This is a genomic window from Kitasatospora sp. NPDC001261 (genome assembly GCF_042896795.1).
Lineage (GTDB): Bacteria > Actinomycetota > Actinomycetes > Streptomycetales > Streptomycetaceae > Kitasatospora.
The window spans coordinates 1-55,184 of sequence record NZ_JBIAXP010000047.1; the positions used below are offsets into that span (position 1 = coordinate 1).

General features: G+C 74.3%; 55 protein-coding genes and 3 pseudogenes (1 of these 58 running past the window's edge). 21 read left to right on the forward strand and 37 right to left on the reverse strand.

Annotated features, from left to right (window positions below):
- Positions 1-81 precede the first annotated feature (81 nt).
- The 4 genes from ACFY4B_RS40575 to ACFY4B_RS40590 all read left to right on the forward strand — a co-directional run bounded on the left by ACFY4B_RS40575 (position 82) and on the right by ACFY4B_RS40590 (position 4,594).
- The gene (locus ACFY4B_RS40575) at positions 82-855 is read left to right on the forward strand and encodes a BTAD domain-containing putative transcriptional regulator (protein ID WP_387976591.1); all 774 of its coding nucleotides are present in this window, start codon (positions 82-84) and stop codon (positions 853-855) included.
- 66 nt (positions 856-921) lie between these two features.
- Entirely contained in the window at positions 922-1,710 is a 789-nt protein-coding gene (locus ACFY4B_RS40580; protein WP_074002979.1) for an SDR family NAD(P)-dependent oxidoreductase, read from the forward strand.
- A gap of 61 nt (positions 1,711-1,771) precedes the next feature.
- Positions 1,772-4,108, forward strand: coding sequence for a condensation domain-containing protein (locus ACFY4B_RS40585; protein ID WP_387976504.1), 2,337 nt, complete (start codon positions 1,772-1,774; stop codon positions 4,106-4,108).
- 39 nt (positions 4,109-4,147) lie between these two features.
- Positions 4,148-4,594: an SRPBCC family protein gene (locus ACFY4B_RS40590; protein WP_387976507.1), complete on the forward strand. Its 447-nt coding sequence runs from the start codon at positions 4,148-4,150 to the stop codon at positions 4,592-4,594.
- Between the two features lie 12 nt (positions 4,595-4,606).
- Here ACFY4B_RS40590 and ACFY4B_RS40595 read toward each other — a convergent pair whose 3' ends face one another.
- Entirely contained in the window at positions 4,607-5,098 is a 492-nt protein-coding gene (locus ACFY4B_RS40595; RefSeq protein ID WP_387976510.1) for a winged helix-turn-helix transcriptional regulator, read from the reverse strand.
- A gap of 107 nt (positions 5,099-5,205) precedes the next feature.
- Between ACFY4B_RS40595 and ACFY4B_RS40600 the strand changes: the two genes are divergently transcribed.
- Positions 5,206-5,703, forward strand: a complete 498-nt coding sequence (locus ACFY4B_RS40600) for a hypothetical protein (RefSeq protein ID WP_387976513.1) — start codon at positions 5,206-5,208, stop codon at positions 5,701-5,703.
- Positions 5,704-5,754: 51 nt separating this feature from the next.
- On the opposite strand, the gene ACFY4B_RS40605 is transcribed toward ACFY4B_RS40600, so the two are convergent.
- Both ACFY4B_RS40605 and ACFY4B_RS40610 read right to left on the reverse strand, forming a co-directional pair.
- Positions 5,755-6,642, reverse strand: a complete 888-nt coding sequence (locus ACFY4B_RS40605) for a hypothetical protein (RefSeq protein WP_387976515.1) — start codon at positions 6,640-6,642, stop codon at positions 5,755-5,757.
- A gap of 124 nt (positions 6,643-6,766) precedes the next feature.
- On the reverse strand, positions 6,767-7,708 hold the full coding sequence (locus ACFY4B_RS40610) for a TIGR01777 family oxidoreductase (protein WP_387976518.1): 942 nt from the start codon (positions 7,706-7,708) through the stop codon (positions 6,767-6,769).
- A gap of 187 nt (positions 7,709-7,895) precedes the next feature.
- Here ACFY4B_RS40610 and ACFY4B_RS40615 point away from each other — a divergent pair, with 187 nt between their 5' ends.
- Complete coding sequence (locus tag ACFY4B_RS40615; protein ID WP_387976521.1) at positions 7,896-9,146, forward strand: cytochrome P450; 1,251 nt, start codon at positions 7,896-7,898, stop codon at positions 9,144-9,146.
- A gap of 40 nt (positions 9,147-9,186) precedes the next feature.
- On the opposite strand, the gene ACFY4B_RS40620 is transcribed toward ACFY4B_RS40615, so the two are convergent.
- A complete protein-coding gene (locus ACFY4B_RS40620) occupies positions 9,187-12,324 on the reverse strand; it encodes an ATP-binding protein (RefSeq protein ID WP_387976523.1) in 3,138 nt (1,045 codons plus the stop codon).
- 224 nt (positions 12,325-12,548) lie between these two features.
- Between ACFY4B_RS40620 and ACFY4B_RS40625 the strand changes: the two genes are divergently transcribed.
- Positions 12,549-13,403 carry a class I SAM-dependent methyltransferase gene (locus ACFY4B_RS40625; protein WP_387976526.1) on the forward strand — a complete coding sequence of 285 codons (855 nt, stop codon included), beginning with the start codon at positions 12,549-12,551 and terminating at the stop codon, positions 13,401-13,403.
- A 97-nt stretch (positions 13,404-13,500) separates the two neighbouring features.
- On the opposite strand, the gene ACFY4B_RS40630 is transcribed toward ACFY4B_RS40625, so the two are convergent.
- From ACFY4B_RS40630 to ACFY4B_RS40645, 4 genes and pseudogenes are all read right to left on the reverse strand, one after another.
- Positions 13,501-14,994, reverse strand: a complete 1,494-nt coding sequence (locus ACFY4B_RS40630) for an SDR family oxidoreductase (RefSeq protein ID WP_387976529.1) — start codon at positions 14,992-14,994, stop codon at positions 13,501-13,503.
- A 149-nt stretch (positions 14,995-15,143) separates the two neighbouring features.
- Positions 15,144-16,452: pseudogene (locus ACFY4B_RS40635) on the reverse strand (cryptochrome/photolyase family protein); the annotation flags it as partial.
- A 159-nt stretch (positions 16,453-16,611) separates the two neighbouring features.
- Positions 16,612-17,247, reverse strand: a complete 636-nt coding sequence (locus tag ACFY4B_RS40640) for a B12-binding domain-containing protein (protein WP_387976593.1) — start codon at positions 17,245-17,247, stop codon at positions 16,612-16,614.
- 195 nt (positions 17,248-17,442) lie between these two features.
- Positions 17,443-17,817: pseudogene (locus ACFY4B_RS40645) on the reverse strand (MerR family transcriptional regulator); the annotation flags it as partial.
- A 620-nt stretch (positions 17,818-18,437) separates the two neighbouring features.
- On the opposite strand from ACFY4B_RS40645, the gene ACFY4B_RS40650 reads away from it, so the two are divergent.
- Positions 18,438-20,735, forward strand: a complete 2,298-nt coding sequence (locus tag ACFY4B_RS40650; RefSeq protein ID WP_387976532.1) for a LuxR C-terminal-related transcriptional regulator — start codon at positions 18,438-18,440, stop codon at positions 20,733-20,735.
- Between the two features lie 101 nt (positions 20,736-20,836).
- Here ACFY4B_RS40650 and ACFY4B_RS40655 read toward each other — a convergent pair whose 3' ends face one another.
- From ACFY4B_RS40655 to ACFY4B_RS40670, 4 genes are all read right to left on the reverse strand, one after another.
- Positions 20,837-22,351, reverse strand: a complete 1,515-nt coding sequence (locus tag ACFY4B_RS40655; RefSeq protein ID WP_387976535.1) for an ATP-binding cassette domain-containing protein — start codon at positions 22,349-22,351, stop codon at positions 20,837-20,839.
- Positions 22,348-25,062, reverse strand: coding sequence for a class III lanthionine synthetase LanKC (lanKC, locus tag ACFY4B_RS40660; protein WP_387976538.1), 2,715 nt, complete (start codon positions 25,060-25,062; stop codon positions 22,348-22,350). Before lanKC ends, ACFY4B_RS40655 begins: the two co-directional genes overlap by 4 nt.
- 89 nt (positions 25,063-25,151) lie before the next feature.
- Positions 25,152-25,271, reverse strand: a complete 120-nt coding sequence (locus ACFY4B_RS40665) for a class III lanthipeptide (RefSeq protein WP_387976541.1) — start codon at positions 25,269-25,271, stop codon at positions 25,152-25,154.
- Positions 25,272-25,621: 350 nt separating this feature from the next.
- Positions 25,622-26,824, reverse strand: a complete 1,203-nt coding sequence (locus ACFY4B_RS40670) for an Ig-like domain repeat protein (RefSeq protein ID WP_387976544.1) — start codon at positions 26,822-26,824, stop codon at positions 25,622-25,624.
- Positions 26,825-27,527: 703 nt separating this feature from the next.
- Here ACFY4B_RS40670 and ACFY4B_RS40675 point away from each other — a divergent pair.
- Entirely contained in the window at positions 27,528-27,863 is a 336-nt protein-coding gene (locus tag ACFY4B_RS40675) for a Rieske (2Fe-2S) protein (protein ID WP_375877421.1), read from the forward strand.
- A 45-nt stretch (positions 27,864-27,908) separates the two neighbouring features.
- Here the strand turns inward: ACFY4B_RS40675 and ACFY4B_RS40680 are convergent, their stop codons facing one another.
- From ACFY4B_RS40680 to ACFY4B_RS40710, 7 genes are all read right to left on the reverse strand, one after another.
- On the reverse strand, positions 27,909-28,904 hold the full coding sequence (locus ACFY4B_RS40680; protein WP_387976547.1) for an iron-containing redox enzyme family protein: 996 nt from the start codon (positions 28,902-28,904) through the stop codon (positions 27,909-27,911).
- Positions 28,901-29,206 carry a hypothetical protein gene (locus tag ACFY4B_RS40685; protein ID WP_049649670.1) on the reverse strand — a complete coding sequence of 102 codons (306 nt, stop codon included), beginning with the start codon at positions 29,204-29,206 and terminating at the stop codon, positions 28,901-28,903. The genes ACFY4B_RS40680 and ACFY4B_RS40685 overlap by 4 nt, the downstream gene beginning before the upstream one ends.
- A gap of 201 nt (positions 29,207-29,407) precedes the next feature.
- Positions 29,408-30,223: a SigB/SigF/SigG family RNA polymerase sigma factor gene (locus ACFY4B_RS40690; RefSeq protein WP_387976550.1), complete on the reverse strand. Its 816-nt coding sequence runs from the start codon at positions 30,221-30,223 to the stop codon at positions 29,408-29,410.
- A 355-nt stretch (positions 30,224-30,578) separates the two neighbouring features.
- Positions 30,579-30,938: an ATP-binding protein gene (locus ACFY4B_RS40695; RefSeq protein WP_234348214.1), complete on the reverse strand. Its 360-nt coding sequence runs from the start codon at positions 30,936-30,938 to the stop codon at positions 30,579-30,581.
- A gap of 428 nt (positions 30,939-31,366) precedes the next feature.
- Positions 31,367-31,585: a hypothetical protein gene (locus tag ACFY4B_RS40700; RefSeq protein ID WP_049649667.1), complete on the reverse strand. Its 219-nt coding sequence runs from the start codon at positions 31,583-31,585 to the stop codon at positions 31,367-31,369.
- Between the two features lie 353 nt (positions 31,586-31,938).
- The gene (locus tag ACFY4B_RS40705; protein ID WP_049649659.1) at positions 31,939-32,397 is read right to left on the reverse strand and encodes an SRPBCC family protein; all 459 of its coding nucleotides are present in this window, start codon (positions 32,395-32,397) and stop codon (positions 31,939-31,941) included.
- Between the two features lie 90 nt (positions 32,398-32,487).
- On the reverse strand, positions 32,488-33,174 hold the full coding sequence (locus tag ACFY4B_RS40710) for an STAS domain-containing protein (protein ID WP_387976554.1): 687 nt from the start codon (positions 33,172-33,174) through the stop codon (positions 32,488-32,490).
- A 167-nt stretch (positions 33,175-33,341) separates the two neighbouring features.
- Between ACFY4B_RS40710 and ACFY4B_RS40715 the strand changes: the two genes are divergently transcribed.
- Positions 33,342-33,635 carry a helix-turn-helix domain-containing protein gene (locus ACFY4B_RS40715; RefSeq protein ID WP_049649658.1) on the forward strand — a complete coding sequence of 98 codons (294 nt, stop codon included), beginning with the start codon at positions 33,342-33,344 and terminating at the stop codon, positions 33,633-33,635.
- Positions 33,636-33,791: 156 nt separating this feature from the next.
- On the opposite strand, the gene ACFY4B_RS40720 is transcribed toward ACFY4B_RS40715, so the two are convergent.
- Together ACFY4B_RS40720 and ACFY4B_RS40725 are read right to left on the reverse strand one after the other, a co-directional pair.
- On the reverse strand, positions 33,792-34,040 hold the full coding sequence (locus ACFY4B_RS40720) for a hypothetical protein (RefSeq protein ID WP_159028340.1): 249 nt from the start codon (positions 34,038-34,040) through the stop codon (positions 33,792-33,794).
- On the reverse strand, positions 34,015-34,704 hold the full coding sequence (locus ACFY4B_RS40725; RefSeq protein WP_049649657.1) for a hypothetical protein: 690 nt from the start codon (positions 34,702-34,704) through the stop codon (positions 34,015-34,017). Before ACFY4B_RS40725 ends, ACFY4B_RS40720 begins: the two co-directional genes overlap by 26 nt.
- Before the next feature lie 109 nt (positions 34,705-34,813).
- On the opposite strand from ACFY4B_RS40725, the gene ACFY4B_RS40730 reads away from it, so the two are divergent.
- The 5 genes from ACFY4B_RS40730 to ACFY4B_RS40750 all read left to right on the forward strand — a co-directional run bounded on the left by ACFY4B_RS40730 (position 34,814) and on the right by ACFY4B_RS40750 (position 37,132).
- The gene (locus tag ACFY4B_RS40730) at positions 34,814-35,248 is read left to right on the forward strand and encodes an Hsp20/alpha crystallin family protein (protein WP_049649656.1); all 435 of its coding nucleotides are present in this window, start codon (positions 34,814-34,816) and stop codon (positions 35,246-35,248) included.
- Between the two features lie 127 nt (positions 35,249-35,375).
- A complete protein-coding gene (locus tag ACFY4B_RS40735) occupies positions 35,376-35,669 on the forward strand; it encodes an STAS domain-containing protein (protein ID WP_049649655.1) in 294 nt (97 codons plus the stop codon).
- A 44-nt stretch (positions 35,670-35,713) separates the two neighbouring features.
- A complete protein-coding gene (locus ACFY4B_RS40740) occupies positions 35,714-36,118 on the forward strand; it encodes a DUF2267 domain-containing protein (RefSeq protein WP_387976558.1) in 405 nt (134 codons plus the stop codon).
- 64 nt (positions 36,119-36,182) lie between these two features.
- A complete protein-coding gene (locus ACFY4B_RS40745) occupies positions 36,183-36,581 on the forward strand; it encodes a DUF2267 domain-containing protein (protein ID WP_117485501.1) in 399 nt (132 codons plus the stop codon).
- 302 nt (positions 36,582-36,883) lie between these two features.
- Positions 36,884-37,132, forward strand: coding sequence for a hypothetical protein (locus ACFY4B_RS40750; RefSeq protein ID WP_049649652.1), 249 nt, complete (start codon positions 36,884-36,886; stop codon positions 37,130-37,132).
- A 248-nt stretch (positions 37,133-37,380) separates the two neighbouring features.
- Here ACFY4B_RS40750 and ACFY4B_RS40755 read toward each other — a convergent pair whose 3' ends face one another.
- Positions 37,381-37,638, reverse strand: coding sequence for a CDGSH iron-sulfur domain-containing protein (locus ACFY4B_RS40755; protein WP_117485505.1), 258 nt, complete (start codon positions 37,636-37,638; stop codon positions 37,381-37,383).
- A complete protein-coding gene (locus ACFY4B_RS40760; protein ID WP_049649650.1) occupies positions 37,622-38,278 on the reverse strand; it encodes a HemK2/MTQ2 family protein methyltransferase in 657 nt (218 codons plus the stop codon). Before ACFY4B_RS40760 ends, ACFY4B_RS40755 begins: the two co-directional genes overlap by 17 nt.
- 206 nt (positions 38,279-38,484) lie before the next feature.
- Here ACFY4B_RS40760 and ACFY4B_RS40765 point away from each other — a divergent pair, with 206 nt between their 5' ends.
- Positions 38,485-40,551 carry a YbdK family carboxylate-amine ligase gene (locus tag ACFY4B_RS40765; RefSeq protein ID WP_082345199.1) on the forward strand — a complete coding sequence of 689 codons (2,067 nt, stop codon included), beginning with the start codon at positions 38,485-38,487 and terminating at the stop codon, positions 40,549-40,551.
- A gap of 122 nt (positions 40,552-40,673) precedes the next feature.
- Here ACFY4B_RS40765 and ACFY4B_RS40770 read toward each other — a convergent pair whose 3' ends face one another.
- Positions 40,674-40,907 carry a DUF6296 family protein gene (locus ACFY4B_RS40770; RefSeq protein WP_053111950.1) on the reverse strand — a complete coding sequence of 78 codons (234 nt, stop codon included), beginning with the start codon at positions 40,905-40,907 and terminating at the stop codon, positions 40,674-40,676.
- A 605-nt stretch (positions 40,908-41,512) separates the two neighbouring features.
- Between ACFY4B_RS40770 and ACFY4B_RS40775 the strand changes: the two genes are divergently transcribed.
- Positions 41,513-41,719 (forward strand): hypothetical protein, encoded by a 207-nt coding sequence (locus tag ACFY4B_RS40775; RefSeq protein ID WP_117485509.1) that lies wholly within the window; start codon positions 41,513-41,515, stop codon positions 41,717-41,719.
- Between the two features lie 14 nt (positions 41,720-41,733).
- On the opposite strand, the gene ACFY4B_RS40780 is transcribed toward ACFY4B_RS40775, so the two are convergent.
- The 9 genes from ACFY4B_RS40780 to ACFY4B_RS40820 all read right to left on the reverse strand — a co-directional run bounded on the left by ACFY4B_RS40780 (position 41,734) and on the right by ACFY4B_RS40820 (position 47,767).
- Positions 41,734-43,542 (reverse strand): complex I subunit 5 family protein, encoded by a 1,809-nt coding sequence (locus ACFY4B_RS40780; protein ID WP_049649647.1) that lies wholly within the window; start codon positions 43,540-43,542, stop codon positions 41,734-41,736.
- 2 nt (positions 43,543-43,544) lie between these two features.
- On the reverse strand, positions 43,545-43,892 hold the full coding sequence (locus ACFY4B_RS40785) for a sodium:proton antiporter (RefSeq protein ID WP_049649646.1): 348 nt from the start codon (positions 43,890-43,892) through the stop codon (positions 43,545-43,547).
- Positions 43,892-44,644, reverse strand: coding sequence for an MnhB domain-containing protein (locus ACFY4B_RS40790; protein ID WP_049649645.1), 753 nt, complete (start codon positions 44,642-44,644; stop codon positions 43,892-43,894). Before ACFY4B_RS40790 ends, ACFY4B_RS40785 begins: the two co-directional genes overlap by 1 nt.
- On the reverse strand, positions 44,641-44,931 hold the full coding sequence (locus ACFY4B_RS40795; protein ID WP_117485511.1) for a DUF4040 domain-containing protein: 291 nt from the start codon (positions 44,929-44,931) through the stop codon (positions 44,641-44,643). The genes ACFY4B_RS40790 and ACFY4B_RS40795 overlap by 4 nt, the downstream gene beginning before the upstream one ends.
- Positions 44,928-45,230: a monovalent cation/H(+) antiporter subunit G gene (locus tag ACFY4B_RS40800; RefSeq protein ID WP_159028339.1), complete on the reverse strand. Its 303-nt coding sequence runs from the start codon at positions 45,228-45,230 to the stop codon at positions 44,928-44,930. Before ACFY4B_RS40800 ends, ACFY4B_RS40795 begins: the two co-directional genes overlap by 4 nt.
- Before the next feature lie 49 nt (positions 45,231-45,279).
- Positions 45,280-45,570: a monovalent cation/H+ antiporter complex subunit F gene (locus ACFY4B_RS40805; RefSeq protein WP_053111949.1), complete on the reverse strand. Its 291-nt coding sequence runs from the start codon at positions 45,568-45,570 to the stop codon at positions 45,280-45,282.
- Positions 45,567-46,022 carry a hypothetical protein gene (locus tag ACFY4B_RS40810; RefSeq protein ID WP_117485513.1) on the reverse strand — a complete coding sequence of 152 codons (456 nt, stop codon included), beginning with the start codon at positions 46,020-46,022 and terminating at the stop codon, positions 45,567-45,569. The genes ACFY4B_RS40805 and ACFY4B_RS40810 overlap by 4 nt, the downstream gene beginning before the upstream one ends.
- Before the next feature lie 351 nt (positions 46,023-46,373).
- Complete coding sequence (locus ACFY4B_RS40815) at positions 46,374-46,697, reverse strand: hypothetical protein (RefSeq protein WP_049649641.1); 324 nt, start codon at positions 46,695-46,697, stop codon at positions 46,374-46,376.
- A 2-nt stretch (positions 46,698-46,699) separates the two neighbouring features.
- On the reverse strand, positions 46,700-47,767 hold the full coding sequence (locus ACFY4B_RS40820; RefSeq protein WP_387976565.1) for an SDR family oxidoreductase: 1,068 nt from the start codon (positions 47,765-47,767) through the stop codon (positions 46,700-46,702).
- A 125-nt stretch (positions 47,768-47,892) separates the two neighbouring features.
- Between ACFY4B_RS40820 and ACFY4B_RS40825 the strand changes: the two genes are divergently transcribed.
- A complete protein-coding gene (locus ACFY4B_RS40825; RefSeq protein ID WP_387976568.1) occupies positions 47,893-48,114 on the forward strand; it encodes an HAD family hydrolase in 222 nt (73 codons plus the stop codon).
- Positions 48,115-48,443: 329 nt separating this feature from the next.
- Complete coding sequence (locus ACFY4B_RS40830; protein ID WP_387976571.1) at positions 48,444-48,857, forward strand: hypothetical protein; 414 nt, start codon at positions 48,444-48,446, stop codon at positions 48,855-48,857.
- Between the two features lie 46 nt (positions 48,858-48,903).
- Here ACFY4B_RS40830 and ACFY4B_RS40835 read toward each other — a convergent pair whose 3' ends face one another.
- The 4 genes and pseudogenes from ACFY4B_RS40835 to ACFY4B_RS40850 form a co-directional block, all read right to left on the reverse strand.
- Positions 48,904-49,719, reverse strand: coding sequence for a ribonuclease BN (locus ACFY4B_RS40835; RefSeq protein ID WP_387976574.1), 816 nt, complete (start codon positions 49,717-49,719; stop codon positions 48,904-48,906).
- Positions 49,720-50,011: 292 nt separating this feature from the next.
- On the reverse strand, positions 50,012-50,968 hold the full coding sequence (locus ACFY4B_RS40840; RefSeq protein ID WP_117485517.1) for a TIGR03557 family F420-dependent LLM class oxidoreductase: 957 nt from the start codon (positions 50,966-50,968) through the stop codon (positions 50,012-50,014).
- Between the two features lie 217 nt (positions 50,969-51,185).
- Positions 51,186-53,357: a catalase gene (locus ACFY4B_RS40845; RefSeq protein WP_387976577.1), complete on the reverse strand. Its 2,172-nt coding sequence runs from the start codon at positions 53,355-53,357 to the stop codon at positions 51,186-51,188.
- Between the two features lie 285 nt (positions 53,358-53,642).
- Positions 53,643-54,119, reverse strand: a pseudogene (locus ACFY4B_RS40850) (glycoside hydrolase family 15 protein); the annotation flags it as partial.
- Between the two features lie 375 nt (positions 54,120-54,494).
- On the opposite strand from ACFY4B_RS40850, the gene ACFY4B_RS40855 reads away from it, so the two are divergent.
- Complete coding sequence (locus tag ACFY4B_RS40855; protein ID WP_387976580.1) at positions 54,495-54,989, forward strand: SRPBCC family protein; 495 nt, start codon at positions 54,495-54,497, stop codon at positions 54,987-54,989.
- A protein-coding gene (locus ACFY4B_RS40860; protein ID WP_387976583.1) for a phytoene desaturase family protein crosses the window boundary here: on the forward strand, positions 54,971-55,184 show its beginning. Its footprint extends 1,427 nt past the window's final position; only the first 214 of its 1,641 coding nucleotides appear in the window; the start codon lies at positions 54,971-54,973; the stop codon falls past the right edge of the window. The genes ACFY4B_RS40855 and ACFY4B_RS40860 overlap by 19 nt, the downstream gene beginning before the upstream one ends.

Genomic DNA, 55,184 nt, shown 5'->3' on the forward strand with positions numbered 1-55,184 from the left:
CGGCGGAGGCCCCCGGCACCGCCCCCAGCGGAGCCGCCCGGAGCTGAGCCGGCCCCGGCCACCCGCCGCCCCTCTCCGCCCATCTCCGTCGTCCCCACCGCCGCCAAGCAGCGCCAGATCCTCGCCCTCCTCGCGCTCTACCCGAACCGGATCCTGCCCACGGCCACCCTGATCGAGGAGATCTGGGGCGACGACCCGCCAAGACAGGCGCTCACCACGATGCAGACGTACATCCTGCAGCTGCGCCGCCGGATCACCCAGGCCCTCGGGCCGACCCCGCACGCCACCGCCAAGGACATCCTCACCACCCGGCACGGCGGCTACCAGCTCACCACCCACCCGGACAACCTGGACGTCCACACCTACAACCTGCTGACCACCCAGGGCCAGCACGCCTTCAACCACGGCCAGGACCACCAGGCCGCCACCCAGTTCCGCCAGGCCCTCGCGCTCTGGCACGGCCCCGCCCTGGTCGACGTCCGGCCCGGGCCGATCCTCACCATCGAGATCATGCGCCTGGAGGAGAGCCGGCTGATCACCCTGGAACGCCGCATCGACACCGACCTGCGGCTCGGCCGGCACAACGAGCTGATCCCCGAGCTCACCCACCTGACCCACCAGCACCCGCACCACGAGGGCCTGCACGCCCAGGCCATGGTCGCGCTCTACCGGGCCGGCCGGCAGACCAGCGCCCTGACCACCTACCACCACCTGCGGCACCGGCTGACCACCGAGCTCGGCATCCAGCCCTCGCCGCACCTCCAGCACCTCCAGCACGCGATCCTCACCCTGGACCCCACCCTCAACACGCCCACCACGGCCCACCCGACCACCTACAACCTGTACTCGGCCTGAGCCCCGTCCGGACGGCCGTCCCCGCCGACCTCTCCCAGCTCCCAGCCCTCACCCACAGGACGCGTCATGACCACCGCACCCGAGAAACCCCTCGCCCTGATCACCGGCGGTACCCGCGGCATCGGCCTCGCCATCGCCCGCGAACTCGGCAGCCGCGGCCACCGTGTCTTCATCTGCGCCCGCACCGCCCGGGACATCGACCAGGCCCTCGCCACCCTGCGCGACGAGGGCCACCAGGCCGACGGCCTCACCTGCGACGTCCGCGACCCCGTCCAGGTCGGCGAACTGATCCGGCACGCGGTGGCCGAGTACGGCCCGATCACCGTCCTGGTCAACAACGCCGGACGCACCGGCGGCGGGCCGACCGCGACCACCACAGACGACCTCTGGTACGACGTCATCGACACCAATCTGAACGCGGTCTTCCTGGTCACCCGGGAGACCCTCCGGCACGGCCACATCACCAGCACCGCCCACCCGCGGATCATCAACATCGCGTCCACCGCCGGGAAGCAGGCCGTCACCCTGGGCGCCCCGTACACCGCGAGCAAGCACGCCGTGATCGGCTTCACCCGGGCGCTGGCCAAGGAGCTGGCGCCGACCGGCACCACCGTCAACGCCATCTGCCCGGGGTACGTCCAGACCCCGCACACCACCAGGATCCACCACGAGTACGCGACCGCCTACAACACCACCCCCGAGACCATCCACCAGCACTTCCAGCAGCACATCCCGCTCGGCCGCTACACCACGCCCGAGGAGGTCGCCTCGCTGGCCGGCTACCTCACCAGCCCCACCGCGGCCAGCATCACCGCCCAGGCACTGAACGTCTGCGGCGGGCTCGCCACCCAGTAACCCCGGCGCGATCCCGGCCGGCCACGGGAAGGATGAGGGCTCCGGTGCCCGCTGATCAGCCATGACGAACCGTCAGTTCTCCAGCGCACCCGTCACCTTGCTGGTGGCCGGCGCTCCCGCGCCCGAGCCCTGCCTGCCCGCCGGCCGTCCGCCCGGGCCGCTGGACGCCGGGGCGGTGCGCGCCGCGCTGGCCGGCGCCGCCCCCCGGCCCCGGCGGGCCCCCGAACGGCCCGTCCGGGCACCGGAGTTCGTCCTGGTCGAGCTGCACCGGCGATACCCGCCGGAGGCGCTGCGCGCCGCGCTGCGCAGCGTCCTCGCCGACGACCCCGCCGGGCCCGCGGCAGACCTGCTCTGGCAGCGGACGGTGGACGGCCCGGACGGGCTCGACCGGGTGCTGGTGGAGCTGGGGCGCAGCCTGGCCGGCGGCCCCCGGCTGCGGGCCGTCCTGGTCGAGGAGGCGCGCGACGCCACCGGGGACGGCGGGCGCCACACCACCGGGGACGGTGCGCCGGACGGCGGGCGGCGACTGTTCGTCGGCGTCGCCCAGGGCCCGCTCGCCCGCGCCGCCGGGGTGCTGGAGGAGCTGCGCGAGGCCCTGGCGCACCCGCCCGAGCCGGTCACCGTACCGACCAGCGCCCTCCAGCGGGAGCTGCTGCGCCAGGTGATCGGGGAGTCCGAGCCCGGCGGACGGCACGTCGAGCAGCTGTCCTGGAACTGGCACGGGCCGCTGGACACCGAACGCTTCACCGCGGCCTGGCAGTCCGTCTTCGACCACGAGACGGTGCTGCGCGCGGCCTTCGACTGGGACGAGCACGGCCCCGACGACCCCTGGATGGTGCTGCACGAGCACGCCGTCCCCGAGGTGACCCGGCACCGCCACGGCGCCGCCGACTGGGAGGACCTGCTCGCCGCCGACCGCCGGCGCGGCTTCGACCTGCGCCGCCCCGCCCTGCTGCGCGCCACCCTCGTCGACGCCCCACCGGACACCGGGGAGGGGCCCGCCACCCGGGTCCTGCTCACCTACCACCACGCGATGCTGGACGGCTGGAGCGTACGGCTGCTGCTCCAGTCCTTCTACCGCGCCTACCTGACCGGCGGCGTGCTGGCCGGCGGCCAGCGCCGCCCCGACCTGCGCGACCACGCCCGCTGGCTGTCCGGCCAGAGCACCGACGCGGCACGGCAGTTCTGGTCCACCCGGCCCCCCGCCACCGCCGTCCTGCCGCTCGCCCCGGACCCGCGCCGGCGCGGCAGCGGCCGGGCCCGGCGCCGGCTCACCCCGTACGAGGCGGTCCGGCTGCGCGGCTGGGCGGCCGCCTGGGGCGCGGGCGAGAGCAGCGCCCTCCAGGCGGCCTGGGCGCTGCTGCTGTACCGCGCCGAGCAGACGGACCGGCCCCGCCGCCCGGCCCGCGCGGTGCGGGTCGGCTTCGCGGTGACCGTCTCCGGCCGGGGCATCCCGCTGGACGGCGTCGAGCGGCTGCCCGGCGCCCTGCGCAACCCGCTGCCGATCTCCGTCCGGGTGCAGCCGGGCACCACCGTGCCGCAGCTGCTCGCGGCGCTGCGCGACGGGGTGCTCGACCTCGCCGCGTACGAGTGGGTCTCCCCCGGCCAGGCCCACCGCTGGACGCCCGGCGCGCGCGGGCAGCGGCCGAACAGCCTGGTCGTCCTGGAGTACCAGCCCGCCGCGGCGCACCACCTGCGGCTGGAGACCGACCTGGCCGCGCACGGCATCCACGTGGAGAGCCCGGCCCCGGCCGGCACCCTCACCTCGTACCCGATCACGCTCGCCGCCCACTACGACGCCACCGGCGGGCTGGTCCTCACCACCACCCACGACCGTGCCCTGCTCGCCGACCGGGACGCCGCCGAACTCCTCGACCAGAGCGCCCACCTGCTGCGCAGCTTCCCCGACCTGCCGAGCGGGCTGGGCACCACCGAGGTGCTGCGCTCCACCCTGGCCGGCCAGCCGGCGCCCCGGCTGGGCGAGCCGGCGGCCGGTGCCGCCGAGGGCACCGAGCCGGCCGCCCCGGCGGTGCGCCTGGACGTGCTGCGCCGGGCCGCCCGCCCGGGCGCGGGCTGGGTCCTGCTGCTGCCCCCGCCCGACGCCCCGCACACCCGCTACCCCGGCGCCGCGCGCGACTGGCCCGGCCCGCAGGCCCTCGGGGTGCTGCGCCCCGCCGGGGACGACCCGCCCCCGGCCGCGTACCGACCGGTGCTCGGCCCGCTGCTGGAGTCCCGCGCGCCGGTCGCCCTGGTCGCCCCGCCGGGGCTCGGGGCCACCGCGTGCGGGATCGCCCGGCTGGGTTCGCCGGCGCACCCGCCGCTGGTGGTGCTGCTCGACGGGGACGGCGACCTGACGGCGGTGGCGGGCCTGCTGGGGGGCCTGCCGCGGCGCCGCTAGGGCCACCGCGCGGCTTCGAGAGGGCCTAGGGTGGCGACCGTGGCCCGCTTCGTCCTGATCCGCCGTACGCCGCTGCCGCCCGCCGAGTGCTGGGAGCGGCTGACGGCCTGGCCCCGGCACGGGGACCGGGTGCCGTTCACCCGGGTCCGCGTGGTCCGGGGCTCCGGCCGGGAGGCGGGCGACGTCGTCCTGGCCCGGACGGCCCTCGGGCCGTTCCGTTTCGACGACCCGATGGAGCTCACCGAGCTGGTCGTCCCCGGCCCCGGCCGGGACGGGCGGTGCCGGCTGGTCAAGCGCGGCCACCCGGTGCACGGCTGGGCCGAGCTGCGGGTCCGGGCGGTGGGCGGCGGCAGCGCGGCGGCCTGGACGGAGGAGCTGACGGTCGCCGGCCTGCCCCGGACGCTCGATCCGCTGCTCGATCCGGTCCTGGCGCGGTCCGGGCGCCTGGTCTTCGGCCGGGTCCTGGACCACCTGCTGGGGCCGTAGCGGCCCGGCCGCTCAGGACGGCAGGAAGCGGGCGCCCGGGCCCGGGCTGCGGTAGACGGAGTCCGGGGACAGGTGGGTGTGGCCGCCCGCACACTCCAGCACGAGGGTGACCGGTTCGTCGCAGCCGTGCTCCTCGCCGCCGCCGTGCCGGACGACGACCGACGGGCCCTCCTCGTCGGCGAGGTACTTGTCGCCCCACTCCAGCAGGGCGATCACGGTGGGCCGCAGGTCCCTGCCCTTCTCGGTGAGGTGGTACTCGAAGCGCTGCCGGTCGCCGGGCTTCTGGTACGGCACGCGGCGCAGCACGCCCGCGGCGACGAGGCCGTCGAGCCGAGTGGACAGCAGGTTGCTGGCGATGCCGAGCCGGGTGCGGAACTCCCCGAAGCGGCCGACGCCGTCCAGCGCCTCCCGCACGATCAGCAGCGACCAGCGTTCGCCGACCGCCGCGAGGGCGCGCCCCATCGAACAGTTCACCGGGTCGATCCGCCGCCGCTGCTCCGCCATGGGTCGATCCTAGACCGTCCGACCCACCTGGGTTGACAATCCGTACTCAGCCCGGGCTAGGCTCCGGGCCACCTGAGTTGAGAAAGTAAATCCAGGAGGCGACGGCCATGCCGATGCTCGACGTCCACATCCCCGACGGCGCCCTGCGCCCCGAGGCGGAAGCGGCCCTGCTCAACCGCATCACCGAGATCCTGATCCACCACGAGGGCTTCGACCCCGCCGACCCGGTCACCCGCTCGGTGTCCTGGCTCTTCCTCCACCGGCCCGCCGCCGTCTACGTCGGCGGCACGCTCGCGGACGCGCCGCGCTACAAGGTCGTCCCGTCGGTGCCCGAGGGCCAGCTCGACGCCCGCAAGCGCGCGGGCGTCATCGCCGACGTCACCGAGGCGATCCTGGACGCCGAGGACGGCGCCTGGCCGCGCGACCCCGGCCGGATCTGGGTGTTCCCCACCGAGATCCCCGAGGGCCACTGGGGCGGCTTCGGCAAGGTCAGGCCGCTCGCCGCGATCCTCGCCCGGCTCACCGGCAACGACCGCGCCCGGGCCCGCGACCTCGCCGCGCGCCGGATTGCCGAGAGCCGCGCCGAGCACGCCCGGCTGCCGTAGGGCGCACCCGACGCCGGTGACCTTCGCCGGGCCCCGGCCCCCGGCCCCCGGTCAGCCCCCGTCGCGGCGGCCGCGCCGCGGGTCGGCGGAGGCCCGGCGCCAGTCCAGGTACTGCTGGCGGACGTACGAGCGCGCGTCGTCGTCCGTGGCGGCGGTGACGCCGTCGTGCTCGCACAGGTAGCCGGCCGAGATCCGCGCCCACACCACCTGCTCGCGGTCCGCGTCACCGCCCGCCAGCGCGATCCGGTCGGCCTGGGCGGCGGCGCGCAGCAGGTGGGCACGCCGCTTGCGGGGCGGGCTCTTGGCGGCGTTCCGGCCCGCCGCCAGGGACGTCTCCTCCTCCGCGATGCCCGGGGCGCCCGCGTACGCCTCCGCCGCCGTGGGCACCGGCCCGGCCGGCACGCTCCGCACCGCTGGGGGCGGCGTCGGCGGCAGCCCGCGGGTGTGGAGCACGTCGTCGGCGAACTCCGGCCGGTCGACGGGCAGCCCGTGCCGGCCGAAGAGGGCGAACAGCTCGGCCAGGGCGCGCGGTTCGAGGCCGCGCGGCCGGTCGTCGTCGGTGACGTCGAACCGGCCGAGCAGCGGGCCCCAGAACCGGCCCGGCGGGTCCACCAGGCGCAGCCGGAGGGTGACCCGGTGGACGCTGGTCTCCTCCTCCTCGTCGAACTCCATGGCCAGGCCGCGGATCTCCGACCAGGCGTAGCGGCGCGGGACCAGCAGCCGGACCACGGTGAGGCCGTCCGCCTCCTCCCGCAGCCAGAAGGTGTGCGGCACTCCGACGGCCACCGCGCCGGCCACCAGGGCGCCGACGAGCACGGCCGTCCCCGGGTCGGCCAGACCGGACTCCCCCAGCACGATCACCGTCACCAGGGCCAGCAGGCAGCCGACGCCGATGATGTCCACCCGCCGCCGCATGTACGACAGCCGTACCGTCCGCATCCCGCCCCCTGGTGTCCCCTGCGTGTGGGCTCCACGCTCCCGGCAGCGGCCGGGCCCGGGCAAGCACCGGCGGGCAGCTGTGACGGCCCCGTGACGAACCCGGCCCACCACGCTCCGGAAGGCGCTACCGCCCGCGCAGCCGCCGGACGAGGTCGCGGGCGGCCTCCTGCCAGCTCGGGTGGTCGAAGGTGAAGCCCGCGTCGAGCAGCCGGGTCGGGACGACGCGGCGGCTCTTCAGCAGCAGTTCGGTGTCGGAGCGCAGCGCGAAGGCGCCCAGTTCGGCCATCCAGCGGGTGGCGGGCAGGGCCAGCGGCATGCCCCAGGCGGTGCGCAGTTCGCGCATGAACGCGCGTTGCGGCAGCGGGTTCGGGGCGGCGAGGTTGACCGGGCCGGTGAGGTCCTCGCGGGCGATCAGGAACTCGACGGCGCGGGCGAAGTCGCGCTCGTGGATCCAGGAGACGTACTGGGCGCCGCCCGCGACGGGGCCGCCGGCGCCGAGCCGGGCCAGCCAGGAGAGCGCGTCGAGGGATCCGCCGCGCTCGGGGCCGAGGACGGCGGCGGTGCGCAGGGCGACCCGGCGGGTGTGCGGGGTGTCGGCCTCCGCCTGGGCACGCTCCCAGGCCCGGGCGACGTCGATGCTGTGCCGCCAGGCGGCCGGGGCGTCGGGCTCGCTGCCGCCGATCAGGCCGTCCAGCTCGCCGTTGGGGGCGTCGTGGCGGTGGGCGTAGACGGTGGCGGTACTCATCTGGAGCCAGTGCGCGGGCGGGCGGCGGGCGGCCGCGACGGCCTCGCCGACGATCCGGGTCGACTGCACCCGCGAGTCCATCATCTCCTGCCGGTTCGCCTCGGTGGAGCGGCAGTTGACGCTGCGCCCGGCGAGGTTGAGCACGACGTCGGCCCCGTCGACCTCGGCCGCCCAGGCGCCGAGGGTCCGTCCGTCCCAGCCGACCTGCCGGGGCCCGGCGGGCCTGCGGCTCAGCACCACGACCTGGTGTCCGGCGGCGGTCAGGCTCCGGTCGAGCAGCGCCCCGAGTGCCCCCGATCCGCCGGGAATGACGACCTTCATGGCTTCCCCCTCCTGCCCCCGGTTCCTGGGAGCCCAGCCTAGCCCAAACTTCTGAACGCGTTCAATTACACCGTCCGCGCCACCGCCCGGACGACTGAAACCACGGTGAAACCGCACTGAAGGCGGGCCCCGGCAAGCTCCGAGGCATCGAAAGCCGCACAGCCGTGTGACGAAGGAGAGACCCGCCATGACCACCGCCCCCGTCCGGCTCACCCCCGAGGACGTCGAGAACCCCGTCGGCGCCTACGCCCGCTTCCGCGAGCAGACCGAGCTGCCCCGGGTCGTCCTGCCCGGCCTGGACACCCCGGTCCGGCTCGTCACCCGCTACGCCGACGTGAAGGCCGCGCTCACCGAGCCCCGGCTGGTCCGGGACCGGGCGGGGCTCGCCGCTCCGGCCGACGCCGGATCCGACCCGCAGGACGAGCTGCTGGCCGCCGCCTTCGACAGCTTCCCCGCCGAGTACGCCGGCTACCTCTCCGGCCACCTGGCGCTGTTCGACGGCGAGGAGCACGCCCGCCGCCGCGCGCCCCTGACCCGCGCCTTCACCGCCCGCCGGATCGCCGCCCTGCGCGGCTTCGTCGAGCGCACCGCCGCCGAGCTGCTGGCCGGCCTCGCCGCCCGGGACGAACCGGCCGACCTTCTGGGCGAGTTCGCCTACCCGCTGACCACCCAGGTGATCTGCGAACTGGTCGGCGTCGAGGAGGCCGACCGGCCCCGGGTCTGCGGCTGGATCCGCGACTTCGCGTACGGCGACGGCAGCCGCACGGTCGAGGGCCTGGTCGGCATCGTCGACCACGTCAAGGAGCTGATCGCGCACCGCCGCGCCGAACCCACCGGGGACCTCGTCTCCACCCTGGCCCACGACACCCGCGAGGGCGAGCAGCCGCTGGACGAGGACGACCTGGTCGCGGCCGTCTTCCTGCTGATCAACACCGGCATCACCCCGCCCGCGCTGTTCCTCGCCCACGGCCTGCTCGCCCTGTTCGACCACCCCGACCAGCTGGCCCGGCTGCGCGCCGAGCCGCAGCTGCTGGAGCGGGCCGTGCCCGAACTGCTGCGGTACATCACCCTGGTGCGGATCGGCGCCACCCTGTACGCCGCCGAGGACTTCACCTTCGCCGGGACGGCGCTGCGCACCGGCGACCCGGTCACCGTCGCCCTGCTGGCCGCCGACCACGACCCGCGGGAGTACGGCGAGGCGCCAGAACGCCTCGACATCGCCCGGGAGTTCGGGCGCGGCGACGGCCACCTGGCGTTCGGCCACGGCGCGCACTACTGCCTGGGCGCGGCCCTCGGCCGGCTGGTCACCTCGGTGGTGCTGGACCAGGTGCTGATCCGGCGGCCGGAGGCGGCTCTCGGGGTCGCGCGGGACGGGCTGGAGTTCGGCCACTGGCCGGCCGACGGCTTCCACCTGCTGCGGCTGCCGGTGCGGCTCTGAGCGGGCGCCGGCGTGTCGGGGCCCGTTCTGGGTTCCGCGCTCAGCCGCCCACCAGCCGGCGCGCCTCGGCCGCCAGGGCGGACCGGTCAGGCGCCGCGTACGCGGCCACCGCCCGGCGGTACTCCGCCGGGTCGGCCCGCTCCGCGTCCGCCCGGGCCGCCGCCGAGCCCATGGTCGGCTGGAAGGTACGCAGGCAGCGGAACCGCTCGGCCAGCACGACCAGCCGTACGCCCGTCCGGGTCCGCTCCGGATCGCCCTCCCGGCCGCCCCGGTCCAGCGCCATCAGGCCGAGCGCGAGCAGCAGCGCCCCCGCGAGCGGGCCCTCCACCAACGCGGCCGGCCGGCCCAGCAGTTCGACCAGCCACTCCGGGAGGGAAGCCGCCAGGGCGGCCACCCGCTCCGACTCGCCGTACCGGGCGTGCGCGGCCACGCAGGCCGCCATCGGCTCCAGCGTCCAGGACGGCTCGGCGGGCGGCTCCGCGGCCCTGGCGAGCAGCTCGGCGGAGCGCCGCCACAGCGCCAGACCGGCGTCCACCTCGCCCCGAGCGAGGGCGAGTTCGGCCCGGACGCCGAGCTCGGGGGCGGGCAGCTCGGCGGCCTCCGCGGGCTGGTGCCGCACCGCCAGCTCCAGCCAGTGCTCGGCGCCGTCCGGGTCCCCGGCCTGCAAGCTGCCGATCACCATGCCCCAGCGCAGGCCCAGCATGTCGTTCCAGTCGCCGAGCCGGTCCAGCTCCGCCATCGCCGCGCCCAGCAGCGGCAGGGCCTCGGAGCCCCGCTCCCCCTGTAGATGCAGCTCGCCGAGCCGGGCGAGCGCCAGCACCCGCAGCCAGGGCACCGGCAGCGTCTCGAAGGCCGCCAGCGTCCGCCGCGCCGAGGCGGTCGCCCGCTCCATCTCCTGCGCGGCCTCCCAGCGGTAGCCGGCCACCGCCTCGGCCACACCGGCGAGCAGGGGTTCGGGGGCGGCGCACAGGGCCGCCAACAGCCCGCCGCCCGGGGCGCCCACCTCGCCATCGTTCGGGCCGAGCACCTCGGGGACGGCCGCCATCACGGTGGCGATGGCCCGCACCGGGGTGTCCGGCGCGGCCGGGGGCAGCCGCCGCAGGGCGGCGAGCAGCCGCAGCGCGCCGGTGCCGGTGCCGAGCCCGCCGCCCGCGGCGAGCAGGGTGTTGACGGTGCTCAGGGCGGCGAGGGTGCGCACCGGCTCCAGCAGTTCGGGCCCGGGCCGCAGCCGGGAGACCGGGCCGCCGGTGTCCTCGGCGAGGGCGAGCAGCCGGACGTAGTTGCCCTCGGTGGTCCACAGCCCGGCGAGGACGGCGGCGGTCGCGGCGACGGCGGGCCCGTCCCCGGCGGCGAGGGCCAGCCGCAGCGCCCGGACCAGGTTGTCCTGCTCGGCGCGGACCAGCCGCCACTCCGGTACGGCCGCCGGGCCGAACGGGCCGTCGTGGTGGTCGATGCCGAACTCCCGTGCCCAGAGCAGGAACCGGGCGGTGACGGCCTCGTCCTCCGCCGCCTTCGTCCGCTCGGCCGCGCCGAACTCGCGGACCGTCTCCAGCATCCGGAACCGTCCCCCGCTCGGGGTGTCGGTCAGGCGCAGCAGCGACTGGTCGACCAGGTCCTCCAGGACGGTCAGGACGTCGGGGTCGTCGAGCAGTCGCCCGGCGGCGCGGGCGGTGAAGCCGCCGGGGAAGACGGAGAGCGCGCGCAGGGCGGCCCGGCCCGGCGGGTCCAGCAGGTTCCAGCTCCAGTCGACCACGGCCTGCAGGGTGCGGTGGCGCTGCGGCGCGTCCCGGGGCCCGCCGCGCAGCAGGGCGAAGCGGTCGGCCAGCCGGTCGGCGATCTCGGTCACCGCCAGCACCCGCACCCGGGCCGCCGCCAGCTCCAGGGCCAATGGGAGCCCGTCCAGCCGGGCGCACAGCGCGGCGACCGGGCCGGCCGGCAGCTCGACGTCCGGGCGGGCCGCCCGGGCCCGCTGGGTGAACAGCTCGACGGCGGACGCCCGGTCCAACTCCGGGAGCAGGTACACCGATTCGGCGGAGATCCCGAGCGGGGTGCGGCTGGTGGTGAGCACCCGCAGGTCAGGGCGGGCGGCCACCAGCGCGTGCACCAGGTCGGCGACACCGCGCACCACCTGCTCGCAGTTGTCCAGTACCAGCAGCACCGGCCCGGCGGCGAGCGCACCGGCGATCCCCGCCCGGTCGCCCGCGCCGAGGGCGGCGGCCACCGCCCCGGCCACGTCCTGGTCGGCCGCCACTCCGGCCAGCGGCACCAGGTGCACCACCCGCTGCGCCGCCCCGCGCGCCACGGCGGCGACGACCCGGGTCTTGCCGAGCCCGCCGGGGCCGACCACCGACACCACCCGGGCGGCGCCCAGCAGTTCCGCCACGGCGGCGAGATCGGCCTCCCGGCCGACCAGCGGGTTCGGCTCGTGCGGCACCCCGCGCCGCACCGGAGCCGCCGCACCGCGCAGCAACTCCTGGTGCAGTGCGCGCAGTTCGGGCCCCGGGTCGGCGCCCAGGGCGTCCCGCAGGCCGCGGCGGTAGCGGTCGTACCGGCCGAGCGCGGCCGCCGCCCCGGCCGTCCGGGCCTCGCAGCGCAGCAGCTCCAGCAGCACCTCCTCGTCGCGCGGCTGCCCGGCGGCCTCCTCGGCGAGCGCTTCGACGGCCGCCGCGTGCCGCCCGGTGCGCGCCAGCGCGAGCGCCCGGGCCCGCCGCAACACCCGGTGGGTGCGGGCCCGTTCGGCGCGCAGCGCGGACACCGGGTCCGTCCCCTCGGGCTCCGCGGGAGCGGTGTCCCCGCCCCAGAGGTCCAGCCCCGCCTCGGCCTCGGCGAGCGCCCCGGCATGGTCCCCGGCCCGGGCCTTCTCGGCGCAGGCGGCGGCGTGCAGCAGCACCGCCGAGGCGTCCACCCGTTCCTCCCCGAGCCCCAGCCGGTACCCGGTCGGCGTGCTGGCGATCAGCTCCGCCCCGAACTTCGCCCGGGCCCGCGACACCAGCACCTGCAGCGCCTTCTCCGGCCGTTCGGGCCGCTGCTCCGGCCACAGCCCGTCCACCAGCCGCCCCCGGCCGCACCCGGCCCGCACCTCCCCGGCCAACAGGGCGAGCAGCCCCCGCAGCCCGGGCGCGGTGACCTCCTCACCCCGGCAGGAGACCGTGGACAGCACGCGCAGCTCGATCGTCACCGCGCCAGGGTAGCGATCACCGGACCGTACATCCGTTCTGATCCCCGGTCAGCAGACGTGGGCCTTGTCCCTCGTCCCTTGTCCCGCAAGGCGGCAGCACCTACCCTCCCGAGCTATCGATCCGATACATCGAACCGATAGCTCGCGCCCCGGGGCCGGTCGACCCCGGGCGGACGCCCGCGCGCTGTGCACCCGGCACAGCCCGCCGACCACGAGGAGCCACGATGACGGGGACCGACCACAGCACCGAGCACCACCGGGACGACACCCGCGGCCACGCGCCCACCGGACAGGTGCCGGCGCAGGACGAACGACGGCTGCATGGCTCGTCGTTCGGCCGGGCGGCGGTCGCCTACGCCGAGCACCGCCCGGACTACGCGCACGCCGCGGTGCACTGGGCGCTCGAAGCCGCGCCCGGCCCACGGGTGCTCGACCTCGGCGCCGGAACGGGCAAGCTCACCGCCACGCTGGTCGCGCTGGGCCACCAGGTCGTCGCGGTCGAACCCGACCCGGCGATGCTGGCCGAACTGCGCGGCACACTGCCGGACGTCCGCGCGCTGGAGGGGAGCGCCGAGGCGATCCCGCTGCCGGACGGGTCGGTCGACGCCGTGGTGTCCGGCAACGCCATGCACTGGTTCGACATGGCCGCCGCGGGGCCCGAGATCGCCAGGGTCCTCGCGCCCGGCGGCGTCCTGGCCGGCCTGTGGAACGTCTTCGACGACGGCGTCGACTGGGTGGCCGGCCTCGCCGAGGTCACCGGCCCCGCCGCCATCGGCCCCCGCGACGTGCCCGGCAGCTGGCGCACCGAGACGGCCCGGATGCACCTGCCCGCGTCGGGCGGCGCCGACGCCTGGTTCGACTCACCCGAGCAGGCGGAGTTCCCCCACGGCCAGCGGCGCACCGCCGACTCCCTCGTCTCGACCCTCGCCACCAAGGCCGGCGTCCTGGTCATGCCCGAGCAGGAACGCGAGGCCCTCCTGGCGGCGACCCGCACCTACCTCGCCGCCCGACCGGAGACCGGCGACGGCGAGTTCATCCTCCCGATGCTGACCAGCGTCCTGCGCGTCCGCCGGATGTGACGCCCGTCCGCCGCCTGCCGCCCGGGGCCCCTACAGCGTCCCGGCGTCCGGCCGGTTCGACCGCCGTGCGGCTGGTCGCGGACTGGTGGAGAGCCGTTCAATCGGCGCGGAGGGCGCGTTCCGTGATGTTGCGGGCCATGCCTCCGAAGACGGCGCTGTGGAACGGGGCGATGGCCCACCAGTAGGCGTGTCCGGCCAGGCCGTGCGGGTGGAACAGGGCCCGTTGCCGGTAGCGCGCCCCGTGCTCGCCGTCGGGTGTGACGGAGAGTTCGAGCCAGGCAAGCCCGGGCAGGCGCATCTCGGCCCTCAGGCGGAGCAGCCGGCCGGGTTCGATCTCCTCCACCCGCCAGAAGTCGAGGGAGTCCCCGACCCGCAACCGGGCCGGGTCACGGCGGCCCCGGCGCAGTCCGACGCCGCCGACCGCGCGGTCGAGCCAGCCGCGCAGGGCCCAGGCGAGGGGGAAGGAGTACCAGCCGTTGTCACCGCCGATGCCTTCGATGACCCGCCAGACTGCGGTGACCGACGCGGTGACGGTGCGTTCCCGGATGTCCTGGTAGAGGCTGCCGCCAGCCCAGTCGGGGTCCGTGGGCAGGGGGTCGCTCGGGGCGCCGGGCAGGGAGGCGGAGGACCAGCGGGTGGCGACGTCGGCGTCCTTGATGCGGCGCAGGGCGAGCGTGACGGCCTGGTCGAAGCCGGTCAGCCCGTTCGGCGGGTCCGGGATCCACTCGGCGATGTCGTGCTCGCCGCAGACGACCTCGTGGCGCAGGGACTCGACCAGGGGGCGGGCGATGGAGTTCGGCACCGGGGTCACCAGGCCGACCCAGTGGCTGGAGAGGCGGGGGGTGAGGACGGGCACGGGGACGATGAGGCGGCGGCGCAGTCCGGCCGCGCGGGCGTAGCGCCGCATCATCTGCCGGTAGTCGAGGACGTCGGGGCCGCCGATGTCGAAGGTGTGGTTCACCTCGGGTGGCAGGTCGGCGGCGGCGGCGAGGTAGCCCAGGACGTCGCGGACGGCGATCGGCTGGATACGGGTCGACACCCAGCGAGGGGTGACCATCGCGGGCAGGCGTTCGGTGAGGTAGCGGAGCATTTCGAAGGAGGCGCTGCCGGAGCCGATGATCACGGCGGCGCGCAGCTCGGCGGTCGGGACGCCGCTGGAGCGCAGGATCCGGCCGACCTCGGCGCGGGACCTCAGGTGGGGTGACAGGTCCGCTTCCGGCACCGCGGTGGGCACGAGGCCGCCGAGGTAGACGATCCGGGTGACGCCGGCGGCCGCGGCGGCAGCCCCGAAGGCTCGCGCGGCTTCCCGGTCGGTGGTCTCGAAGGAGGGTCCGGTGCCGAGGGAGTGGACGAGGTAGTAGGCGGCGTCGACGCCGTCGAGGGCCCCCGTGAGGGTTTCGGGCCGGTTCACGTCGCCGGGGACGACGTCGACGTCGGGCCGCCACGGCTGGTCCCGCAGCCGGTCGGGGTCGCGCACCAGGCAACGCACGGAGTGCCCGCGCGCGAGCAGTTCGGGCACCAGACGGCCGCCGATGTAGCCGCTCGCGCCGGTCACCAGGCAGCGCTTCGAGTCGGGTCGCAAGGCGTTCATCTCGGCTCCTCGTCCGACGTCAAGGGTGTCGATTCCTGCCGGTGCCCGGACCGACGGGACCAGGATCCCGCCTTGCTTCCGGAGCCCGCGACCGGGTGGACCGGCGGGCCCGGCGGCCGGTCCTGGCGTTCGCCCGCGCCGAGGACCGGCCGGCCGTGCTGGAACCGGGCCGTGAGGTCCTCGGGCGCGACGATCGGGGGCGGGTAGTCTCCGTCGAGGAGCCAGGGGCGGTGGATGGACGGCCCGGGCAGGTGGGCCAGTTCGGGCACCCATCGGCGTACGTAGTCGCCCGTGGGGTCGTAGCGGTCGGCCTGGCGCAGCGGGTTGAGCACCCGGTTGGGGCGGGTGTCGGTGCCGGTGCCCGCGACCCACTGCCAGTTGAGCTGGTTGACGGCGATGTCGCCGTCGACGAGCAGGGAGAGGAAGTGGGCCGCGCCGATCCGCCAGTCGAGGTAGAGCGACTTGGTGAGGAAGCTTGCCGTCAGCAGGCGGGCCCGGTTGTGCATCCAGCCCTCTTCGGCGAGCTGGCGCATCCCGGCGTCGATGATCGGGTAGCCGGTGCGGCCCTGCCGCCAGGCCTCGGCCTCGCGCTCGTCGTGGTGCCAGTGGTCGTCCCGGGCGCGGTAGTCGCGGTGTGCGGCGTCGGGGCGGGCGGCGAGCACCTGGTGGTGGAAGTCGCGCCAGGCGAGCTGCCGGACGAAGGCCTCCGCTCCGGGCCCGCCGCGCTGGAGCGCGCCTGCCGCAAGCTCGGTGGCCGACAGGCAGCCGAAGTGCAGGTACGGGGAGAGCCGGGAGGTGGCGTCGGCCGCCAGATCGTCATGGACGTCGGCGTACGCGTCGACGTCCCAGCGACGCCGGAGTTCCCGGCCCGCTCTCTCGCCACCGTGCGGCAGGGAGGGCGAGAGCGGGCCCCTGAACACGAGGTTCTCGCTGCCGATACCGTCCGGCGTGCGGATCACCCGGGGCGCGGCCAGGACGCTGCGGTGGGGGGCCTGCCGCCAGGCGCGGTGGTACGGGGTGAAGACCGCGTAGTGGCTCCGGCCGGCCGGGGTGATCCGGCCCGCCGGGACGACCGTCAGCGAGGCGTCGTGGACGTGCAGGCGGTCGCCGAACACCTCGCGCAGCCGTTCCTCCCGCCGGTGCGCGAAGGCGCTGACGCCCGCGGCGACGTGGACGGTGGCGGCACCGGCCTCGGCGGCGACCCTGGCCGCCTGCTCGGCGGTCGCGCCCCGGGCGCACGACCAGCCGGGAGCCGGCCCGGCGCAGCGAGGCGTCCAGGTCGGCGAGGCAGTCGGCCAGGAAGGCCAGCCGGTTGGGCGCGGCGAACCCGGCGCCCTCGACGGCGGGATCGAGGACGAACAGCGGCACGACCTGGTCGGCCGCGGTGTGGGCGGCGTGCAGGACCGGGTTGTCGTGCAGCCGCAGGTCCTGGGTGAACAGGGCGATGGAGACGGTCACGGGCGGTGCCTCGCAGGGAGTGCGGTCGGGGTGGTCGGGTGTCGGCGCGTGGCAGGGGCGCGAACCCGCCGGTTCGGGCCGCGGGCTCGGCCCGGCCGGGCCGTTGCGCCCCGAGCAGGCCCGGGACAGGGGACGGGACGGTCTGTCGGTGGTGGGACTTCAGGCCGTGACGGCCTGCTCCAGGAGGTCGACGGCGTCCGCGAGGGTGCGGGGGCGGGCTGCGCCGGCCCGGGGCTGGTCGCGGGCCCAACCGGGACCGGCGGCCACGACCAGGGCTCCGCCGCGGGCGCCGCGCGGGCCCCACACCCTGTCGCCGACCCTGCGCACCAGCTCGCGGTCCGCGGTGTGCTGGTCCTGGGACCAGATCATCACGGCCGACGGCCCGATCCGGTGGACGGCGTCGAGCAGGGCCCGGGGCGGGACGGCCGCGCCCAGTATGCGAAAGGGGACCCCGCGCTCCGTGAGCGCCGCGGCCGTGGCCTCGATGGCGAGGGTGTGCAGTTCGAGGGGCGTCGCCGTCAAGAGGACGGGCCTCACCTGGCGGGCGGCGGGCCCGCCGACGGCCACGCCCCGCAGAGCGCTGGAGACGTGCCAGGACAGCAGGTGCTCGACCTCGACGTACTGCTCGCCGTCCGCCGCCCACCTGCGGCCCGCGGCGCGCAGCGCGGGCATCATGACCTCCGTCCACGCGTCGACCACCCCGAGCGCGTCCACCGCTTCCCGCAGGATCCGGGCGACCTCCGGCCCGTCCAGCCGCACCGCCGCCCGGGTCAGGCCCCGGCATTCAGGGCGCACCGCTCTGACCCGCGAGGCGTGGCTTCCGCCCGGACCGTGCCCGAGCCGCTCGCCGCCCTGTGAGTCCGTTCGCGGCTCGGGGAGAGCGCGTCGCGGGCTGTCCTCGTGTACGGAGACGTCGCGCTCGGCCAGGGCCGCCCTCGCCGCCTCGCCCGGAGGCACCCCGCGTGCCGTCAGCCGGCACATCGTCTCCAGGACGGCGATGTCCCGGGGGCTCCAACGGCGGTGGTGTCCGGTCTCCCGATGGGCCGGGCCGATGCCGTAGCGGCGTTCCCAGGAACGGACCGTCGTGGGTGACACACCCAGCCGCTGGGCCACGCGGCCGGTCGGAAGCCCGACAAGGTCCACCGGCTCGGGTGCCGGGTCGGGGTCTCCGGATCGCACTCCGATCCGCCGGCCGGGTCCTCGGCCGGCCGATGAGGTCACCATCCTGCGGTCCTCCCCACGGCGAACCCCGCGCGGCACACCGCCACGGCGGCGATGACCGGCAGCGGGCTCCGGCCCGGCCGGGCCGTGTGCGGCTCGGCCGGCCCCGGAGCGGCGATGCCCGCGCACGGCGACGCCTCGCATTCGGGCGTCCCGGTGGGCGGGCTCCCGGGAGCGGGGCGCTCCCGGGCGGGGAACTGTCGGCCGATGGTCACGCGCACAGCCTCCCGGTCGACGGCGCGCAGGTCCACCCGTCCCGGATGGACGCCGGCACGGACCGGACCACCGGAGGCCGCGGGTGGAAAGCGACTCCGTACACGGGTGCGGCAACCGTACGGTGGAGCACCTCGGACGCGCCTTCGTCGCCGTGCGCCGACAGGTCCAGGAGACGACCCAGGTCTGCGGCACCCGGCACTTGCCTGCCGCCGAGATCCAGGTCGGAACGGGTTCGGATGAGCGAGGTCACGCGGCCACGGTGCAGCGGTTCAGCACCGGTCGCCCAGTCGAATCGTTTGTGCAGCGTTTTCCAAGGGGGACCAGACCTTCCGGACGATGCGGCACCGCCGGCCCCGGCGGAGACGACACCACGGACTCCCGTGCCCCTCGCCCTCGAACGCCCGGCGGGCACCGCGGCGGTCCGCGATCCCCCGGCGGTATCCCAGAACTCTGGGATACCGCCGGCAGCGGCCGACATCCAGCATCAGTACGGACGATCCCGCCGGCGCACGGGCGCCGCGTAGGTGGAGCCAGCTCTGGAGCCGTCCATGACCAGCTTGTTCGAGTCCACCGTCCCCCAGCCGGAGCCCGCGGACCACCGGGCCGTCACGGGTGAGCTGTTCGGGCGGGCACGTGAGACGGCCGAGTTGCTGCGGCTGCTCGCCGACCCCACCGTGCCGGGCGTGCTGCTGCACGGCCTTCCGGGCAGCGGCAAGACCCGGCTGGCGTCCGCGGTCGCCGAGCAGTACCGAGCGGCGGGCGCCGCGACCGGAACTCCCTGCCCGGCTTCATTGCTGACTGTCGATCAGATCGAACCGGACGAGTATCCGGCGCTGCTGGCCCGGTGCGCCTCGAGTGGGGCGAAGCTGCTCGCGACCGGTCGCCTGCCAGCCACCGGCGCCGACGTGGCGTACCGGGTGGACCCACTGGCCGTTCCGGTGGACTGGTCACCGATCGACCTGGACGCCTTCTGCCGCATCCCTTCGGTGCAGGTCTTCACGGCCGCCCGGCAGGCCTGGAGCCCGTGCTTCACGGTGACCGCCCGGAACCAGCAGGCCGTAGGCCGGATCTGCGTGGAACTCCGGGGCCTGCCAGGCGCGTTGGTGATCGCGGCCCGGGTGGCGGCGCTGGAGGGCATCGGCACCGTGCTGACCGCACTCGGCGGGGCGGGAGGAGGCGGAGCCGCAGGAGGCAGGATTCCGGGCGGCGGGGCGGCCCCCTGCGCCGGGCCGCGCGTCCCGCCAGCGCGCCGGCCGGCGCGACAACCAACGGGGCGGGGCGGCCCGCTCGGCGCCGACGAGGCGCGGCTGCTGTCCTGCACGCCGCTGTTCGTCGGCGGGTTCGGACCCGAGGCGCTCCGGGCGGTGTCCGGGATCACGCCGAGCGCCTTCCCTGCGGCGCTCGAAGCCCTGCTCGGTCGGCAGTCGCTGACGCTCGAGGACCGGCCGTCCGGCCGATTGGCCGGTGCAACCGAAACGCGACTTCATGTGCCGTTCGACGGCCTGCCCGAGGCCCGGCCCGCCGACGGCAGGTTCACCGTCCCCATGCTCCGCCACGCGCGCTACTACGCCCGGCTCGCGGCCGGGGCCGGCCGTCGGCTGGCCGCCGGTGACCAGCCGACAGCCCTGCTCGCCCTGCGCGTCGAGGAGGCCAACCTCCGCTTGGCGGTCAACACCCTGACCGGCCACGGGCTCACTGCCGAGGCCCTCGACCTGATGGAGCGGTTGCTCGCCCACGCCCGCCTCGTCGGCCTCGGCCCGGCCTGGACCGACCGGGACGCCGCGCTGCTCGGCTCCACCAGTGCCACCGGTGAGCGGGCGCGCGTCCGGCTGGCACTGATCCGCGCCGAAGCCCGACTGCTCGACGGCGACCACGAGTCGGCGGCTGTCCTGCTGGACGAGATCGAGGCAGCCTCAGCAGAGTCGGACCGATGTCGGACCACACCCGATGCCCCCTCCGCGGCGGCCCGACTCCTGCGACTGCGGGGCCTGACCGGGTTCGACCGTGACCCCGCCCGAACCCTCGCCGCACTCACTCGGGCGGCAGAGCTCCTCCGCGGGGCCGACGACGAACCGGCAGCCCTGCGCGTCGAGTTGGAGGCTGCCCTGGCCGAGCTTCGGCTCGGTCGAACCGGTCCCGGCAGCGCGCTGGCGGACCGGGTGCTGACCGCGGCGCGGCACCGGGGGGACGCGCTGCTGGCCGGCACGGCCCTGCTCCACCTGGGCCTGCTCGCCGCCGCCGACGGCGATCCGTCCGCGTCCCGCGCCCACTACGTCGAGGGGCTGGCCCAGCTGCGCCCGCTCGGCGCCGTCGCCACGCTCGGCGCGCTGGTCGGCCTGGTCGCGAGCCCCCTGCGCCCGGCACCGGCGCGGGCGACCGACGCCGCCCGACTGCTGGGCAGCTTCTATCCGGGGCGGGCCGGCATTCCCGGCGACCCCGCGGATCCCGACCTGGCCACCGCCCGGCTGCTCCCCGGCATCCGCCGCCGGCTCACCGAGGACGAGTTCACCCACGCACTGGCAGCCGGCGCGGCCACCGCGCTCCCGGACCTGCTCTGCTCCCTCGGCGAGTCGGACTCCACCGGGACACCGCCGAAGAGGAAGCTGACGAATCGCCAGTTTCAGGTCTCGCTCCTGGTGGCCGACGGGCTGAGCAACCACCAGATCGCACGTCGCCTGGGCATCTCGGAGTGGACCGTGGTCAACCACCTCCGCGAGGCGATGCGGCGATTGCAGTGCTCCTCGCGGGTCGGCGTCGCCGGCTGGGTGCACCGCTCCGGCCGGCGGCCGGGCCCCGCTCACGGCGCGAACCGGGGATGGTACGACGATCCGTTCGAGGCCTCCTGACCCGGCGGGAGGCCCCGCCACCCGGGCTTCCGCCGCCCCGGCTTCCAGGTCGGCCGATCCGTACACCACCCGGCTGCCACGTCCGCGACCACTCGGGGCGCCTAACGGAGCCCGGTGAGGGTCGCCACCCGGTCGAAGCGGCCGTCGATGGCCTCGTCCCCGTGGTGCACGACGAGCAGGGCGCGCCCCTCGGTCCGCTCCCGAAGCACCCGGAACACCAGCTCCCTGCCGCCGTCGTCGAGGTTCGCGAACGGTTCGTCGGCCAGGTACACGTCCGCGTCCTCGTGCAGGAGCACGGCGACCCCGACCCGCTGACGCTGGCCGGACGACAGGTCCGAGGGCAGTTGGTCGGCCAGGCCGTCCAGACCCATCGCGGCGCGCAGCCGCTCGTCGGCGACCAGTTCGCGCACCGGCAGCGGAGGCAGGTGCACCGGGGCGGTCAGGCTCGCCACCCGGGGCGGCAGGGTGACCGCCCCGGCGTCGGGGGCGAGGGTCCCGGCCATGACGTGCAGGAGCGTGGTCTTCCCGCAACCGTTGGGGCCGCGGAGCAGCACGCGCTCACCGACGCGCAGGTCGAACTCGTCGATCGACACCTTGGCCCCCTCGCCGTACCCGACCCGGACTCCGCGGACCCGCACCAGGGCCCCCTCCTCGTAGTACGGGGCCTGCCCGGAGTCCCGCAGGGACTCGATCCGCTTGAGGACCGCGTTGCTCCGGCGGGCCTGCGGAATCATGTTGACGAGGTCGAAGATCCCGGTCACCGCCCGCCACAGCGAGTTCACGAAGGCGAGGAAGCTGCCGAACGACATCCGCCCGGCGAAGACGAAGAAGGCTCCGGTGATCATCGAGGCGGTGTCCGACAGGTTCATCACCAGGTCGCTGAGGGTTCGCTGCCGCTGTGACAGCCGGAAGTTGACGAAGGTGAGGTCGAGGAACCCGCGCAACGCGTCCCGGTTCACCGCGCGGGTGCCCGGCAGCAGCGACGGCAGTCCGCGCAGGGCGGGGAAGGACTCCAGCGTGCGGGTCAGCGTGTTGATGTACCGCGCCTCCGCCTCGCGTTCGGGCCCGGTGTTCTGCTCGATCCGCCTGCCGAGCCGGTTGCTCACGAGCACCAGCGGCGGCACGATCACCAGCAGGATGAGGCTGGCCTGCCAGGACAGGTAGAACAGCACACCGAGGAAGGCGACCGACGCGACCGCCTGGCGCGCGATGCGGAGGGAGACGTCGATGGCCGGCAGGACGCCCTGGGCGACGTCGTTGTGGATGCGGCTGACGTACGAGGCGTTTCCCGCCTTCGCCACCTCTCGGCCGTCCAGGCCGAGCGTGCGGCTCAGCAACTCCGTCTCCAGCACCAGCGTGAACGCGTTCTCGAGGCGCTTGCGCCAACAGGCGACGCAGTAGTCCGTGATGGTGAGGGTCAGTCCGAACAGGAGGTACCCGAGGCCGAGGACGAGGAACCCGCGGAAGTCGGCGGTGAGGATCGCCTGGTCGAACAGGGCCTTGAGCAGCAGGGGGTGCAGCAGGGCCTCGAGCCCGCCCGTGGTGGCCTCGGCGACGAGGACCACCACGAACGGGGCCCGGTGGCCCCGCAAGGTACGCCACAACCGGTTGTTCACCGCGCCGCCTCGTCCAGCAGGAAGTCGGCGGTGCCTCCGGTGTTCACCCGGTGGAGCACCCGCAGCAGGCCCGCCGACCCGGTCAGGTAGTCGCAGGAGCAGCGCAGCAGCCCCTCACCGGGGAGACCCAGCGGGGTCCGGCCGTCCTGGCGCGGCAGACCGAAGCGCTCGGCGGGCTCGAACAGGAACACCTTCCGGACGGTGTCGAGCTGCGTCAGCGCCTTGTCGCGGTAGGAGCGGTCTCCGGTGAAATCGGCCGCGTCGAGCAGCGCGTCGGCGATCCCGCTCATGCCGAAGGCGTACCCGGGCAGCACCGAGTAGCGGACGTCCAGCCCGCGCAGGACGGCGCGTGCCGCCTCCAGGTCGCCGTAGCGCAGCAGTACCTGCGCCACGCCCGCGGACCCGACCTCGATGTACGGCTCCATGGTTCCCTCGTGCTCGAACATGACCGGGCCCCCGCCGTCCAGGGGCTTGGCGTGGGCCATCTCCCAGGCGAGCGCCTGCCGTCCGAGGCGCAGGTGGTGCTCCTCTCCCGTGACCTGGTGCATGCGCAGCAGGAACATCGCGACGCCGGCCTGTCCGAAGCCGAGGCCGGTCATCGGCCCCTCGGCGGCGAACTCGTTCACCCAGTAGGCCCGCCCGCCATCCAGCCGCACCGTGTCGTGCAGGGCTCGCGCGCAGTCCCGTGCCGCGGCGAGATCGCGCGGGTCGCGGCCTTGCAGGAAGAAGCGCAGGTTCGTCATCCCCACTCCGGCGAGGCCGTAGTAGAAGGTGTGGTCGCCCTGCTCCACCGCGCGCCGGTTGGCCTGGGCCAGCAGCTGCCCGGCCTCGGTCCCGAACCCGAGCGAGTCGGCCGCCCAGGCGATGCCGGCCAGGCCGTTCATGAGACCGTCCGGGTACTCCGCGCTGTCGATGTCGGCCAGCTTGCCGCCGAGCCAGTCGCGCCATTCGGGCCGGATCGTGATGCCGGAGGAGTGCAGCGCCCACAGCACGCCGCTCGCGCCGAAGCCGAGGCTCAGCGGGTTGGTGATGTGCGCGAAGGGGTCCACGGGGAAGAGCGTGCCCCGGCCGGTGTCGGCGACGGCCTCGACGAACGCGGCCACCCCGGTCTCCGCCTCCACCAGTCCGAGCCGTTCCTCGACGACCGGCCGCGCCGGGAGGGCCTCGACCTGGTCGAGCAGGTCCGCCTCGTGCTCCAGGGCGTCGAGCACGTCGGTGAGGCCGATCCGGTCCCCGGCCAGGTCGGTGATCAACCGGTGGACGCGCTCCGGCCAGCCCAGGCCCTCGGTGATGAAGATCCGGTACAGGTCGAGCACGTCCTCGCGCAGGTACGACATCGCCGCGATCGGGAAGACGAAGTACGCCATGGTGGACGCCAGGGCGTAGCGGTCGCCCTCCGGCCCGAACGCCCTGAAGCCGTCGCGGGAGAGGCTGAACCCCGGTGTGAAGAGTTCGACCGGCTGCTCCAGCTCCGCTTCGCCGCTCCCGCCGTCGCCGTCGGTACCACCGTCGCCGTCGGTCCCGGCCAGCCGGCAGGCTTCCAGGTCGACGATGGTCACCTCCAAGGTGTCCGGGTCGACGAGCAGGTTCGAGGCGGTGAAGTCGGCGAGGATCACCCCGCGGTCGTGCGCGGCCTGGATCGCGCGGGCCAGCCCGCGGAAGACCGCGAGGAAGATCCGCAGGTACTCCCGCGACCGCTCGATGTCGAACCCCGGCCGCGCGAGCGGGTTGCGTTCGAGCAGCACCGAGCGGAGGTCGGAGCTGTCGATGAACTCCTCGGCGATGAAGTGGTGCTCCCAGTGGCGGAACTTCGCGATCGGCGCCGGGTACGAGCCGGTGTCGGCCAGCCGGTTCAGGAACATCCACTCGCGGCCGAGGATGTCCACGGCGTCGTGGTTCCGACGGGGGTTGACGTTGGTGTGCGGACGGGCCTCCTTGAGCAGCACCGGCCGGTCGTCGTTCGCCGTGTCCTCGGCCGTGTACACGCCGCCGCTGTTGGAGAACTGGATCGCCCCGGTCACCCGGAACCGGCCCCCGAGCAGGCCGTCGTCCTCCTCCTCGTCCGCGGGCTTCCAGTCGTCGAACGGCCAGGGCACCCAGTCGGGCCGGGCGCGCCCCAGGCCCCGGTCGTCGGGGACGGGACCGTCCGGTCCGAGGATCCGCGGGTGCCGGCGGCCGAGGACGTCGACGGTGTGGGTGTCGAGGAACTGGCCGTAGCGGAAGTACAGCGCCTTGCTGTCCCGGTACCGCAGGTCCGACAGGACGTAGGCGCCCTCGTAGCCTTCCAGGAGTCCGGCCAGGTCGGCCAGGACGGCCCTGAACTCGTCGTCGTCGCGCGGGTAGACGGTGACGAGCTTGCCGCCGCTTCCCCGGGACATCGACTTGGAGTTGAGCATCTCGAAGATGTTGATGTCGAGGGCTATCTTGAAGTCGGTCCCGCGTTCCGTCAGGTATCCGATCACTGCGGCGGCGACCTCGCGCACGTGACGGCAGCTCGCCGACACATGGATCTTCCAGCCCTGCGCCGGCAGGTCCGGACTGGGCCGATGGCTCCACCAGATGCCGCTGCGGACGAACCGCGCCCGCAGCGGCTCGTCGAGCCCGGCGAGGAAGTGGTCCGCGCTCGGTTCGTACGAGACGTCGAGCGGGTCGAAGAACAGCGTGTCGTTCCACGCGAAGAGGAAGCGGTAGACCCATCGTTCGTTGCGCATGTCAGCCTCTGCGATCGTCCGGGGCGGCCGGTGGAAGCGACAGGGTCCGTGCGGGGGACGCGGCACGCCCCCCGCACGGACCCGTCCGGCTACGGCTGGCCGGGGTCGCCGGGCTTGCAGCAGGCGCTGCTGCTGCTCGTCAGGCTGAGGACTGCCACGGCGCTCATCTTGACGCGGGCCTCGATGTTCTGGAGCTTGAGGACACTCATTCGGGTCGTCTCCTGGGAGATCGAGTGCGCGGGACGCGCAGCGAGGGTGGGATTCGCACCGGCCGGTGGTCGGTACGAGCCCGGACCGTGATGCCTCCGCGGTCCGGGTGATGGCGAGTCTCGTCGTGGCACACCGGGCACCGGTAGGGGCTGATAGTTGTCATGGTCTTTCGACCGGCTCGGCCGCAGACTGAAAAGCTGTTGTCCTTCCGGGCCTCGGGCGCGATGGAGGTGGGGCCCGCGATTCGTCCTCGCGGGCCCCGCCTGGTGTCACACTGTCATCTGGGCCGGCAGCAGTGCTCGTTGCGGTTGACGAGGGTGTGCCCCTCGGTGCTGCCGCGGCGTTCTGATCAGGGGTCCACCGTCACGGTGATGGTCTCGGGGTCGGCACTGTTGTCCTGGTACACCGAGTCACCGCTGTAGACGGCGGTGATGGTGTGGGTGCCCGCGGTGCGGAAGGCGGCGACCGTCCCGCCGGCGGCGCAGGTGCCGAGGGAGAGGATCAGGCGTCCCGTGCCGAGGGTCGTCCCGGTGGTGGTGTCGGTGAACGTGACGGTTCCGGTGGGCCTGGTCGTGGAGCCCGCGCCGGGGCAGACGATGTCGCTGAGCACGACCGGCGAGCCGGTCCGGGTGCGCTGGGGCAGCGCGGTCAGCGTCGTGGTGATCGGCTTGCCCACGGTGTAGCTGATGACCACCTGGCCGTTGTGGTTCGCCGTCCCGATCGTCGAGGCCGCATAGGACGTCCCGGTGCCCGACGGGGCCGCGAAGCTGCTTCCCCCACCGCCACCGCCGCCGCTCGCCTCCGTGCCGGTTCTGTTGACGGCACCGCTGCCGCCGCCCCCGCCGGCGAAGTACCCGCCGCCACCGCCCCCGCCCGCACCGGTGGCAGTGGCGGCACAGCCGCCGTCGATCGCTCCGCCGGCGCCGCCGGTGCCAATCGTGGTACCGGCGAACCCGCCTCCCGGCCCACCCGGTGTGGCGATACAGGACGGGACGGTGCCGGCGGCCCCGCCCGCACCACCCGTGGTCGTACTGGTGCTGCCGCCGCCCCCGCCGTGCCCCGCCGCGGCCCCGGGGCCGGTGGCGCTTCCCGTGGTACCGCCGGTGGCATCGGGCGTCGTCCCGCCGTTGCCCCCGTTGCCGCCCGTCAGGCCGCTTCCGGTGCCCCCGGCGGCTCCGCCGCCCCCGGCGACCACCAGGAAGGAGCCCGCGCTGACGCTGGAAGCCCCGCCCCCGCCCGGCCCTTCCGCCCCGAACCCGGTGGCCGCGATGCCCCCGCCCGGAGCGCCGCCGTTGAACCCGCCGGCACCCCCCGAACCCGTGCCGTTGCAGCCCTTGCCGCCCGTGCCGCCGACGTTGACGGTGACCGTCGTCGGGGCGGTGGTCTGCGGGAGAGTGGTGACGACCCGCGCCCCCGTCCCGCCCGTCCCCGTGACGGAACAGGAGGTGCCGGCGTTGTCGGCCCCGCCCGCGCCGTCGGCGGTGATCGTGACCACCGCCTGGGCCGGGATGGTGAGGCTCTGCGGGGCGCCGGTGAAACCGAAGGTGACCACCGGGTCGGCCCCTCGGGTCCGCACCGGGGCGGTGGCCGGCGGGGCCCCCGTGGCCGCAGCGGTCGCGGGGCTCAGCCCGGCACCGGCCAGCGCCACGCACACCCCTGCCACGACCCCGGCCCGCCACCACCGCGCACGGGCCTGGGCGCCTGCCTCTCCCTCGGCGACGGGATGTCCTGGGGCACGGTGTCTGATCACTGCTGTCTCCCGATGGAACGGCTTGAGGTGAGACTTCGGGGTGCTGGATCACGCGCCCCATGCAGCGGTGGTATCCCTGCTCCGGAGCGTGATCAACAGGGACAGCGTGACGACCGGACGGCCCTTGTGCCCCGATTGCTCCGACAGCGGCATGCCACACACCATCACACTGGGCGGCACACGAACTCACTGAGCTGGTCACCGCGCTCCGCCAGGCCGCCCTGTCCTGAAAAACGGTCTCGGCGCGGCCCGACGGCGCCACCACGCTCTCCTGAGCCAGGGCCCGACGGCGCTGCGCCCTGCCGCTCCCGCCGCCACGGAGGGACGGCGCCGACCCCGTTCTCCGGTCACGGTCGGGCTTACGGCCACTCTCGCACGCCTTCCCGGACCGGCTCCCGGACACACCCCGCTCGGCCTGGCCGGGGCGACCGCCGTCTCGGCCGCCGCCGCGCTCGGCGGGCACCTGGCCTACCGGCAGGCCGCCGGCCCCGACCGGGCCGCCGCCGTGCCTCGCCTGGCGCCCGCGGACTGGGTCTCCCTCGGCGCGGTGGAGGACTTCCCGGAGGGGAAGCCCGTGCGGGCGACGGCCGGCGAACTGGCCGTGGTCGTGGTCCGCGAGGGCGACCGCTGCCACGTGCTGGCCGAGCGCTGCGCCCACCTGTCCGGGCCGCTCTCCGAGGGCTCCCTCGTGGAGGGCTGTCTGCGCTGCCCCTGGCACGGCAGCACGTTCCGGCTCCGGGACGGCGAAGTGGTGCACGGCCCGGCCACCGCACCCCAGCCGGCCATGGTGACCCGAGTACTTTCCGGGCATCTGGAGATCCGGCTCCCCGCAGCCGGCTGACCATCTCTCCCGGTCGGAGCGCGCGAGGTCGCGGGCGGGCCCGGCTCAGCCTGTGCCGTCCGGGAGGGGTGAGCGAAGCGAGCTGCGTCCGGCCCACCAGTGGTCGAGCAAGTGGTTCGCGAAGCGCCCGCCGACCACCCCGGCCGCGGCCACGCCGAACGCCACGTCCCGGGCGAACTCGGGCTCGGCCGCGACCAGTTCCTCGATGACCCCGCGGCGCACGAGTTGCTCGTGGACGGCGTCCGCCTCGACGTGCTCGCGGTAGAAGAGGGTGCCGTCCGGGCCGCCGCCGAGCCGTTCCAACGCCGCCGCCAAGCGGGCGGAGCCGGGCGAGGAAGTGATCTCGACGGTCGCGAAGTGCCCGACGGCCGCCCCGCGCATCGCCCGGTGCAGGCCGAAGAGCGTCATCAGGTTGACCACGGCCAGGGTCGGCGCCGGCACGAAGTCCAGGTAGTGCCCGTAGCCGGGGTCGAGGCCGAAGGCGGCCATCATCCGCTCGAAGAGCCGGGCGTGGGCCCGCTCCGGCCGTCCGGCGCCGTACTCGTCGTAGAGGATCGCCGTCAGCACCGCCTGTGCGGGCCCATGGATCCTCGGCAGCATCCACAGCTGCGGGTCCGCCTCCTTGAGGTGGTAGACCGATCGGTGCACCAGGTACTCGCGGGCGTGCCGGCGCTCACCCTCGGCGAGCAGGAAGTGCGACGGGCCGGTGCCGTCGGGCGGCTCGGTGAGCAGTGCTTCGAACGCGTCCCGCAAGGGCGGCGCGGGCTCCGCCTCCGCACGCACCGCGGCCAGGAACGAGCGCTCCAACCCCTGGCGGAATCTCAGGAGTTCGGGATCCCACTCCCAGTCGTCCAGGACCCCGGGCAGCCCGCGGTCGTGGAGCTCGTAGCAGAGGTGCAGGGCCAGCTGGTGGTCCTCGCCCCACGGCTCGTCGAACGGGCCGGGCGGTGTGGGCAGACGGCCCGCTCCGGGCGGTCCGGAGGTGAGCAGGGCCGTCAACGCCGCCGACAGCGGACCGCGCGACGCGGGCAGCGCGTTCACCCTTCCTCCTGGCGGCCGTCGGCGCAGGCACAGAGCACCGCGAAGGCGATGGTCAGGGTCAGCGCCCAGCAGCCCGTGAAGACCCACAGAAACGGCGCCTCGGACGTCCCCAGGCCTGCCCCGAGCAGGCCCAGCGACAGCAGGGCGAGCGCCAGCACGGTCCGCGGCCGCACGCCGCGCAGCACGTCCCAGGCCCGGCCGCGCAGGCGGAACCCGACGACGCGAAGCCTCAGCTCCAGGACGTGGTCCCGGCGCAGCCCCCGCTCGATCCCGCGCAGCTCCACCCGCTCACGCCGATCCATCCGTCCGCCTCCTCGCGCCGCCGTCCCCATGGTCCGCCGCTGCGGCTACCCGGGTTCCGCGTTCGCTAACGCCCCGGCCCCGCCCGAAGCCGGACGGCCAGTAGACAGCTGTCGTCGTCCGGGTTGGGCCCGCCGAGGCGGGCGGCGATGCGGGCGGCGGCCTGAAGCCGCACGCCGGAACCGCGGCTCGCCTGGTCGGCCTCAGCCCGATTCCGCCGGCTCCGCGCTGTCGGCCCAGCCGTCGGCGTCCAGGTCGTCCAACTGCTCGCGCAGCAGGGCGAGGGTGGCACTGAGCAGCCGGGAGACGTGCATCTGGGAGACGCCGATCCGCTCGGCTATCCGGGACTGGGTGCAGCCGTCCCAGAAGCGCAGCTTGAGGACGGTCTGCTCGCGTTCGGGCAGGCGGGCCAGCAGCGGGCGGACGGCGGTGCGGAAGTCGGCGAGTTCGATGCCGGGGTCGCAGCCGCCGAGCCGGTCGAGCAGGGCGCTGCCGGTCTCGTCGGTGTCCTGGTCGCGCAGCGCGTCCAGGGAGTTGGAGTGGCAGGCCCGGCCCGCCAGGAGCCCCTCGGTGGCCTGCTCGACGGTGAGGTGCAGGTCCTCGGCGATCTCCTCGGGCTGCGGCTGCCGGCCGAGTTCCTGCTCCAGGCGGTCGGAGCCGCGGACGACGGCGAGGTAGAGCTCCTGCGTACCGCGTGGGACGCGCACCGGCCAGGAGGTGTCGCGGAAGAACCGCTTGATCTCGCCGGTGATGGTGGGGATCGCGTAGGTGACGAACTCCAGGCCGCGCCGCGGGTCGTAGCCGTCGACGGCCTTGATCAGGCCGATCGTGCCGACCTGGAGGATGTCCTCCATGTCCTCGGCCCGGTGCCGGTAGCGGGCGGCGATGAAGCGCACCAGCGGCATGTTGAGCTCGATGATCGTGCCGCGGACGTAGCTGTAGGCGCGGCTCTCGCGGGCCAGCCCGGCCAGCCGCCCGAACAGCGCGTCGCTCAGCTCCCGCGCCTCGGACTTCCCCATGCGGCGGAGTTCGGCCGCCGTGGGCCGTCGCGGCAGATCGGGCGGCAGACCCGCAGGGACGGCTTCGCGATCGGTGGTTTCCACACGGATAGACACTGGATCTCCAGGGCATCGGCATCACGCCCGGCGACACGTGTGGGGCTCACACCCCATGCGTCGCGGACTCCTTTCCCAGAACCTGTGCCCGGCTTCTTCAAGCGCGGTCCCGGTGGCACCGTCGACGGTGCTGCGGCAGCCGGACGGATCACGGCCGCTCTCTGGGACTTCTACCCCGGAATCGGTTCCCGACTCAGGATCCGAGCTCTCTCTTGCCGAGCCGACCTCGGACGGCCACCCAGCGTCCCGGGCCCGGTCCTCAGGCCGAGCACTCTCGGTGGTTCGGCGGACCCGGCGGGCACCCAATCTCCAGCCAGACCACCTTGCCCCCGCCCTCGGGCGCGCAGCCCCAGGACCCCGCAAGTCGCTCCACCACACGGAGACCGTGTCCGCCCGGTCGGCCCGGGTCGGCGTACGGGCGCAGCTCGGGCGGCACCGGGCTGGTGTCCGTGACCTCCGCCCGCAGACGGCGCCCGTCCCACCTCAGCCGCAGTTCGCCCGGCCCACCGGAGGTGTGCAGACAGGCATTGGCGACCAGTTCGGCGACCATCAGCAGGAGGTCCTCGGCGACCCCCAGCCGTTCCTCGTCCACGGTCGGCAGCCAGGCCCAGGACCGCAAGGCCTCCCGACTGAAATCACGGCCCGCCTGCACGGCGCCCTCCCGACCGGAGAACACGAACCGCTTGGTCTCCCCCGCGCCCGGAGCCCCCGGGTTCACCGGGACTCCGGCCGGGCCTGCCGTTCCGATCGGCCCTGTCGGCGGCACTTGCCGGAAGCGGTCCATGCCTGGCCTCCTCTCCTCGGCCCGGTCCGGCCGTGCCCAGCGCCTGCCCGAGCGGGTCGCGGCTACACGTCCACGGGACGGAACACGCGCCGCTGATCACCGCCCGGCCCCGCGAACGACTCCTGACCTGGAGGGGGTCGGACCGGCGGCTGATCGCAGCCGGTCGCCAGGCAGGTCGACTTCCCCTCCGTCAGCTGGCCGTGTGGCTCGGCACCGGTCGGGACCGACCGCACCACGGCCGGGGGTTCGGGTGCCGCCCGGGGTCAGTGCGGCCCGCCCGGGGTCAGGAGGTCCCGCATCCGCTCGGCGGCTGAGCGCTCGGGGGACGGCAGGCGGTCCGCCGGGCGTGCGGTGGGCGGCTGGTGGCGGGGCCGGCCGGTGGAGGACTCCTTGGTCTCCCGCGCCCTGATCGCGAGGTCGCGCAGCGCGGCATCGACTCCCCGGAGGAAGTGTTCGAGGTCACCGGGGTTGCGTGAAGTCACCAGCCGCCAGTTGCCGGCGTCGTCCGTGACCAGCGGTTCGTCGGCCCGGGTGGGGGGCTGCGATGTCGACGTGGACGCCGTTCTCGCGCAGGTGCCGTACGGGGACGCGCAGTTCGTCCTGTTCGACGCCGTAGTTCGTCACGATTGCCAGGGCCCTGCCGTGCTGGGTCACTTCTCCTCCTGGTCCGCGGGATGCCTCGGGTGCGCGAACGCGCGCCCAGGGTGCGGCGGGTACCCGCCGCACCCTGGGCCACGCCTGATCAGCCGTTTCCGATCCGACGTCACCGCGGGGCGTGGACCGGCCGCCGGGCGGGTGTCCCGGCGGCCGGTGGCGCGGACGATCGGAAGCGGGTTCAGCCAGGGCTGATCCGGCCCCGCCAGCCGCCCTCCTCCCGGCCGCGTTCCTCGATGAACGTCTTGAACCGCGTCAGGTCCCCCTTCACCCGGCGGTCGACCACACCCGTGACATCGGCGGCCCGCTCCGCCACGCCCTCGGGCCGGAAGTCGATGGCCATGGCGACCCGGGTGTGGTCCTGGTCGAGCTGCCTGAAGGTCACCACGCCCTTCTGGTCGACGTCGCCGCCGGTGGTCCGCCAGGCGATCCGCTCGTCGGGCTGCTGGTCGACGATCTCGGTGTCGAACTCACGGGTGACGCCGCCGATGCTGGTCCGCCAGTGGTTGTGGCGGTCGTCCAGCTGGGTCACCGAGTCGACCCCCTCCATGAAGCGCGGGAACTCCTCGAACAGCGTCCACTGGTTGTAGGCGGTGTGCAGGGGGACGTCCACGTCCACGGACTCCTTCACCATGCTCATCCGGTCCTCCTCCCACGGTACGGCCAGGGATTTCCCGGCCGACCGTGCGCCTGCCCGTCCGCTGCCGGCTCAACCGTCCCGCCCGGATGGTCATCCTCCGTCGGGGCGCGGGGCGGGCAGCGGGCGGTGCCGCAGGGCGTCCTCGGCGGTGGGGTGGACGGGGAACAGCGCGGCGGTCCCGGTGAGCTCCAGCACCCGCAGCGTCCGCCCGGAGGGGGCGACCAGCACCAGGGGGATGCCGATGTCCAGCGCGCGCCGGCGGGCGGCGAGGAGCAGGTTGAGCCCGGTGCAGGTGAACAGCTCCACACCCGCCAGGTCGACCGCGAGCAGGGCCGGACGCCGGACGAGCGCGGCATCGAGTGCCCGGGCGGCGACGGGCTCGCTGTCCAGGACCATGCCCCCGGTGAAGGAGCACACGAGGGCGTCACCGGCCCGGACGGTCTCCGCCTTCAGGCAGGGCGGCACGGCCCACTCCTCGGGCCGGGAGCCGCACCGTACGGCCGCGCCGGCCCCGCCGTCGACAGCGGCCCGCCCGGGCTGGGCGGACGCGATGCGTTCGAGGTCCTGCCACAGGTCGAGGGCCCGCTCGTGAAGCCCCGCCGCGGTGCGGCTGCCCTCTTCGAGGGCCGTCAGGTAGGCGTCGACGCCGGTGACGGCGTGGCGCACCTGCCGGCACAGCGGCTCCCCGCAGGTGCGGGAGTCCCGACCGCCCTCACCGGGCGGCCCCAGGCAGTCGACCAGCCGGGACCTGAGCCGTTCCAGCCCGTGCCTGCTCATCGGGTCCATGGAACCATCTCCAGAAGCAGAGCCGCCGGGGAATCCGCGGCGAAGCACCGCGGAGTGCGGCCCTTCCACTGTTCGCCCGTCCGCCAGACATGTCAACCATTGCACGAATCTCCTGTCGTGTATCGGCAGTCGTGAAACAGGAGTCCTATCGTGGAGGAATGGACAACGGCACAGCGCCCGAACGGCAATGGACCTTCCTGACCAACCACGCCCGCGTACTGGTCCAGATCGCCCGCGACCCCGGCATCCGCGTGCGTGACATCGCCGGCCGCTGCCTGCTCACCGAACGCGCCGTCCAGCGCATCATCGCCGACCTCGAACAGGCCGGATACCTCAGCCACGAACGCCACGGCCGCACCAACCACTACAGCGTCGTCACGAGCAAGCAGCTGCGTCACCCCGCCGACGCCGGCCCCACCATCGCCGAACTCCTCGCCACCCTCCTGCGCTGATGCCCAACGACGGCACGGAGAGCCGACGGCAACGCCGAGGCGGCCGGACGGCCACGGACAGGGCGTGAGCTTCTTGAGAGCGGGGCGGCGCAGCGGGCACAGATGCACAGGAGCCGGTTCTGACGGCCGGGGTGGTTGCGGTGGTTCCCGGCCTCGTCAGGCCGGCGCGTTGTCCGTCGGCGCGGTTGGGTGACTGTCCGGATCGGGGGCGGGCAGTGGCCAGTCTGGGTGGGCGAGGTGCCGGCGCAGGGCGTCGAGGCGGGCGAGGTGGTGGTCGAGGGCGGCGTTGACGGTGCTCGTGGTGGCGGCCACTCGTGCTTCGAGGCCGTGGATCCGGTCCAGGAGGTCCTGCCAGCGCCTTTCTGCGGTGGCGACAGGGTCAGGCGCGGCGTCGGTCACTGTCATCGCGGATCTGGGTGGTGTGGTGGGTGAGGGCGTCGAGGCGGGTGGCGAGGTCGTCGTGGCCGGCGCCGAGGTGGGGGCGGACGGCGGCGAGGGGCTCTATCAGGTCGGCGGGGTCGGTGGCGCCGAGGGCGGCGGTCAGGGCGGCCTGGGCAGGACGGGCGCCGGGAGTGAGTGCGGCCGTGGTGATCCGCGCGGCGAGGACCCGCAGCTCGGCGGCGTGGTCGCGGGCCCAGACGGTGACCGATCGGTCGGCGGCCCGCCGGTCGCGGACGGCCTTGACCCGTTCCGCGCCGGTACCGGACCGCGAAGCGTCGGCGGTGGAGGGCTTGAGGCGCAGGTAGCGGTTCTCGGCGGCCTGGCGGCTGGCGACGCCCATCGGGTGGGCGAGGTCGGCCCAGGTGGCGCCGGCCTCCCGGGCGCTCTCCACCAGGCCGGCCTCCCAGCCGGCGAGTTGGCCGCGCAGCTCGCGCAGCAGGACGAGTGCGGCCAGGGCCTGCTCGGGGCCACCGTGCTCGTCAGGGGTGGTCGGGGGCCGGGACGCGGGGTTCTGGGCGGTGCGGACGGCGTCGTCGATGGCGGCCAGCGCCGCCGCGGCCGCCAGGAACGAGACGGGCTCGACCGGTGGGGAGGCGTCGGGGGCGGCTTTGCGGGACTTCTCGCTCATGCCGTCACTCTATAGGCGACGCGACAACTTGTCATTGGATGGATGACGCGCTAGAAAGGACTCAGGTGAAGCGCACTGGCACCCATTCGATCCATGGAGGTGTTTCGCAATGCTGCTGCGCACTGACCCGTTCCGCGAGCTGGACCGGCTGACCCAGCAGTTCCTCAACACGACCGGCACCTGGTCGCGTCCCACGCCGATGCCGCTGGACGCCTACCGGGCCGGCGACGAGTACGTGATCTGCTTCGACCTGCCGGGGGTCGACCCGGAGGCGATCGACATCGACGTCGAGCGGAACATGGTGACCGTCAAGGCCGAGCGCCGCCCGCGCCAGGAAGGCGAGGGCATCAAGTGGGAGCTGTCCGAGCGCCCGCTCGGTGTGTTCTCCCGCCAGGTCATGCTCTCCGACACCCTCGACCCCGCCGGGATCACCGCCGACTACGACGCCGGCGTGCTGACCCTGAAGATCCCGGTCGCCGAGAAGGCCAAGCCCCGCAAGATCGAGATCAGCCACAGCGGAAGCCGCAAGCAGATCCAGGCCTGACCGGCCCCCGATGCCGTTCCGGCCGCCCCCGATCTCTCCCCCTCGATCGAATGGGGCGGCCGGAACACCCCCCGACCGCCGGGCCGGCCTACTTGGACCGGCCTACCAGCAGCGACGCGGAAACGCCATGAACGGCCAGAGCAACCAGCCCTTCATCGTGCGAGCCCACGGCGAGATCGACCTCGACGCCGCACCCTCGCTGCACCGTGCCCTGGCCACCGCGCTCGAGTCGCACCGGGAGGTGGTGGTGGATCTGTCGGAGGTGACGTTCATGGACTGCGCGGGCCTGGGCGCCCTGGTCCGGGCCCGCGCCCAGGCCGACCGGTGCGGTGCCCGCCTGGTCCTGCGCGGAGCCGGCCGCCGCGTCGTGCGGCTGCTCAAGCTGACCGGTCTGCACCGGCGCCTGGCCGTCGAGCCTTGAGGTCACCCGGGCGTGCCGGGCCTCGGGACGGAGGGAGAACCGCGATGACGCTTCGATGGGAGGCGTTCCTGGAGGAGGTCCGGGAGCGCGGTGAGTACGACAGCCCACAGGAGGCCGAGCGGGCCGCCCGGGTGGTCCTTGCCCTGCTCGGCGCCCACCTGGTCGGCGACGTGCGCGCCGAACTGGCCGCCCGACTGCCCGAGACCATGGCCCTGATCCTGCTCAACCCGCTGCAGGCCGCCGAGCCACTCAACGCCGAGCGTTTCGTGCGCGCGACCGCGGCCTGGATCGAGGGCGCCACTGAAGCCACGGCCCTGTGGGACATCGGCGCCGTCCTGTCCACGGTGGCCGACGCCGCCGGCGACGACCTCATGGACCAGGTCCTGCTCCAGCTGCCGCCTGGCTACGACCTGCTGTTCGGCCGCCCGGCCGCAAGGACACGCCCCTGACCCTGACCACCCCTCACACGCCGCCGGCCCGCCCGGCGGCCGGCCCCAGGAAGGCCCCACGGTCATGACCCGCTACCGCCACCTCCTCCAGCAGGTCCGCAACCTCGGCCGCTACCCCACCGACGAGGAAGCCGAACGCGCCCTCGACGCCGTCCTGACCCTCCTCGGCTCCCAGCTCACCGGCGACGAACGCTGCGACCTCGCCGCAGCCCTGCCCGAACGGGCCCGCGCCGTCCTCGCCGCCCAGATCCCCCTCCCGTCGCCCGTCACCGCCCCCGCCTTCGTCGAAAGCCTCGCCCACAGCCTCGGCACCAGCCTCACCGCCGCCCGCTGGGACGCCTCCTCCGTCCTGGCCGCCCTCACCACCCTCACCGACGACACCCTCACCGACCGCCTCCTCGCCCACCTACCCCGCGGCTACGCCCTGCTGTTCGGCCGCGCCGACCTGGCCGCCGTCGCCTGAAACAGCGGGCCCGACCTGACGGCGCCGGCTGCACGTGCATCCTCACGCCTGTGCGCACAGGGTAGTAGGACGGGCGGAACTCGCTACTTCACTGAACGCGACCTCACCAGACCCGAAACACCGGACACCGGGGAACGTCGCCGCGGAACCGTCAGGCCCGCGCAGGGCCAGGCATCCACCGTGCAGGCGGCGGACGGACGGCGGACCGACTCGGATCAGGTGCCCTTCGTCGGTTCAGGCCCGGAGTTCCCGGGCACCCGCGAGGTATCCCACCGGCAACGACTCACGAAGGAGAGCCCGCCATGACGAAGTCCGGCGACAAGGGCACCCAGCCGAACGAGACAACGCGGGACCGCTCCGCCGAGGAGCGTTCGATCACCTCCCCCACCCCGGCCGACGTCCGGGCGAAAGCGGACGGGATCGTCGGGGCCCGCGAGCGCTCCGCCGAGGAGCGCGGGATCACGGCTCCCACCCCGGCCGACGTCCGGCGCAAGGCCGACTCGGACGACGACGAACCGGAGCCGCCGGCGGCGGACACCGTGGCGCCCTAGGGAGAATCGTGGCCGCCCGGCAAGCCCGCGCCGCTCCTCCCCGCCCGGCGCGCGCCGGGCGGGGACGGCATGTCAGGAGGCCGACTGCGGCGCACACGGCCGCTTCGACGACGAAGCCCGTGATCACGGCGCCCAGCTGTGGGGCTCCCCCTACCAGCCGTCGGCGGGGCGGCGTTCGTCGCCGCCGCGGCCGGCGCGATGGCATCCGGCGCGGCGGCCGCGGTGAGCGGAGCGGACCGTCCGTCCGCTCACCTCCCACCGGCCGCACCGCCCGAGTCGCGCGGGCCCTGCTCCCGGGCCCGCAGCGGCCGTCCGTGCCGCCGGTGGCTGGTGTCGCAGAACGGGTACGTGCGGCTGCGCCGACAGGCACACAGGGCCACCACCGGGCGCTCGGACAGCCTCCGGGTGCCGTCGGGGAGGACCACCTCCACCGGGCCCTCGACCAGCAGAGGGCCGCCCGGCACGACGACCACCCGGGTGGCGTAGCGATCAGCGCCCGCGGACACCGCGCACCACCACCAACTCCTCCTCGCGCTCGCCGGGCCGGATCACTCCGAGCCGCTCGAACAGGGCGGCCCGGGCCGTCATCACCGGCCCGAAGGGCTGCCGCCGCCGAGCCGCCACCTCTGTGCGCAGCGCGGCCGCGCGCAGGAGCGCCAGGGTGGCCGGCACGCCCGCGAGCGCGGACTGCACGACCAGCAGCACGCCGCCCTCGGCCAGCACCCCGGGAACCGTCCGGCAGATCCGGTCCAGGACCAGCCGTCCGTCCGGTCCGGCGTCCCAGGCCAGCGCGGCGCCCCGGCCGGGAGCCGCGCCGTCCGGGTCCGTCGGGACGTACGGGGGATTCGCGGTCACCAGGTCGAAGCGTTCACCGGGCAGCGGGGCCAGAAGGTCCCCCCGGCGCAGCCGGACCCGGTCGTGGTGCAGCCGGGCGTTGCACCAGGCGGTGGCCACCGCCCTGGCGGACAGGTCCACCGCCGTGACCAGGGCCCCGCTGCGCGCCGCCGTGATCGCGACGGCCCCGGTCCCGGTGCAGAGGTCGAGCACCCGGCTGGAGCCGTCCAGCGGCTCCCGGCGCACACAGGCGGCCAGCAGTTCGGTGTCGCCCTGGGGCGCGTAGACCCCGGGCGGGCGGATCAGCAGCATGCCGAGCGGTTGCCCGGCCCGGCACGGTTCACACCTGCCGCACGGCGGCTCGTACCGGGACTTGTCCCGAGCGTCTGCTCGGGTCCGCCCCGAGCGCTCGTCTTCGGGCCGGACCCCGGATCCGTGATGCCGACGTGGCCGGGAGAAGGGACTCTGGTCAGGTGGACGGCAGCGGCGCCCCGGGCGCGCGAGGAGCTCGGCAGCCCGTGGCAGGCACTGCGGGCCGTGGCCGGGGGCCGACGCCGACGGTGGGCGTGGAGGAGGAGCACTTCCTCGTGGACCCCGTGTCCCGGGCCGTGGTTCCCGCGGGCCCGCGGCTGGCCGCCCGCGCCGCGGGCGTGCTGGGGGACCTGGTGTCCGGTGAGTTCACGGACCTCCAGGTCGAGGTGCGGACACCGCCGTGCGCCACCATGCGCGAGCTGTCCGCCCAGCTGGCCCGGTTGCGCCGCGAGCTCGCCGCGTGCGCCGAGGCCGAGGGCCTGGCCGTGTGCCCCAGTGCGACGCCCGTGATCGGGGGCGGCGGCGTGGTGCCGGTGGGCCACCACCCCCGGTACCTGGACGGGGTGGAACTGTTCCGCGGCCTGATGGACGACTTCGCCGTCTGCGCCCTGCACGTCCACGTCTGCCTGCCCGACCGCGAGGTGGCGGCCCTGGTCGGCAACCATCTGCGCCCGTGGCTGCCGCTGCTGGTGGAGATGAGCGCCAACTCGCCCTTCCACGCCGGACGGGACACCCGGTACGCGAGCTGGCGCTCGGTGCTGCGGCTGCGCTTCCCCTCCCTCGGACCGCCACCGTGGGTCGAGTCCTTCGACGACTACCGGCGCGTCGCCGCCGCGATGGCGGAGGTCGGCGGGAGCTCCTTCGCCGACCTGCCGTTCTGGGACACCCGCCCGCACCCGCGCCTGCCGACGCTGGAAGTGCGGTGCATGGACGTTCCGGCCGAGTCCGCCGACTCGGTGGCCCTGGCGGCTGTCGTGCGCGGCCTGGTGGTGACCTCCGCCCGCCTGGCGGAGCGCGGCGACAAGGGACCGCAGCTTCGCGGTGAGCTGTTGCGCGGCTCGTACTGGTACGCGACCCGCGACGGCTGGCCGGGGCCGGGAGCGGACGGGCTGACCGGACGCGTCCTGCCCGCCCCGGAACGCGCACGGAGGCTCGTCGAGCACATCGGCCCCGCGCTGGAGGAACTCGGAGACCTGGAGCGGGTCGCCGCCTTCGTCGACCGGCTGGCCGCCCGGGGCAGCGGCGCCCACCGCCAGCGCGCCGCACACCGGGCCGGCGGCCTGTCGGCGGTCGTGGACGACCTCGCGACCTGCATGACCACCCTGCAGGCCGTCCCGCCCCGGCCATCCGTACGGCGGACCCCCCAGGGGCGCGCCCCCGACGGGTGTGCCAGCGTGGAGGAAGCCGGAAGGCCATGCGGACCCATGTCCACGGACGCCCGCGAACGCCCGGAGAAGCCGATGGACGACAGCCCGGAGCAGCACGGACGCCCGCCGGAGCACGGCGGGCGGGTACGCCGTGACGGGTACGCCCGCCTGAGCGCCGCCGACCTCGGCATCGACACCGTGGCCCTGGCCGAGGACTTCACCCGGCTCGCCGACTCCTATCAGGACCTGCCGCCGGATCCGTACGCCCGTGAGACCCACCGCTTCCGCCGCTACTCGCACGCCGTCCACCTGCCCTGGACCGGCGAGCTCTCCTACATCCCGGGCACCCCCGACGAGGAGTTCGGCACCGTCACGGAGTACTGGCAGGACGAGCACAACCCCGAGTACCCCCGGGTGCGGCGCCGGCTGCCCGACATCCCGGAAGCCCTGCACCGCAACCGGCTGCTCGACGCCCTCGTCCATGCCGACCTGGACCGTGCCCTGTGGCTGGAGGACCTGCGCCGCGTCCCCGTCTACGTCGGCATCCACCTGATCTCGCTCGGCGTCCACGACCAGGACCAGGAGGCGGTGTCCTCACCGAACTGCCTGCATCAGGACGGCGGTTCACCGGCCACCTTCACCTTCGCCCACCTGATCGGCCGCCGGAACGTGAAGGGCGGCGAGAACGTCATCGCCACCCCGGAGAGCGCCGGCCGGCAACCCGACGCGCTGCCCCCGGAAGCGATCCACGACCGCTTCGTACTGACCGAGCCGCTGGACGGCTACGGCGTCCACGACCGGCGCGTCAGCCACTACGTCGGCCCGGTCCGCCTCGGCGACGACGGGAACGAAGGGCGCCGCGACATCCTCATCATCGGAATCGCCCCCTACGCCCCGGGGCTTTGACCGGGGGGTCCACTGCCTGAATCCGCTGTTTCCGCTCGGATGCGCCACAGCTGCTTCCCGGACGACGACATGTACGACCCCGAACGGGAGATGCCGATCACGCCTGGCCGGCAACGCCGCGGTCAGGTCAGCGGGGTGGCGCGCAGGCAGGTGTGCTGGCCCGGCCCTGTGGCGACGTCCAGGGGCCTGGCCACACCGGCTTGGATCTCGACCCGGAAGGCTCCGGTGTCGTCGGCGTAGATCGGGGTACCGTCGGGTGTCCTGTCGCCGGTGGCGTGGACAACGACGATCTCGGGCGGACGATGCGCTCCTGGTGGGCCCGGCAGGGTGATCGCGTAGCGTTCAGGGATGTCCATGGCGGGCCTCATTCTGCAGGGTGCGCCGGCGTCTGTGAGGGCGCGGACGGTGTCGCGGACGGGTGAAGATCTCGTCTGCGCCGGTGATCTGCCGCAGGCGCCGGGTCTGAGGGAACGAAGCGGCCACCACCGGGGCGGTTGCGGCGGCATACACGGTGAAGCGCACTGGGAGCAGAGCGTCAGGACGAGTGGAGTCGCGCGACAGGAGACGGGGCAAGTCGACGATCACACAGGGCATGCCCTCCTTGACCGAGCGCGCCAAGGCGTCCTCCAACCCGCCGCGCTGATCATGGTCGGCCTTGCCGTCCAGGCGGGCGCTGCCGGCTCTCCCGGGCAGGTCTGCGGTCGTGGTCCGCGGGGCCCGACAGGCGCACGCCCTCAGCGGACGGTAGTGGGGGGACATGACCGGCCTCCTCGCGCGAGGGAAGCTGTCCGCTTGTGATCCTGCCCCGCCGCGCTCGGAATCCACCGTCCGGGGCCGCCTGAGTCGCCCGCCCGACCGGCCTCGACGACACCCTTGAGGCACCACGCCAATCGGGGTAACCCCCCACCCCGCATCCTCGCTGCCCAGAGGCCTCCCGCCCCGCCTGTCCGCGGGCAACGCCGTGGGCGACGGCGACGGGCTGACGGCGATCGCCGCCTGCGGAGGGCACCGTGTAGCGTGTTGCCGCGCCCGCGACCCACCGGGGACGGTATCCATCCAGCACAGGCTGGATGCGATCGTCCGGGCGATGCTGGAGCAGCGTGAAGGCAAGCGCGGTCAGGCTTACGAGGATCTGAAGGCAGCCATCGGGATGGAGGAGCGGCTGTAGGACCCTGGGAGGATTCAGGTCTGGGCGGCGATCGCGACGCACAGCACCGCGACGCCGAGGGCGAGCCAGGCGAGGTAGTCGCCGAGGTGTCCGGAATGCAGGCGGCGCAGCGCCCGTACGGCTCGGGCAGCCGCGTGCCGGTCGGCGGCGGACCGATGGAGGGCGGCCGTGGCCAGGGCCAGGGCGACGGCTGCGGACAGCAGGCCCAGCAGCACCCCGGTCACGGTCCAGTCCGCGGCCGGCACGGGTCCGGGCGGCGTGTTGGCCTGGGTGAGGACGACGGCGCTGTAGCCGTCGGGGTCGGTGAAGACGGCCGCGCCACGGGCGAGGGCGGCGGGGATGGCGGGTAGGGAACCGACGAGGACGGCGAGGCCGATCAGACCGGCCGGGACGATCGTCATGGTTCGCGGCAAGGCGCGCTGCGGGGAGCGGATTTCGGGTTCCTCGCCCTCGCCGGTGGTCTCGTCCCCGTCCGGTCGGCTCTGTGGGGCCGGGCCGGCGCCGAAGAAGATCCGCAGGGCCGCGCGGAGAGCGGCCGCGCCGGTGGCGGCGGAGGCCGCGACGAACACGGCGGGCAGCCACGGCTGCCAATGGCCGGCGGCCTCCTCGCTCAGGGCCTTGCCAAGGCCGGTACCGAACGGCGGCATGCCGGCCAGGGCCAGGGCGCCGACCACGAACAGCACGCCGACGGTGCGCAGGTCGCGTGCCTTGCCGTGCAGCCCGTGTTCATCGACGGAGCCGTACCGGTCCAGCAGTACACCGGTGAGGGCGAACAGCGCGGCCTTCACCAGGCCGTGCGCGGCGACGTACACCGCGGTGCCGGTGGCGCCGTCGGGGGTGAGCAGGGCGACGGCGATGAGGAACAGGCCGACGTGGCTGATGGTGGAGAACGCGAGCAGGCGCTTGAGGTGGCGCTGCTGCCAGCACATCAGGGCGCCGAGGAGTGCGGTCAGCAGACCGATCGCGGTGAAGGTGGTGCGGAAGGCCTGGGGGTGGATGCCGCCCGGGCCGGAGAAGACGGTCCAGTAGACGCGGGCGATGCCGTAGACGCCGAGTTCGACCATGGCGCCGGACATCAGCATGCACACCGGGGTGGGCGCCACCGCGTGCGCGTCGGGCAGCCAGAAGTGGAACGGCACGGCGGCGGCCTTGACCAGCAGGGCGGTGGCGATCAGAGCGAACGCGGCCACGGTCAGCACGTCGGTGTGGTGGCCGGCGAGCTGCCGGCCGAGGCGGGCGAGGTTGAGTTCGCCGGTGCGGGCGTAGAGGAGGCCGATGCCGAGCAGGGAGCAGTAGGCGGCGAAGGAGGTGACGATGCCGAAGGTGAGCGCCCCCTGGAGCGGGCGGGGGTCCTCGATGCGGTAGCCGGTCAGGGCGTAGGCGGCGGCTCCCATGAGTTCGAAGAAGACGAAGGCGTTGAACAGGTCGCCGGTGAGCGCGAAGCCGGCCATGCCGGCTTCGAACAGCAGGATCAGGGCGGGGAAGGCGCCGGCGTGCTCGCCGGTGGGTTCGTCGAAGTACCGCCAGGCGTAGACGACGACCGCGAGGACCAGGACGGCGACGAGCAGCGCGAGTCCGGCGCCGATGGGGTCGGCGGCGAGCACGATGCCGAGGCGGGCGGGCCAGCCGCCCAGGTCGGCGGTGACGAGGCGCCCGTCGGTGCGCGCCCAGAGCAGGGCGAGGCACGCTGCCTCGGCACCGGCGCAGGTGGTGGCCAGGATGTCGCAACCGGTCCGGGGAAGTCTGCGGCCGGCGACGGCGAGCAGTGCGGCGCCGAGCAGGGGAATGGCCACCGCGAGCGGCAGCAGGGCTGCTTCGGTCACGGTCAGCCCTTGAGGCCGGTGAGGGCCTGCGGGTCGACGGTGTGGTGCCGTTTGCGCAACTGGATGGTGAGGGCGAGCAACAGCGCGGTGACGGTCGCGCCGACCACGACGTCGGTCAGGGCGAGGGCCTGCACGACGGGGTCGACGACGGGGCGGGTTCCGGGGGTGAGGTCGGAGTAGACGGGGGCGGTCGCGCCGCGGCGGTAGCCGACGGCGAGGAGCAGGAGGTAGGTGGAGGACTGGGCGACGGCCAGGCAGCCGATGGCGTGGATCAGGTTGCGACTGGTGACCAGGCCGTACAGGGCGATGAGCAGGACCCATCCGGCGGCCAGGAAGACCCACGTTCCCATCAGGTGTCTCCGTCTCTCTGCTGGTCGGGTTCGGTGAGTTCGACGGCCTGGTCGAGGAAGTGTGCGAGCAGGGCGATCAGGCCGCAGGCGACCTCGACGCCGACCGCGGCGTTGAGGACCGGGACGGTGCCGCCGGAGGTGACGGTGTTGAAGGTGCCCAGCGGCAGCACGTTCTTGAGGAACGCGCCGCCTGCGATCAGGCCGGCCAGGCCGACGAGGCTGTAGGAGGCGGCGGCGAGCGAGTCCGCGACGTCGAGGGCGGCGAGCGGGCGCAGCTGCTTCAGGGCCCGGTAGTCGGCGGCCACGTAGGCCAGGTGCAGGGCGGTGGCGAGGACGACACCGCCCTGGAAGCCGCCGCCGGGGCTGAGCTGGCCGTGCGCGACGATGTAGACGCCCACGACCAGGGTGACCGGTAGCAGCAGCGCGCCGAAGAGGCGGGTCGTGGGCATGACCCGCTCCGCTTCGGCGCGGCGGTGGCGTTCGTCGCGGGCCCGGCGCAGCAGCAGGGTCGCCCCGAGCACGGTGCCGAAGAGGATGGACTCCTCGCCGAGGGTGTCGAAGGCGCGGATGTCGAAGTTGACGGCGGAGACGACGTTGGCGGTGCGCCGGTCCAGCGCCGCCGCCACCGCCCGGTCCCCGTAGGAATGGCTGTCCGTGCCGAACGGCGGGAGGTGAGTGCACGCGGCCGTGAAGAACGCGGCGATGACGGCGGCCGCTGCCAGGAACATCGTCAGCCGGGCGCGGGCCGTCACTTCCGTTCCCGCCCGTTGTCGCCGGTGCTGGCCCGGTCATCGGTGCGGGTGGGTCGGCGGGTGACCTTGCGTACGGTCAGCAGGATCAGCAACGGGGTCAGCGCGGTGCCCACGGCGAGCTGGGAGAGCGCCACGTCGGGCGCCTGCAGCACCGCGAACAGCATCGCCAGGCCCAGACCGAGCACGGAGAGGACGACCGCCTGGCGGGCCGGGTCACGGGTGAGGACCGCCGTGGTGGCGGCGAGGACGACGAAGGCGACGACGAATCCGATCAGCCATGCGTTCACGGCCTGCTCACCGCTTCGGCCTCGGCTTCACGGGTGGCACGGCCGACGGCGATCGTGGTGACCGTCCCGCCGACGGCGAAGACCAGGCCGATGAACAGCGTCTTGGCCGCCCCCCGGCCCGGTCCCTGGTCGACTGCCACGGCCGCGGCGATCAGCGGCACACCGGCCACCGAGGCCGGGGCCAGGGCGTGCAGGCGCGCCAGCGCTCCGCGCAGCCGCAGCACCGCGGCCGCGGACAGCAGCACACACCCCACGCCGGCCCACAACAGCACGAGCACGATCACATGGCGTGGCGTCAATCCGAACTCCCTCCCCCACCCCCGGTCTGGCCGGCCGGGCGGGGTCTCGTCAGTTCTCGGGCGTGGAACCGTACGGGTGCGCGTCGTGGCGGCGGCCGGCGACGAAGCGGGCGAAGACAAGGGTGCCGGCGGGGGCCAGGACGGCCAGCATCAGCGCGAGGTCCTGATAGGAGGACCGGTCGTACGCCATCGGGAGCAGCAGGAACACCGCGCCGGCCACGGTCGACAGCATCGACGCCCCGAGCAGTCGGCGCACCGCGGTGCCGCGCGCCGCGACCCACAGGCACGTCGGCGCGGGAATCGCCAACAGGACCAGGGCCGCCGCTGTCCAGGCGTTCACCGCGCGCCGTCCGTGCGGGCCACGGCCTCCTCGACCGGTCCCGCGGTCGGGCGCAGAGCGTGCACGACGACCTCGTCGTCGCGGGGCACGTCGATCACGCAGGTGTCCGGGGAGGCGGCGAGCAGCGTGCCGGCCCACCCGGCTCCCGCTCCGGGGCGCAGCCGGATGCGCCGTACCCTCCCGTCTCCGTGACCGGGGGCCATCGCGGCCGTCAGCACGGCCAGACCGCGCACGACCGAGCCCGGCAGCGCGAGGAGCGCACGCACCGCGCCACGCCCTCCTCCGACGCGGACACGTGCGGCCAGACGCATCCTGCGGGCCGCGACCGCCCCGCCCGACGCGGCGAGAACGGCGACCAGCAGCTCGACGGGCGAGACGGAGCTGACGAACACCACCGTCAGCCCCGTCAGGGCAGCACCCCACACCACGGTCTCCACCAGCCGGGTGAGCACCTGACCTCCTGTAGTCCTCCGGGCCGTTGTTCGGTTGCCGGCCACCTGGCGACTCCGCGGCGCAGGCGGTGCCTCCGCGCACGCCGTCCACCGCCCGGCCGTGTCATGGCCTCCGGGTCAGTCGGGAGGCTCCGACGGGCGGGGGTGCCCGGGCTCCGGAGGGGCAGGCTCCGCGGGCTCGCCCGGGCCGGGCGGGGCCGGCGGCTCAGGGGGCGGTTCGGGCGTTCCGGGAGGCGCGGGCGGATCCGGCGGCACCGGTGGCTCCACCGGCTCCGGCGGGCTGGGCGACGGCGGAACCGGGGTGACATCGGGGTCGGGCGGCACGGGAACGGTACCCACGGTGACCAGCTCCTATCGGCCCAGGGCGTGTTCGAGTTCCTTCTTGTTCATCTTCGAGCGCCCGTGGATGTTGCGCTGCCTCGCCTCGTTGTAGAGCTGCTCCTTCGTCGGCCCCTGGGCGCCGCTGTGCGACCGCAGCCCACCGCGACGGGAGGAGGACATGTCCTTCAGCGAGCTGCGGCTGGCGGTCTTCGACTCCCCGTGCCGGGCCCGCTCCTTGTTCACGGTGCGGGCGGCGATCTCCTCGGCGCGCTTCTCGCTCTCACCGCGCTCCAGCGCACTGTCCTTGATGTGCTCGTACTGCCGTTCCCGTTTGGGACTCGATCCGCGAGGCATGGTCACACACTCCTGTCCGATGACTGCGGGGTGCGTGTTCCCCGCATCCGTGAGAGGAACCCGCTACCGGCACCGGGCAAACCGGCTTGCACCCGTCCAGCCGCGCGCCCCAGCGCGTCGGCGAGGCCGCCGAGGGCGTGCGCCACCTGCTGCTGGCTGCTGCGATCCCGGGCCCGGTCGTCGAACCGGCCGTGCGCCCCGAAGTCCCGCCGGGCGTCCACCGGCTCGAACAGGTTGTCCGGGTCCGTGGCGCGGCGCCGACGGTCCTCCTGCTGGGAGTCGAAGCCCGTGCGGGCCAGGTAGCGGTCCAGCAGCCCGGGCACGACGGCGTTCGTCACCAGGGTCGCCACCGTACTGCCGCCCACCCAGTACTCCCTCCGCCCGGGGTGGTCGGCGGCGAACAGCACCGCGCGGGCAGCGACCTCGGGCTGGTAGATCGGTGGAACCGGCTGCGCCCGACGGGGCAGGCGGGACCGGACCCAGTCGAACTGCGGGGTGTTGACGGCCGGCATCTGCACCATCGTGGTCCGCACCCGAGTACCGGAAGCGAGCAGCTCGCAGCGCAGCGCCTCGTTGAAGCCCTGGATGGCGTGCTTGGCGCCGCTGTAGGCGCTCTGCAGCGGAATGCCGCGGTAGGCGATCGCCGAGCCGACCTGCACGATCACCCCGGCATCGCGGGGCAGCATCCGGGCCAGGGCGGCCCGGGTGGCGTAGACGTAGCCGAGGTACGTGACCTCGGTGACGCGCCGGAACTCCTCCGGGGAGACCTCGGTGAACGGGGCGAAGACGGAGGCGAACGCGTCGTTGACCCACACGTCGACCGGCCCGAGTTCTTCCTCGGCCCGTTCGGCGGCGGCCTCCACCGCGTGTGCGTCGGCGACGTCGGCCTCGATGGCGATGACCTTGGCAGCGCCGGCCCGCTCGGCATCGCGCACCGCCGCTTCGAGGCCGGCCCGGCCGCGGGCGATCGGCGCGAGCCGGTCTCCGCGGGCGGCGAACGCCTCGGCGGTCGCACGGCCGATGCCACCGCTGGCCCCGGTGATGACGATGGCCCGGCAGGCAGTTTCCATACTGCTTCGGGTTTCCGGGAAACAGCGGGGCAAACGGCCCGGCGCCGCGCCGCGTGCGGGGCCGGTCGTCGGGCCGTAGCGTCGACAGGGTGGACATGCCGGGGGCGTGAGTGAGGGAGGCTTCGATGCCAGGCGAGGCGCTGTTCGTCGGCGACACCCCGTGGGACGTCCAGGCCGCCGCCGGAGCCCAGGTCACCGGCGTGGCGGTGCTCTCCGGCGGCTTCGGCGAGCGGGCCCTGCGCTCGGCGGGAGCCCTTGAGGTCCAGACCGATGTCGGCGACCTCCTTGCCCGCCTCGATTCCAGCGCCCTCGCGGACCCGACGCACTTCCAGCCCGTACGCGGCTGAGCGCGCGGCCGTGGACGACTCCCCCGACGGCGGGTACGCGGTCTCCGCGGAGTTCTACGATCTCCTGCAGGCCGAGACCGACCGCCGTCTGGCCGAGCGGCGCTTCGCCGCGGCCGCCACGCGGGCCCGCCACGCCGTCCTTGATGTCGGCGCGGGCACCGGCACCGCCACCGAGGTCCTGCTGCGCGCCTCCGGTGTGCCCGTCCACGCCGTCGAACCGGCCCCGGCCATGCGCGCCGCCCTGCTGTCGCGCCTGGCGCACCTCGGGGCGGACCAGCGCTCGCGTCACCGTGCACCCCGAGCCCCTCGCGGCGACAGGCCTGACGGCCGTGGCGGACCTGGCCGTCGCCTCCAACGTGATCGCCTGTCTGGATCCCCCGACCAGGCGGGCCACCTGGAAGGCGATCTCGGCAGCCCTCCTGCCCGGTGGCCTGCTCCTGTTCGATCCGCCGCCCGCCGGCCTGCCCGACGGGTGCGAGGCGGCGGGACGGCTCGGCCCGGTGCGGGTGGGTCCTGACCTGTACAGCGCCGACGTCACCCGACGGCCCCATCGCGGCGTCCTGCGCGTGGTCTTCACCTACCGCGTCGAACGCGCGCAGGAGCTCCTGCGCGAGGCCCGGGAGGCGTTCGACATGTGGCCCGTCCCGCCCGAACAGCTCGCGGAGGAACTCGATGCCGCAGGACTGCGTGTTGTGCGGGCGCCCGGATCCGACCTGGTGGCGGCTCGCCGTCCCGCTCCCTAGACCCGACCTCGCCCGCCTGCGGGCCTTGGTCCCGTGCCGCACCGGATCAGTCGTCCGCTTCGCCCGGTGGTGTTCCGCCTGGCGCCCCACCGGCCTCGTCAGCCGGCTCCTCGCCGGCTGCCGGTGTGCCGCGGCCCCCCTCACCACCGTCGCCCGCGGCTGACCGGTCGCCGCCGGACAGCGCCCACCCCACGAGGCTTCCGCCGTACACCGTGAAGCCCACCCCGATCAGCCAGGACTGGACCACCAGGACTGCGCCGACCGTGCCGTAGGAAACGGCGTTGGAGACCAGTAGCGGGGCGAAGACCAGCCGGGAGAACAGCCGGAGACCGGCCAGGGCGACCATCGTGGCCACCGCCCCGGGCACCAGCCCTCGCCGCGGGGCACGGGCCCCGAGCAGGAAGCGCGGAAGCCACCAGAACAGCAGCAGACCGCCCAGCACCGTGGCGAGGATCCGCAGGGTCGGTTGGACGGCGGTGTGCTGCCAGGGCACGCCGCTCCAGGCCGCGAGGACGAGGTAGCCGGTCAGTCCGGCCAGCGCGACGACCTGGCGCCCCACCCGGTGCCACGGTCCTCGCGGCAGGCCCCAGATCCGCTCGTAGGCGCCCTGCATCGCACCCGTCAGCGAGACGCCGAAGAAGGCCAGCGCGGCGAGGCTGAACCCGGTGGTCGTGCTGAGGACCTGCCCGCGTGAACCGAACAGCGTCTCGACGGCCTGGCCGCCGCGCGGCGACAGCCCCAGGCCGTCGGTGATCCACTGGGCGATCCCGTTGCCGCGGGCAGGCGAAGCCGCCGCGATGACCATGAGCAACGGCACCAGGGTCACGAAGAACAGCGCGGCGAAGGCCAGCGAACGCTGCATCAGCTCGATCTCCCGCCCGTGCCCCCACGCCCGCCCGCACACAGAGCGCAACCGGTGCCAGGCCGTTCTCACAGGGCACGCCTCCGCACGCCGGTCAGGTGCCAGAACCCGGGGCATCCGACCGGCGCCGGACGCCCCGGCGCCGCGAAGTACCGTGCCGTGCCGCCGCAACCACCGCTGCCTCTCGAGGGCGTCTGCGCCCGAAGGGGCCACCTGCCGGGGCCGGACCCTGTAGCGGGGCCTCTCCCGTGTGCGGACGCAGCGTCAGCGGCCATAGGTCGGACAGCCCGGGTCAGCGGTTCAGGGCGGGCAGGACCAGCTCACGGTAGGCGTCGAAGAAGGCCTCCTGATCGGGGCCGATCTGTCCGACGTAGACCTCGTCGAACCCGGCGCGCGCATATGCGCGCGCGGTCTCCACGTGCTGCTCCACGTCGTCGCCGCAGGTGACCGCGTCGGCGACCATGTCGCGGGTGACGAGCCGACTTGCCTGTTCGAAGTGCGCCGGGGTGGGCAGGAGCTGGGCGAGCTCGCCGGGCAGCAGCTCGGTCGGCCACAGCCGGTGCACCACGTCCACGGCCGTTTCCCGGTTGCTGCTCCAGCACACCTTCACGCCGCCCACCACCTTCTTGCCCTGGCCCCCGGCCTCGCGGAACGCGCCCACGAGGTCGGCGTCCGGGGTCATGGTGACGAAACCGTCCCCGATCCGGCCGGCCAGCTCGGCGGCCTTCGGCCCGAACGCCGAGACGTAGACCGGCAGCGGCTGGTCGGGGACGGTGTACAGGCGGGCGTTGTCGACGGTGTAGTGCCGGCCGCGGTGGCTGACCGGTTCCCCGGTGAACAACTCGCGCATCACCTCGACGGCCTCCTCCAGCATCTCGGCCCGTACCTCGAAGGACGGCCACGCATCGCCGTGCACGTGCTCGTTCAACGCCTCCCCCGTCCCGACACCGAGAGCGAAACGCCCACCCAGCAGAACGCTGGAGGTGGCGGCGGCCTGCGCGGTCACCGCCGGATGCAGCCGCACCGTCGGACAGGTCACCAGCGTCGTGACCGGCAGCGAGACGGCCTGCGACAGCGCCCCGATCACCGACCACACGAACGCGCTGTTGCCCTGCGCGTCGTTCCACGGACGGAAGTGATCGGAGACCGCCAACCGGGTGAACCCGGCCTGCTGCGCACGGCGGGCCTGATCGATCAGCTCCGCGGGGGTGAACTCCTCACACGACAGGAAGTAGCCGTACTCGGTCAATCGGAATCCGCTCCTTCGTGAACGTCCTCCCCCGCCTCGGGCGGCGGCGGCCCCCGGGCACCGTCGCCACCACGCTAGGCCGAAGGTCCTTCGAGTGCTCCCTGACAGCACCACCAGGCCGACGGACTCGACCGCGAACGGGCCAAGCCGGCGAACGGGGCAGGACCCACCGACCGCGTCCTCCTGGCCAGGTCGCGCGGGCGATTCGGGCTCTGGTTCAGCGCTGCGGGAACCGGTGCTGTTCGATCAGGTGGACGAAGTCCTCCCAGAACGAGGCGCCGGGCTGCCGGTCCGGGCCGCACAGGGCGACCCCGGCGAGCTGCTCCGCCTCGCGGACCCCTGCGGCCCGCAGGAGCGCCGTGCCGGTGCCGAGCGCGGCCACCGGTTTGCCGTGCCGCAGTGCCTCGTTGACGAACCGGACGGCGTCCGGTTCCACGACGAGCGCGTCCTCTGCGCCGTCCGGGACGACCACGGCGTCGTACAGCACCGAGGCGGTGGTCGCCAACGCCCGGTCGACCTCCACGTCCTGGCCGTCGCTGCCGGCCACGCTCCCGCCGTACCGGGCCAGGGTCTCCACCGTGGCGCCCTCGGCCCGCAGGGCGGTGCGCGCCGCCCGCACCTGGGCGGCGTCCACGCCCTGCGCCACCAGGACGGCGACCTTGCGGGTACGGATGCCGTGGCCGTGCAGGTTCTCCAGGCTCAGCGCGGGCGAGACCCGCTCCCCCACTGCTCCGGCTTCGCGGTCGCCGGTGGGCCGGTCCGGTGCGGGCTCGGGCGCGGGCTCGGGTTCGCCGATGCGGCGGGCGACCTCCACAGCCAGCTCCTGGTCGACACGGGCCAGGTTGGCGACCATCCGGTGCCGCACGGCCTGGTCCCCGACCTTGCCGAGCTCGAAGGAGAACGCGGCGATGATGTGCTCCTGCTCCCAGCCGGCCATGCTGCGCCAGAACAGCGCGGCCTGGCCGTAGTGGTCGGCGAAGCTCGGACTGCGCCGGCGGATCGCCTGCCCGTCGACACGCTCCTGATAGTGCTCGAACACCCCCTCGGCGAGGCGCCCGCCGCCCAGGGTGGCCGGGCATCCGCCGCCGACCGAGTTCGGCGCGTAGCTCGTCCCGGAGTGGATCACCTGCTGGCCGTAGCCGTCGCGCTGGTCGGTGCGCACCTCGGCGAGCGGACGGTTGACCGGCAGTTGGGAGAAGTTGGGGCCGCCCAGGCGGATCAACTGGGTGTCCAGGTAGGAGAAGTTGCGGCCCTGCAGCAGCGGGTCGTTGGTGAAGTCGATGCCGGGAACGACGTTGGCGGTGTGGAAGGCGACCTGCTCGGTCTCGGCGAAGAAGTTCTCCGGGTTCCGGTCGAGGACCATCCGGCCGACCGGCCGCACCGGCACGAGTTCCTCCGGCACCAGCTTCGTCGGGTCCAGCAGGTCGAACGGGAACGAGAACTCGTCCTTCTCCGGGATCAGCTGGACGCCGAGCTCCCACTCCGGGAACTCGCCGGCCTCGATCGCCTCCCACAGGTCCCGGCGGTGGAAGTCGGGGTCGCGGCCGGCGGTGATCTGGGCCTCGTCCCAGACCTGGCACGCGACGCCGAGTTCTGGCTTCCAGTGGAACTTGACGAAGGTGGCGCGCCCGTCGGCGGTCACGAGGCGGAAGGTGTGCACGCCGAAGCCCTGCATCATCCGGAAGCTGCGCGGGATCGCCCGGTCCGACATCGCCCACATCAGCATGTGGGTGGACTCGGGCTGCAGCGAACAGAAGTCCCAGAACGTGTCGTGTGCGGTGCCGCCGGTGGGGATCTCGTTGTGCGGCTCCATCTTCACCGCGTGCACGAAGTCGGGGAACTTGATCGCGTCCTGGATGAAGAACACCGGCATGTTGTTGCCGACCAGGTCGTAATTGCCCTGCCGGGTGTAGAACTTGGTGGCGAAGCCGCGGACGTCGCGCACCGTGTCGGCGGAGCCGCGCGGCCCCTGGACGGTCGAGAAGCGGACGAACACCGGGGTCCGGCGGCCGGCCTCCTGGAGGAAGTCGGCGCAGGTGAACTCGGCCAGCGACTCGTACAGTTCGAAGAAACCGTACGCGCCGGCACCGCGGGCGTGCACCACCCGCTCGGGAATGCGCTCGTGGTCGAAGCGGGTGAGCTTCTCCCGCAGGTGGAAGTCCTCCAACAGCGTCGGGCCACGCTCGCCCACGGTCAGGGAGTTGTCGGTGTCGTCGACCCGGATCCCCTGATCGGTGGTGAGCGCACCGTCCGGCTCCGGGGCCCGGAAGGCGTCCAGCGCGATGTCCTTGGCATCGCGCTCGCCCCCCGAGGGAGGGCCTGGATGGGGAGCCTCCGTGACCGGGGGCGGCTGGGGGCGTCCTCCAGGCGGTCCGGGATTGGTGGTCATCTCAAAGCCCTCCGTCCTGGGGTCGGTGCGAGGCGGCTCACGGCCGCCCGCGCTGTGGGGCGCGGCTGCCCGCCGGACAACGGCTCAAACCTTCGCGCCCGGCTTGGAGCCTGGAGCCTGGAGGCGCCGGGGCAGTCCTGCAGCCCGAAGCCGTACGCAGGCGAACACCGCCGCCATGCGCGCTCGCACAACCGCGGGGGCAGTAGGCCAGGCAGGGCCGAGCGGGCGAGACCCCGCAGCGGTCGCTGCTGCTCCGACACGCGGGTGCGGCGGATCACAACGGGCTCAGTGACCGGGTGCGAGCGTCGCGGCGGCTTCGAGCATCAACCCGTGGACGAACGCTTGGGGCAGGTTGCCGCGCAGCTGGCGCTGGGCGACGTCGAACTCCTCCGCATAGAGGCCGGGCGGACCGCAGGCGGCACGGTTGCGTTCGAACCAGCGCACGGCTTCGACGTCGTTGTGCTGCTGGTGTTCCGCCAGGGCCATGACGAATCCGCACAGCAGGAAGGCGCCCTCGGCGTCCTGAAGGGGTCTCCGGTCGTGGCGGAACCGGTAGACGTGGTGGTCCTGCGCGAGATCGGCGCGCACCGCTCGCAGGGTGGCGACGGCGCGCGGGTCTTCGGCAGGCAGGGCGCCGCGGATGGCGGGCAGCAGCAGGGCCGCGTCCACGCCCGTCCGGCCTGGGGAGCGCTGCCACCGGCCGGTGGGGTGCAGGCAGTCGGCGGAGGTCTCCGCGAGGATCGCATCCGCCAGCGCCTCCCAGCCGGCGGCACGTAGTCGGAAACCTTCATCACCGAACTCCTCCACAGCGCGGGCGTGGCTCCTGGTGGGCGAACGAGGCCCGGAGAGCGGCTAACCGCTCGCGCCGCGATGAAACCGCCGTGGGTGATACCGCCCGGTGTCCGTGCGGAATCACCTGCCGGCCCGCAGGCCGTGGGCGGGCATGCCGGGCTCGGCACAGACGCTGCCCTGGACGGGGCCCGGCGGCGACCAGTCGGGGTTCCGGTGGGACGGGTGGCCCTGCCCCACGGCGGAGAACGGGCCGCTGCGAGTGTCGCGTTCAGGGGAACTAACCGGGTATGCGCCTTTTGAGGTACGGGTGATTCGTCAGGGACCGGACACAAGGAGGCACAGCCGATGGCTGTGAGACACGTCCTGATAGAGCGGGCTCCGCAGGCGGTGTGGAGCGTGTTGGGCGACCCGGCCGCGTACGGCCGGTGGGTGCCCGGCACGGGGCGGACCCGCCCGGGTGAGGGCCGGTGGCCCGCAGTCGGGTCGAGCTTGCGCTACACCGTCAGCGCCGGCCCGTTCCGCTTCGAAGGCCACATCGTCGTACGTGTGTCCGACAGTGGGCACCGGCTGGAACTGGAGGCCTTCGCCGGGCGGCTCGGCACCGTCCGGATCGCCATCGAGCTGATCGCGTGGGGCGACGCCACACTGGTGATCGTCGACGAGCACCCGCTGCGGGGCCTGGGCGGGAGCCTCCACACGGCGCCCGCGGACCTGGTGCTGGATCTGCGCCACCGCCGACTGCTCGCCCGCCTCGCACGCACGGTCGAGCAGACACCCCGGGCGGCCGACCTGGAAGCGTCCGCGTCGGGGGGAGGTCCGTCATGGCCGACGCCGTCGTGATCGGGGCCGGGCCGAACGGCCTGGTCGCCGCGAACGTGCTGGCCGACGCCGGCTGGGAGGTGGAGGTGCTGGAGGCCCAGGACCAGGCCGGCGGCGCTGTCCGCAGCGACCGCGGCGTCCACCCCGACTACGTCAGCGACCTGTTCAGCTCGTTCTACCCGCTGGCCGCCGCCTCACCGGTGATCGCGGCCCTGC

Bases quoted from the DNA above. Each gene is read 5' to 3' on its own strand.
- ACFY4B_RS40715 (WP_049649658.1), top strand. From the start codon at position 33,342: ATGGACAACGGCACAGCGCCCGAACGGCAATGGACCTTCCTGACCAAC.
- ACFY4B_RS40610 (WP_387976518.1), bottom strand. From the start codon at position 7,708: ATGAAGGTCGTCATTCCCGGCGGATCGGGGGCACTCGGGGCGCTGCTC.
- ACFY4B_RS40760 (WP_049649650.1), bottom strand. From the start codon at position 38,278: ATGCTGCTGATCCGCCCGCCCGGGGTCTACGCGCCCCAGGGCGACACC.
- ACFY4B_RS40785 (WP_049649646.1), bottom strand. From the start codon at position 43,892: ATGGGAACGTGGGTCTTCCTGGCCGCCGGATGGGTCCTGCTCATCGCC.
- ACFY4B_RS40665 (WP_387976541.1), bottom strand. From the start codon at position 25,271: ATGAGTGTCCTCAAGCTCCAGAACATCGAGGCCCGCGTCAAGATGAGC.
- ACFY4B_RS40750 (WP_049649652.1), top strand. From the start codon at position 36,884: ATGACGAAGTCCGGCGACAAGGGCACCCAGCCGAACGAGACAACGCGG.
- ACFY4B_RS40730 (WP_049649656.1), top strand. From the start codon at position 34,814: ATGCTGCTGCGCACTGACCCGTTCCGCGAGCTGGACCGGCTGACCCAG.
- ACFY4B_RS40580 (WP_074002979.1), top strand. From the start codon at position 922: ATGACCACCGCACCCGAGAAACCCCTCGCCCTGATCACCGGCGGTACC.
- ACFY4B_RS40770 (WP_053111950.1), bottom strand. From the start codon at position 40,907: ATGGACATCCCTGAACGCTACGCGATCACCCTGCCGGGCCCACCAGGA.
- ACFY4B_RS40735 (WP_049649655.1), top strand. From the start codon at position 35,376: ATGAACGGCCAGAGCAACCAGCCCTTCATCGTGCGAGCCCACGGCGAG.
- ACFY4B_RS40615 (WP_387976521.1), top strand. From the start codon at position 7,896: ATGACCACCGCCCCCGTCCGGCTCACCCCCGAGGACGTCGAGAACCCC.
- ACFY4B_RS40650 (WP_387976532.1), top strand. From the start codon at position 18,438: ATGACCAGCTTGTTCGAGTCCACCGTCCCCCAGCCGGAGCCCGCGGAC.
- ACFY4B_RS40820 (WP_387976565.1), bottom strand. From the start codon at position 47,767: ATGGAAACTGCCTGCCGGGCCATCGTCATCACCGGGGCCAGCGGTGGC.
- ACFY4B_RS40845 (WP_387976577.1), bottom strand. From the start codon at position 53,357: ATGACCACCAATCCCGGACCGCCTGGAGGACGCCCCCAGCCGCCCCCG.
- ACFY4B_RS40605 (WP_387976515.1), bottom strand. From the start codon at position 6,642: ATGCGGACGGTACGGCTGTCGTACATGCGGCGGCGGGTGGACATCATC.
- ACFY4B_RS40625 (WP_387976526.1), top strand. From the start codon at position 12,549: ATGACGGGGACCGACCACAGCACCGAGCACCACCGGGACGACACCCGC.
- ACFY4B_RS40725 (WP_049649657.1), bottom strand. From the start codon at position 34,704: ATGAGCGAGAAGTCCCGCAAAGCCGCCCCCGACGCCTCCCCACCGGTC.
- ACFY4B_RS40745 (WP_117485501.1), top strand. From the start codon at position 36,183: ATGACCCGCTACCGCCACCTCCTCCAGCAGGTCCGCAACCTCGGCCGC.
- ACFY4B_RS40855 (WP_387976580.1), top strand. From the start codon at position 54,495: ATGGCTGTGAGACACGTCCTGATAGAGCGGGCTCCGCAGGCGGTGTGG.
- ACFY4B_RS40710 (WP_387976554.1), bottom strand. From the start codon at position 33,174: ATGAGCAGGCACGGGCTGGAACGGCTCAGGTCCCGGCTGGTCGACTGC.
- ACFY4B_RS40740 (WP_387976558.1), top strand. From the start codon at position 35,714: ATGACGCTTCGATGGGAGGCGTTCCTGGAGGAGGTCCGGGAGCGCGGT.
- ACFY4B_RS40685 (WP_049649670.1), bottom strand. From the start codon at position 29,206: ATGGATCGGCGTGAGCGGGTGGAGCTGCGCGGGATCGAGCGGGGGCTG.
- ACFY4B_RS40690 (WP_387976550.1), bottom strand. From the start codon at position 30,223: ATGGGGAAGTCCGAGGCGCGGGAGCTGAGCGACGCGCTGTTCGGGCGG.
- ACFY4B_RS40835 (WP_387976574.1), bottom strand. From the start codon at position 49,719: ATGCAGCGTTCGCTGGCCTTCGCCGCGCTGTTCTTCGTGACCCTGGTG.
- ACFY4B_RS40705 (WP_049649659.1), bottom strand. From the start codon at position 32,397: ATGAGCATGGTGAAGGAGTCCGTGGACGTGGACGTCCCCCTGCACACC.
- ACFY4B_RS40815 (WP_049649641.1), bottom strand. From the start codon at position 46,697: ATGCCTCGCGGATCGAGTCCCAAACGGGAACGGCAGTACGAGCACATC.
- lanKC (WP_387976538.1), bottom strand. From the start codon at position 25,062: ATGCGCAACGAACGATGGGTCTACCGCTTCCTCTTCGCGTGGAACGAC.
- ACFY4B_RS40585 (WP_387976504.1), top strand. From the start codon at position 1,772: ATGACGAACCGTCAGTTCTCCAGCGCACCCGTCACCTTGCTGGTGGCC.
- ACFY4B_RS40720 (WP_159028340.1), bottom strand. From the start codon at position 34,040: ATGACAGTGACCGACGCCGCGCCTGACCCTGTCGCCACCGCAGAAAGG.
- ACFY4B_RS40630 (WP_387976529.1), bottom strand. From the start codon at position 14,994: ATGAACGCCTTGCGACCCGACTCGAAGCGCTGCCTGGTGACCGGCGCG.
- ACFY4B_RS40825 (WP_387976568.1), top strand. From the start codon at position 47,893: ATGCCAGGCGAGGCGCTGTTCGTCGGCGACACCCCGTGGGACGTCCAG.
- ACFY4B_RS40595 (WP_387976510.1), bottom strand. From the start codon at position 5,098: ATGGCGGAGCAGCGGCGGCGGATCGACCCGGTGAACTGTTCGATGGGG.
- ACFY4B_RS40600 (WP_387976513.1), top strand. From the start codon at position 5,206: ATGCCGATGCTCGACGTCCACATCCCCGACGGCGCCCTGCGCCCCGAG.